Origin of the sequence: Bradyrhizobium canariense, assembly GCF_900105125.1 — a bacterium.
GTDB classification, from domain to species: domain Bacteria; phylum Pseudomonadota; class Alphaproteobacteria; order Rhizobiales; family Xanthobacteraceae; genus Bradyrhizobium; species Bradyrhizobium canariense_A.
This window is the reverse complement of the sequence record NZ_LT629750.1, coordinates 1-57671: the sequence shown is the minus strand read 5'-3', so window position 1 is coordinate 57671 and position 57671 is coordinate 1. Positions and strand designations below refer to the sequence as shown.

General features: G+C 60.2%; 50 protein-coding genes and 3 pseudogenes (1 of these 53 running past the window's edge). 26 read left to right on the top strand and 27 right to left on the bottom strand.

Translation table 11 applies throughout. The annotated features are described in order from the left end of the window. Nucleotides 1-105: the 5' end (the start) of a Bug family tripartite tricarboxylate transporter substrate binding protein gene (locus BLV09_RS00245; RefSeq protein ID WP_146685887.1), read on the bottom strand. 882 nt of this gene lie to the left of the window's left edge; the window shows 105 of its 987 coding nt (coding positions 1-105); it begins with the start codon at nucleotides 103-105; the stop codon falls past the left edge of the window. A gap of 878 nt (nucleotides 106-983) precedes the next feature. After that, complete coding sequence (locus BLV09_RS00240) at nucleotides 984-3308, bottom strand: TonB-dependent siderophore receptor (protein WP_146685886.1); 2325 nt, start codon at nucleotides 3306-3308, stop codon at nucleotides 984-986. Between the two features lie 375 nt (nucleotides 3309-3683). Here BLV09_RS00240 and plsY point away from each other — a divergent pair, with 375 nt between their 5' ends. Beyond that, entirely contained in the window at nucleotides 3684-4361 is a 678-nt protein-coding gene (plsY, locus tag BLV09_RS00235; RefSeq protein ID WP_146685885.1) for a glycerol-3-phosphate 1-O-acyltransferase PlsY, read from the top strand. Nucleotides 4362-4594: 233 nt separating this feature from the next. Here the strand turns inward: plsY and BLV09_RS00230 are convergent, their stop codons facing one another. Then, complete coding sequence (locus BLV09_RS00230) at nucleotides 4595-5392, bottom strand: enoyl-CoA hydratase/isomerase family protein (protein ID WP_146685884.1); 798 nt, start codon at nucleotides 5390-5392, stop codon at nucleotides 4595-4597. A gap of 54 nt (nucleotides 5393-5446) precedes the next feature. After that, complete coding sequence (locus BLV09_RS00225) at nucleotides 5447-6652, bottom strand: pyridoxal-phosphate-dependent aminotransferase family protein (RefSeq protein WP_146685883.1); 1206 nt, start codon at nucleotides 6650-6652, stop codon at nucleotides 5447-5449. A gap of 171 nt (nucleotides 6653-6823) precedes the next feature. Here BLV09_RS00225 and BLV09_RS00220 point away from each other — a divergent pair, with 171 nt between their 5' ends. The 5 genes and pseudogenes from BLV09_RS00220 to BLV09_RS38680 all read left to right on the top strand — a co-directional run. Continuing rightward, entirely contained in the window at nucleotides 6824-9835 is a 3012-nt protein-coding gene (locus BLV09_RS00220) for an FAD-binding and (Fe-S)-binding domain-containing protein (protein WP_146690929.1), read from the top strand. Continuing rightward, entirely contained in the window at nucleotides 9828-10256 is a 429-nt protein-coding gene (locus BLV09_RS00215; protein ID WP_146685882.1) for a GlcG/HbpS family heme-binding protein, read from the top strand. Before BLV09_RS00220 ends, BLV09_RS00215 begins: the two co-directional genes overlap by 8 nt. Nucleotides 10257-10343: 87 nt before the next feature. Then, nucleotides 10344-11060 (top strand): annotated as a pseudogene (locus BLV09_RS00210) (helix-turn-helix domain-containing protein); the annotation flags it as partial. Nucleotides 11061-11084: 24 nt separating this feature from the next. Continuing rightward, a pseudogene (locus tag BLV09_RS38685) lies at nucleotides 11085-11166 on the top strand (integrase core domain-containing protein); the annotation flags it as partial. Continuing rightward, nucleotides 11145-11333: pseudogene (locus tag BLV09_RS38680) on the top strand (integrase core domain-containing protein); the annotation flags it as partial. The pseudogenes BLV09_RS38685 and BLV09_RS38680, both read left to right, overlap by 22 nt. Nucleotides 11334-11488: 155 nt before the next feature. Here the strand turns inward: BLV09_RS38680 and BLV09_RS00205 are convergent. The 5 genes from BLV09_RS00205 to BLV09_RS00185 form a co-directional block, all read right to left on the bottom strand. Next, nucleotides 11489-12271 carry an enoyl-CoA hydratase/isomerase family protein gene (locus BLV09_RS00205; protein WP_146685880.1) on the bottom strand — a complete coding sequence of 261 codons (783 nt, stop codon included), beginning with the start codon at nucleotides 12269-12271 and terminating at the stop codon, nucleotides 11489-11491. A gap of 74 nt (nucleotides 12272-12345) precedes the next feature. Then, nucleotides 12346-14457: a molybdopterin-containing oxidoreductase family protein gene (locus BLV09_RS00200; RefSeq protein ID WP_146685879.1), complete on the bottom strand. Its 2112-nt coding sequence runs from the start codon at nucleotides 14455-14457 to the stop codon at nucleotides 12346-12348. 229 nt (nucleotides 14458-14686) lie between these two features. Further along, nucleotides 14687-15442, bottom strand: coding sequence for a 3-oxoacyl-ACP reductase family protein (locus BLV09_RS00195; RefSeq protein ID WP_146685878.1), 756 nt, complete (start codon nucleotides 15440-15442; stop codon nucleotides 14687-14689). A 125-nt stretch (nucleotides 15443-15567) separates the two neighbouring features. Then, the gene (locus BLV09_RS00190; protein ID WP_146685877.1) at nucleotides 15568-16941 is read right to left on the bottom strand and encodes an MmgE/PrpD family protein; all 1374 of its coding nucleotides are present in this window, start codon (nucleotides 16939-16941) and stop codon (nucleotides 15568-15570) included. A gap of 19 nt (nucleotides 16942-16960) precedes the next feature. Beyond that, on the bottom strand, nucleotides 16961-18028 hold the full coding sequence (locus BLV09_RS00185; RefSeq protein WP_167558576.1) for an ABC transporter substrate-binding protein: 1068 nt from the start codon (nucleotides 18026-18028) through the stop codon (nucleotides 16961-16963). A 182-nt stretch (nucleotides 18029-18210) separates the two neighbouring features. Between BLV09_RS00185 and BLV09_RS00180 the strand changes: the two genes are divergently transcribed. The 4 genes from BLV09_RS00180 to BLV09_RS00165 are packed head-to-tail and all read left to right on the top strand — an operon-like array spanning nucleotide 18211 to nucleotide 22517. Continuing rightward, on the top strand, nucleotides 18211-19191 hold the full coding sequence (locus BLV09_RS00180; RefSeq protein ID WP_146685876.1) for a tripartite tricarboxylate transporter substrate binding protein: 981 nt from the start codon (nucleotides 18211-18213) through the stop codon (nucleotides 19189-19191). A gap of 13 nt (nucleotides 19192-19204) precedes the next feature. After that, a complete protein-coding gene (locus BLV09_RS00175; protein WP_146685875.1) occupies nucleotides 19205-19675 on the top strand; it encodes a (2Fe-2S)-binding protein in 471 nt (156 codons plus the stop codon). Further along, entirely contained in the window at nucleotides 19672-21813 is a 2142-nt protein-coding gene (locus BLV09_RS00170) for a xanthine dehydrogenase family protein molybdopterin-binding subunit (RefSeq protein ID WP_146685874.1), read from the top strand. The genes BLV09_RS00175 and BLV09_RS00170 overlap by 4 nt, the downstream gene beginning before the upstream one ends. After that, nucleotides 21810-22517 carry a molybdate ABC transporter substrate-binding protein gene (locus BLV09_RS00165; RefSeq protein ID WP_146685873.1) on the top strand — a complete coding sequence of 236 codons (708 nt, stop codon included), beginning with the start codon at nucleotides 21810-21812 and terminating at the stop codon, nucleotides 22515-22517. Before BLV09_RS00170 ends, BLV09_RS00165 begins: the two co-directional genes overlap by 4 nt. A 21-nt stretch (nucleotides 22518-22538) precedes the next feature. Here the strand turns inward: BLV09_RS00165 and BLV09_RS00160 are convergent, their stop codons facing one another. Next, nucleotides 22539-23345: an SDR family NAD(P)-dependent oxidoreductase gene (locus BLV09_RS00160; RefSeq protein WP_146685872.1), complete on the bottom strand. Its 807-nt coding sequence runs from the start codon at nucleotides 23343-23345 to the stop codon at nucleotides 22539-22541. A gap of 117 nt (nucleotides 23346-23462) precedes the next feature. On the opposite strand from BLV09_RS00160, the gene BLV09_RS00155 reads away from it, so the two are divergent. The 7 genes from BLV09_RS00155 (at nucleotide 23463) to poxB (ending at nucleotide 32154) form a co-directional block, all read left to right on the top strand. Next, on the top strand, nucleotides 23463-24206 hold the full coding sequence (locus BLV09_RS00155; protein ID WP_146685871.1) for a GntR family transcriptional regulator: 744 nt from the start codon (nucleotides 23463-23465) through the stop codon (nucleotides 24204-24206). Between the two features lie 124 nt (nucleotides 24207-24330). Continuing rightward, on the top strand, nucleotides 24331-26235 hold the full coding sequence (locus tag BLV09_RS00150; RefSeq protein ID WP_167558575.1) for a TRAP transporter large permease: 1905 nt from the start codon (nucleotides 24331-24333) through the stop codon (nucleotides 26233-26235). Nucleotides 26236-26276: 41 nt separating this feature from the next. Further along, on the top strand, nucleotides 26277-27287 hold the full coding sequence (locus BLV09_RS00145) for a TRAP transporter substrate-binding protein (protein ID WP_146685869.1): 1011 nt from the start codon (nucleotides 26277-26279) through the stop codon (nucleotides 27285-27287). A 56-nt stretch (nucleotides 27288-27343) separates the two neighbouring features. Beyond that, nucleotides 27344-28351 (top strand): TRAP transporter substrate-binding protein, encoded by a 1008-nt coding sequence (gene dctP, locus BLV09_RS00140; RefSeq protein ID WP_146685868.1) that lies wholly within the window; start codon nucleotides 27344-27346, stop codon nucleotides 28349-28351. 80 nt (nucleotides 28352-28431) lie between these two features. Beyond that, nucleotides 28432-28947 carry a TRAP transporter small permease gene (locus tag BLV09_RS00135; protein WP_100382939.1) on the top strand — a complete coding sequence of 172 codons (516 nt, stop codon included), beginning with the start codon at nucleotides 28432-28434 and terminating at the stop codon, nucleotides 28945-28947. 15 nt (nucleotides 28948-28962) lie between these two features. Beyond that, on the top strand, nucleotides 28963-30252 hold the full coding sequence (locus tag BLV09_RS00130; protein WP_146685867.1) for a TRAP transporter large permease: 1290 nt from the start codon (nucleotides 28963-28965) through the stop codon (nucleotides 30250-30252). Between the two features lie 165 nt (nucleotides 30253-30417). Continuing rightward, entirely contained in the window at nucleotides 30418-32154 is a 1737-nt protein-coding gene (gene poxB / locus BLV09_RS00125; RefSeq protein WP_146685866.1) for a ubiquinone-dependent pyruvate dehydrogenase, read from the top strand. A 72-nt stretch (nucleotides 32155-32226) separates the two neighbouring features. On the opposite strand, the gene lpxD is transcribed toward poxB, so the two are convergent. After that, the gene (gene lpxD, locus BLV09_RS00120; RefSeq protein WP_146685865.1) at nucleotides 32227-33297 is read right to left on the bottom strand and encodes a UDP-3-O-(3-hydroxymyristoyl)glucosamine N-acyltransferase; all 1071 of its coding nucleotides are present in this window, start codon (nucleotides 33295-33297) and stop codon (nucleotides 32227-32229) included. Between the two features lie 225 nt (nucleotides 33298-33522). Between lpxD and BLV09_RS00115 the strand changes: the two genes are divergently transcribed. From BLV09_RS00115 to BLV09_RS00095, 5 genes are all read left to right on the top strand, one after another. Next, entirely contained in the window at nucleotides 33523-34209 is a 687-nt protein-coding gene (locus tag BLV09_RS00115) for a cyclase family protein (protein ID WP_167558574.1), read from the top strand. Nucleotides 34210-34268: 59 nt separating this feature from the next. Further along, the gene (locus BLV09_RS00110; protein WP_167558573.1) at nucleotides 34269-35279 is read left to right on the top strand and encodes a Bug family tripartite tricarboxylate transporter substrate binding protein; all 1011 of its coding nucleotides are present in this window, start codon (nucleotides 34269-34271) and stop codon (nucleotides 35277-35279) included. Nucleotides 35280-35643: 364 nt separating this feature from the next. Further along, entirely contained in the window at nucleotides 35644-36798 is a 1155-nt protein-coding gene (locus BLV09_RS00105; RefSeq protein WP_146685862.1) for a 2OG-Fe(II) oxygenase, read from the top strand. 135 nt (nucleotides 36799-36933) lie between these two features. After that, the gene (locus BLV09_RS00100; RefSeq protein ID WP_167558572.1) at nucleotides 36934-39093 is read left to right on the top strand and encodes an HAD-IIIC family phosphatase; all 2160 of its coding nucleotides are present in this window, start codon (nucleotides 36934-36936) and stop codon (nucleotides 39091-39093) included. A gap of 165 nt (nucleotides 39094-39258) precedes the next feature. Beyond that, complete coding sequence (locus tag BLV09_RS00095) at nucleotides 39259-40035, top strand: cyclase family protein (protein ID WP_146685860.1); 777 nt, start codon at nucleotides 39259-39261, stop codon at nucleotides 40033-40035. A gap of 45 nt (nucleotides 40036-40080) precedes the next feature. On the opposite strand, the gene BLV09_RS00090 is transcribed toward BLV09_RS00095, so the two are convergent. The 3 genes from BLV09_RS00090 to BLV09_RS00080 form a co-directional block, all read right to left on the bottom strand. Beyond that, on the bottom strand, nucleotides 40081-40320 hold the full coding sequence (locus tag BLV09_RS00090; protein ID WP_100382948.1) for a hypothetical protein: 240 nt from the start codon (nucleotides 40318-40320) through the stop codon (nucleotides 40081-40083). Between the two features lie 178 nt (nucleotides 40321-40498). Further along, nucleotides 40499-41248 (bottom strand): Crp/Fnr family transcriptional regulator, encoded by a 750-nt coding sequence (locus tag BLV09_RS00085; protein WP_146685859.1) that lies wholly within the window; start codon nucleotides 41246-41248, stop codon nucleotides 40499-40501. A gap of 235 nt (nucleotides 41249-41483) precedes the next feature. After that, nucleotides 41484-42452: a Bug family tripartite tricarboxylate transporter substrate binding protein gene (locus BLV09_RS00080; RefSeq protein WP_197685015.1), complete on the bottom strand. Its 969-nt coding sequence runs from the start codon at nucleotides 42450-42452 to the stop codon at nucleotides 41484-41486. Nucleotides 42453-42619: 167 nt separating this feature from the next. Between BLV09_RS00080 and BLV09_RS00075 the strand changes: the two genes are divergently transcribed. Continuing rightward, nucleotides 42620-43708, top strand: a complete 1089-nt coding sequence (locus tag BLV09_RS00075) for an amidohydrolase family protein (protein WP_146685858.1) — start codon at nucleotides 42620-42622, stop codon at nucleotides 43706-43708. A 177-nt stretch (nucleotides 43709-43885) separates the two neighbouring features. Further along, entirely contained in the window at nucleotides 43886-44290 is a 405-nt protein-coding gene (locus BLV09_RS00070) for a hypothetical protein (RefSeq protein ID WP_100382950.1), read from the top strand. A 31-nt stretch (nucleotides 44291-44321) separates the two neighbouring features. Here the strand turns inward: BLV09_RS00070 and BLV09_RS00065 are convergent, their stop codons facing one another. The 7 genes from BLV09_RS00065 to BLV09_RS00035 all read right to left on the bottom strand — a co-directional run bounded on the left by BLV09_RS00065 (nucleotide 44322) and on the right by BLV09_RS00035 (nucleotide 51816). Further along, on the bottom strand, nucleotides 44322-45236 hold the full coding sequence (locus BLV09_RS00065) for a tyrosine-type recombinase/integrase (RefSeq protein WP_146685857.1): 915 nt from the start codon (nucleotides 45234-45236) through the stop codon (nucleotides 44322-44324). Between the two features lie 794 nt (nucleotides 45237-46030). Beyond that, nucleotides 46031-47077 (bottom strand): hypothetical protein, encoded by a 1047-nt coding sequence (locus BLV09_RS00060; protein ID WP_146685856.1) that lies wholly within the window; start codon nucleotides 47075-47077, stop codon nucleotides 46031-46033. Nucleotides 47078-47257: 180 nt separating this feature from the next. Beyond that, nucleotides 47258-48097 (bottom strand): phosphodiesterase, encoded by an 840-nt coding sequence (locus tag BLV09_RS00055; RefSeq protein WP_146685855.1) that lies wholly within the window; start codon nucleotides 48095-48097, stop codon nucleotides 47258-47260. Nucleotides 48098-48106: 9 nt separating this feature from the next. Beyond that, on the bottom strand, nucleotides 48107-49168 hold the full coding sequence (locus BLV09_RS00050; RefSeq protein ID WP_146685854.1) for an ABC transporter ATP-binding protein: 1062 nt from the start codon (nucleotides 49166-49168) through the stop codon (nucleotides 48107-48109). Further along, the gene (locus tag BLV09_RS00045; protein WP_100382953.1) at nucleotides 49165-49950 is read right to left on the bottom strand and encodes an ABC transporter permease; all 786 of its coding nucleotides are present in this window, start codon (nucleotides 49948-49950) and stop codon (nucleotides 49165-49167) included. Before BLV09_RS00045 ends, BLV09_RS00050 begins: the two co-directional genes overlap by 4 nt. Before the next feature lie 4 nt (nucleotides 49951-49954). Beyond that, on the bottom strand, nucleotides 49955-50770 hold the full coding sequence (locus BLV09_RS00040; RefSeq protein ID WP_100382954.1) for an ABC transporter permease: 816 nt from the start codon (nucleotides 50768-50770) through the stop codon (nucleotides 49955-49957). 38 nt (nucleotides 50771-50808) lie between these two features. Then, entirely contained in the window at nucleotides 50809-51816 is a 1008-nt protein-coding gene (locus BLV09_RS00035) for an ABC transporter substrate-binding protein (RefSeq protein WP_146685853.1), read from the bottom strand. A 241-nt stretch (nucleotides 51817-52057) separates the two neighbouring features. On the opposite strand from BLV09_RS00035, the gene BLV09_RS00030 reads away from it, so the two are divergent. Then, nucleotides 52058-52528 carry a DUF805 domain-containing protein gene (locus BLV09_RS00030; RefSeq protein WP_167558571.1) on the top strand — a complete coding sequence of 157 codons (471 nt, stop codon included), beginning with the start codon at nucleotides 52058-52060 and terminating at the stop codon, nucleotides 52526-52528. A 16-nt stretch (nucleotides 52529-52544) separates the two neighbouring features. Here the strand turns inward: BLV09_RS00030 and BLV09_RS38410 are convergent, their stop codons facing one another. Both BLV09_RS38410 and BLV09_RS00025 read right to left on the bottom strand, forming a co-directional pair. Further along, nucleotides 52545-52679, bottom strand: a complete 135-nt coding sequence (locus BLV09_RS38410; RefSeq protein WP_283806822.1) for a hypothetical protein — start codon at nucleotides 52677-52679, stop codon at nucleotides 52545-52547. 171 nt (nucleotides 52680-52850) lie between these two features. After that, complete coding sequence (locus BLV09_RS00025; protein WP_146685851.1) at nucleotides 52851-53279, bottom strand: GNAT family N-acetyltransferase; 429 nt, start codon at nucleotides 53277-53279, stop codon at nucleotides 52851-52853. Between the two features lie 126 nt (nucleotides 53280-53405). On the opposite strand from BLV09_RS00025, the gene BLV09_RS00020 reads away from it, so the two are divergent. After that, a complete protein-coding gene (locus BLV09_RS00020; RefSeq protein WP_146685850.1) occupies nucleotides 53406-53882 on the top strand; it encodes a GNAT family N-acetyltransferase in 477 nt (158 codons plus the stop codon). Nucleotides 53883-54826: 944 nt separating this feature from the next. On the opposite strand, the gene BLV09_RS00015 is transcribed toward BLV09_RS00020, so the two are convergent. The 4 genes from BLV09_RS00015 to BLV09_RS36895 form a co-directional block, all read right to left on the bottom strand. Further along, on the bottom strand, nucleotides 54827-55078 hold the full coding sequence (locus BLV09_RS00015) for a hypothetical protein (protein ID WP_146685849.1): 252 nt from the start codon (nucleotides 55076-55078) through the stop codon (nucleotides 54827-54829). Nucleotides 55079-55282: 204 nt separating this feature from the next. Next, nucleotides 55283-56191: a hypothetical protein gene (locus tag BLV09_RS00010; RefSeq protein ID WP_167558570.1), complete on the bottom strand. Its 909-nt coding sequence runs from the start codon at nucleotides 56189-56191 to the stop codon at nucleotides 55283-55285. A 91-nt stretch (nucleotides 56192-56282) separates the two neighbouring features. Beyond that, on the bottom strand, nucleotides 56283-56564 hold the full coding sequence (locus BLV09_RS37790; RefSeq protein WP_244548933.1) for a hypothetical protein: 282 nt from the start codon (nucleotides 56562-56564) through the stop codon (nucleotides 56283-56285). A gap of 146 nt (nucleotides 56565-56710) precedes the next feature. Beyond that, nucleotides 56711-56869, bottom strand: coding sequence for a hypothetical protein (locus BLV09_RS36895; RefSeq protein ID WP_157809986.1), 159 nt, complete (start codon nucleotides 56867-56869; stop codon nucleotides 56711-56713). Nucleotides 56870-57671: the final 802 nt, after the last annotated feature.

The window sequence follows — 57671 nt, the reverse complement described above, 5'->3', positions numbered from 1 at the left end:
CGCGACCACGATTTCAACCGGCTTGGTCGGTTCCCAGCCGGCGATGGCCGGCGCACTCGTCAGCACGGCCGCCAGCGCCGCTGCAGCTTTCACGAAATTTCGCACGTTTTCTTCCCTTGATCTTTATGAGGTCGGCCGATGCCGAGCCGTTTAAACGCCTTTGACATATGCTTAGGGCTTATACAGGTGACTTCCGACCGACTCCAGCCGCCATGCGTATTACTTTTGAATGACATCGCGAGCGCTCCAACGCCAGCCCGGCTCATCGCTGGATGGCGAGGGCATTGCACAAACACGCGCAAGCCCCCCGCGGTGCAATGCACCCGTGGTTTTACCTGAATCTTTTGCCCTGAATACTACAGGGCGCGGGGAATGCCGGGTGCCCGTTGCACCCGCAGCCTCGTGTGTAAAAGTGGGTGGCACACGAGTGTAGCCACCACAGGTCCACCGGGATCACCCGGCATTCCCGCACACAGTGGTTTTAACGGTTTCCTTCGTGCTCTCCCCGGTGATCGGGCTTTCTTGTCACCGTCGTCGGCGGAAGCGTTTCCGCCAACTTGACGCCGGCGTCGAGGCGTCAGGACCACACGACTTCGCCGTCCGCGCGCTGCATCGTTCGTCCGCGTGTCGATCGCCGACGGGCGCATACGAGATGCAACCCTTCGCGCGTTTCGTGTCACGCCCGATGCCGCCCGCGTCCACCGCATCCCGCTCCGCGTCCGTGACGATCGCGATACGCCCCTTTGTGGAACGAGACGGCGGTGATCTGAACGTGATTTGGATCAGCGGAAAACCAAATTATTTTTGCGAACGGGACTGGACGGCGCCTAAGTGACCGGTCCGTCAGACGAATTTCGCTGGAGAGCGCGATGCGTTGTTCGAGGCCGCGAGTTCGAAACGAATTCGCGCTCGATGTCGGGAAATAATCGCGCCCCGAACTCACCGCTCCCGTCGATTTCACCACCCATGCAGTGACCAAGATCTCACCAGCGATACGCCAAACGCGCCAGGGCGAGACGTCCCTGGCCATAGACGCAATAAGCTGTATTGATGCACGATGCGATGTACGTCTTATTGAACAGGTTAGTTACGTTGATCGAAGCGGTGTAACCTTTGAGCGTTGGAAACTGGCGGCCGAAATCATACTGTGCGCCAAGATCCACTAACGTGAACGACGGTATCCTGATCGTATTCGTATTGTCCCAAGTCCCATCAATGAAACGCGCACCACCGTTGAGCTTGAGCCCTGGCGCCAGGTAGGTCGGCATGTCGTAGGATAGCCACGCCGAGGCCATGTTGTAAGGAATGCCTTGGACATCCGCCCCAAAACCAGCCGGTAACCGGGAGACATTTTTCGCGTCATCGTAGGTGTAACTAAAAATGGCTTGCAGATTTTCGGTCAGGTAATTGCGCGCCTCAAATTCGATACCTTGTGATCGGACTCCGCCGACCTGAGCAGATAGCCCTCCACCTAAGCTGACGAGAACGTTGGTTTGATTGATGTCAAAGGCCGCAATCGTGAAGATGTTCTTCGTGCCGACCGGCTGATACTTAACGCCGACCTCGGTCTGCTTGCCCTCCGTCGGGAGGAAACCGTTGCCATTGATGTCTGCGCCAAGTTGCGGCTGAAACGATGTGGAATAGCTGACGTACGGCGCAACGCCGTTGTCGAAATTGTAAATTGCGCCAATGCGTCCCGTTAAAGCGCTGTCGTTCTGATCGGTCGCCGCTAGTGTCTTAAGAGACTCGATGTGCGACGTTGACCAGTCCTCTCGAAGGCCTCCGACGATTGTCAGTTTGCCGATGCCAATCTGATCCTGGGCATATAGGCCGGTTTGGCCCGTGCTCTGACGTGAGGACGTTCCGAGAAGAAAGTTGGGCAGCGGTATAGACTGATAAGAAGGATTCGTCAGGCTGAGGGGCGCGGGCGAGTATGACGAAGTGTAATCTTCCAAAAAGCGATGGTCATACTGATAGTTCTGATAATCTACCCCGAAGACTACCTGGTGCCGAAGGAAGCCTGTGTTGAACGTCGCGATCGCCTCGTTATCAATTACAAACGAACCGAGCGTTCCCTGATTGATATAGGGATTGCGCTCGATCGCGGTACCACCAGGAGTGAGGTAAGCACCGTCAGCAGCGTTTTGAATGTAGATGTCGTTATACGAGTAGCGAACGTTCTGCTTGATCTGCCAGACGTCGTCGAATCGATGCTCGAAGAGATAGCCAACTGAGGTCTCTTCCTTCTTGAACTGATCAAAGGTGGGATTGCCGGTATCGAACGACGGACCGATCTTTATGGCCCCGGGCAGAACCGTTCCAACGGCCGGAACGAAATTATATGCGCCAGCTTTTGGATCATTCTGATAGGTGGCCATGAGGGTCAGTTTGGTGTCCTGATCGGGACGCCAAGTGACCGATGGAGCGATCGCGACGCGCTGTTGATCGACAAAATCGGTTTGCGTACCGGTAGTCAGGCCGAGGCCCGTGAACCTATAAAGCCATGTCTTATCGTCAGTGATCGGGCCACTGAAATCAAATCCTCCCTCAGCGCGACCATAGCTGCCTGTTTGGAAGAACACTTCGTGATAAGGATCCTCAGTCGGAAGCTTGCTGACCAGGTTGAAAAAGCCGCCGGGTGGCACCTGCCCGTAAAGCACCGAGAGAGGTCCTCGAATACTTTCGATTCGGTCCAGAAAATAAGGATCGCGGCTCATGAAGTTGAAGCCGACGCCGGTTCCTGCGTTTGTCGGAGGCGCAATTGGCAGGCCGTCCAGAAATGTGGTCGCCTGAAAACCTCGGCTGTAAAGGTATTCCAGCGATGTTTCGTTGATGCCACGCTGTTCCGGAATAACCCCGGGTGTGTATCGAAGCGCCTCAGAAATACTTTGAGCGTTCTGGTCTACGATTTGCTGGTGGGTCACGACAGAAATTGAGCCCGGCGTCTGCATCAAAGGAGTGTTGGTTTTTGTGGCTCCGCTCCCTTCATTGGCGACATAGCCCGGGACTGGCGTCTGCGAGGGAATCGAACCGCTTTGGCCCGCTCCTTGTGCTGTGACTATAGGCGCAGGAGCTTGTCGTCCTGGCCGAGAACGATTTGAGGTGCCTGACGAGCCCTGAGGCTTCGATGAATGTGTTGCAGCAGTACGTTTTCGTTCAAGACGCTGAACAATAACCGGAGGAAGTGTTGTCGCTCCACTCACCCCCGGCTGCCCTGAAGCAGGCGAACCGGTCGCCTGAGCAAATGCCGCAATCGACAACGCGAAATAGCTTACCGAAGCGAAGGCCGAAGCCTTCACGATATTCATTCCAAAAACACGCACCAGGATTGCCCCACTTTGCAAGCCGAGATGGCTTGCTTCCCCGGGCTCTCTATCCCATTGCGTTTTTTGAGTGCTCTAGAAGACCTCTTAAGTGCTCTGGAAGACCTCTAAGGACCGCGAGTCGCATGTCACCTCTGCATAAGTGATCGCCCGCCGCCCTATGAAGCAAGGAGCGATGATATCGAGGAAGGCGTGCGGCTTAGCTTGGGAAAATCGAGCGTCAGGGATGCGGGCGCCGCGACGTTTCAGCCCGTCGGAAAATAAGTGCGGCGAGCGCGGCACCAACCGGCCCACAACCCTGTCAAAGAGGTAGACGACCACATGAGGATTGCCTGATATTAGAGCGTTGAGGTGAATCCTATGGTTTTCTGGATAGCGAGTCTGATTGGATTGGCAATCGCTTATCTCTTCGGTTCTACGCCCACAGGCTATCTGGCAGGGAGGGTCCTTAAGGGCATAGATATTCGAGAGCATGGCTCCAAATCCACCGGGGCAACGAACGTATTACGCACCCTGGGGAAATGGCCTGCGCTGGTGGTGCTCCTGGTAGATGTGTTGAAAGGTGTCGGGGCAATCGTCTTCGCCCGCTGGTTTTATGCTTGGTTCTATACATTGCCGTCCGTCACGCCACCGACAGCGCTTGATCTGCAGACCTGCATACCTTGGGCTGTTTGCTTGGCCGGACTTGCCGCGTTGTTGGGGCATAGCCGTTCGATTTGGTTGAATTTTACAGGTGGCAAATCCGCTGCGACGGGGCTAGGCGTCTTGCTGGCGATGTCCTGGCCAGTAGGTTTGGGGGCTGCAACCGCTTTTGGCGTTGTGTTGGCTATTTTTCGTATTGTTTCTCTTAGCTCGATATTAGCGGCGCTGACTGCGATCGCCCTCGTCTGCGGCTTGGAGCAACCGTTGCCCTATCGATTACTGGTGATTGCAGGTGGTATTTACGTGATTATGCGCCATCGTGCCAACATTCAGCGGCTACTTGCCGGGACAGAGCCACGACTGGGACCACAACCGAGAATGGAATCGCAAATTTAGTGCCGTGCATTCTTGGACTGTCGAGGTCTCAGTCTCTTTCGGCGCTAAGTGCACATGTTCGGACGGCTTCGGCCCGCGCTTGCCGGGTTTCAGATCGCCTCCGGTAAGTCGCTCGACGCGGGCGAGGAAGCGGTCGTCGCCGAGCGGCTGTGTGAGGTATCGGTGACCGGTTCAAGCAAGCCGCATCGCCTGCGGCTCATGACTTTCGCATGGGGCCGGGCGCGGGGATGCGCCTATTTGCCTTTGAAATTCGGCGCGCGCTTGTTGAGGAAGGCATCCATGCCTTCGCGGAAATCCTCGCTCATATAGGCGCGCAGGATCAGATCCTCGCCCTCTTCGCGGGACAGCGTGCGGCGGATGCGGCGCACCGCTTCCTTGGTGACTTCGAGCGTGATTGGCGCATGGCTCGCCACCAGCTTCGCGGTCTCGTCGGCGCGCTGCTGCAACGTTGCGACGTCAGGCACCACTTCGTTGAGCAGGCCGAGCGCCAGCGCCTCCGGGGCTTCGACCAGCCGCGCCTTGAAGATCAAGTCCTTGGTGCGCGCCGGCCCGATCAGCGAGACCAGCCGGCTGACATTGGACATCGACAGGCAATTGCCGAGCGTGCGCGCGATCGGAAAGCCGATCCGGGTCGCCGCGGTGCCGATCCGGATATCGCAGCAGGCCGCGATGCCCGCACCGCCGCCGGTGCAGGCGCCCGCGATCGCCGCGATCGTCGGCACCCGGCAGGTTTCCAGCGTGCCCAGCACGCGATCGATCCGCGCCTCGTAATCGAGCGCATCCTGCGCGGTCTTGAAGGCGCGGAATTGCGAGATATCGGTACCCGAAGCGAACGCCTTTTCACCGGTCCCGGTCAGGATCAGCGCCTTGATCGAGTGGTCGGCGTTGATGGCTTCGCAGATCGAAGCCATCTGCTCATACATCGCAAAGGTCAGCGCATTGCGGGCTTGCGGGCGATTGAATGTCAACCGGGCGATGCCGTCTTCGACAACATAGATCAGGTCTTCATTCGCTTGTACCGGGGCGTTCATGGCACGCTCTTTCTGTTGTCGTACGGACTGTTATCAAGGACTCGAAACTTGCGCTCAGGCGACGGCGGCTTTCGATTTCGCCATCGACACCACGTCGCGTCTTTTCAGGACTTCCATCGCGGCCGCGACGCCGCCGCTGCGATGCGGCACCTTGGCGAGATCGAGACCCATCTCGACACCGGCCAGCGTTCCCATCAGCATCAGATCGTTGAAGTGGCCGATATGGCCGATGCGGAAGACCTTGCCCTTGATCTTGTTGAGGCCGGTGCCGAGCGACATGTCGAAATTCTCAAGCACGACCTTGCGGAAATTATCCGCATCATGGCCTTCCGGCATCACGACCGCGGTCAGCGCCGGCGAATGCGCGCCCTGCTCCTGGCATTGCGTTTCCAATCCCCACGCCTTCACCGCCGCGCGCGTCGCAGCACTATGGCGCTTGTGCCGGGTGAAGACGTTCTCGAGCCCCTCTTCCTCGAGCATCGCAACGGCCTCTTTCAACCCGAACAGCAGATTGGTCGCCGGCGTATAGGGCCAGGTGCCGGCCTTGTTGATGGCAATGACTTCCTGCCAGTCCCAATAGGACCGCATCGCCGGGTTGGCCCTGGCGACGGCGAGCGCCTTTTCCGATACCGCGTTAAAGCCGAGGCCCGGCGGCAGCATCAGTCCTTTTTGCGAGCCGGCCACGGACACGTCGATGCCCCAGGCGTCGTGTTCGTATTCGAGCGAACCAAGGCCGGAAATGGTATCGACCATCAGCAGCGCCGGATGCTTGACCCGGTCCAGGATATTGCGGACTTCGAGCGGATGGGTGACGCAGGCGGTCGACGTCTCGTTGTGAACAATCATCACCGCCTTGATCTTGTGGTGGCGATCGGCTGACAGCCGCGCTTCGATCTGCTCCAGGTCGGCGCCATGGCGCCAGTCACCCGGCAGGAAGTCGACGTCGAGCTTGAACTTCTCGGCGATGCCGTGCCACAGCACCGCAAACTGACCGGTCTCGGCCATCAGCACCTTGTCGCCGGGCGCCAGCGTGTTGACGATGGCGGCTTCCCAGGCGCCGGTTCCCGACGACGGGTAGATGATCACCGGCTGCTTGGTGCGGAAGACGCGCTGCATCGCCGCCAGCACCGCATGGCCAATCTCGGCGAACTCGGGACCGCGGTGGTCCATGGTCGGCATGTCCATGGCCCGCAGCACCCGGTCCGGCACGTTGGTCGGTCCCGGAATCTGCAGAAAATGCCTTCCAGAGTGCACGGTCATAGGGCGTCCTTCCCGGTATTGCCTAGATTTTGCGAGCCGCTCGAATATCACTATTTGGCAGGCTTGTCCCTCGCCCGGCGGGGCCCGTCAATGCGCAAGAAGCAGGGCTTCGGCTTGCCAAGCCGGACCCCGCCGGGCAAGAGACTGACGGGACAGGACGAGATCGAACCGATGGCTATAACAGAGGCCGAAAAATCGAAAAATTCGGCTGAAAACAGTGCTCTAGCCGGCCGTCTGGCGCGCGAGATCACCGGCGAGGTTTTGTTCGACCGGTTCAACCGGGGCCGCTATGCGACCGACGCCTCGTTCTACCAGATCATGCCGGCCGGCGTGGTGGTGCCCAGGACCGTGGACGAGGCGCTGCGGGCGCTGGCCATTGCCCGCGACGACGGGCGAATCGTCACCCCGCGCGGCGGCGGCACCTCGCAATGCGGCCAGACCGTCAATGACGGGATCGTCATCGACCTCTCCAAGCATCTCAATCGTGTTCTGACGCTGGACGTCGAAAACCGGACCTGCGTGGTCGAGCCGGGCATCGTGCTCGACGACCTCAACCGGCAGCTCAGGCCGCACGGCCTGTGGTTTCCAGTTGACGTCTCCACCGCCTCGCGCGCCACCATCGGCGGCATGGCCGGCAATAATTCCTGCGGCGGCCGATCCCTGCGCTACGGCACCATGCGCGATAACACGCTGTCGATGGATGCCGCCCTTGCCGACGGTGCCTTGCTGCATTTCGGCGAGGTGTCGCGCGATCTCACGCAACTCAATTCGAGCGATGAGGGCCGGGATCTGTTTGGCGACATGCTCGCGCTCGGGCAGCGCGAGGCCCACGAGATCGCCGAGAAATTCCCGAAGGTGCAACGCCGCGTCGGCGGCTACAATCTCGATGCGCTGGTGCCGCGCAATGCGGCGAACAACATGGCGCACCTTCTAGTCGGCTCGGAGGGCACACTTGCCTTCACCACCAAGGTCGAGCTGAAGCTATGGCCCGTCATCCGCAACAAGGTGCTCGGCATCTGCCATTTCGGCAGCTTCTACCAGGCGATGGACGCGGCCCAGCATCTGGTCAAACTTCGCCCGATCGCGGTGGAACTGGTCGACCGCACCATGCTGGCGCTCGGCCGCGAGATCGCGATGTTCCAGCCGATCATCGGCGCTTCGATACGCGGCGATCCCGATGCGGTGCTGATCGTCGAATTCGCGGAAGAAGATCAGGCTGAGAACGTCAGGCGATTGAAGCAGCTCGGCGAACTGATGGCCGATCTCGGCTTCGGCTGGGATCGCGAACAGCGCAAATGGGGCGGCGTGGTCGAGATCACCGATCCCGGCTTGCAGACCGGCATCGCCGACTTTCGCGCCGCCGGCCTCAACGTCATGATGTCGATGAAGCAAGAGGGCAAGCCGGTCTCGTTCGTCGAGGACTGCGCGGTGCCGCTGCCGCATCTCGCCGATTACACCGAGCGGCTCAACGCCATCTTCGCCAGGCACGGCACCCGCGGCACCATGTATGCGCACGCCTCCGAAGGCTGCCTGCACGTGCGGCCGGTGCTGAACCTGAAGCTCGAAAAGGACGTCAAGGCGATGCGCGCCATCGCCGAGGAAACCTTCGAGATGGTGCGCGAGTACAAGGGATCGCATTCCGGCGAGCATGGCGACGGCCTGGTGCGATCGGAATTCCACGAGACCATGTTCGGCGCGCGCATCATCGCCGACTTCAGGGAAATCAAGCACCGCTTCGACCCTGATAATGTGCTCAATCCCGGCAAGATCGTCGATGCGCCCAAAATGGACGATCGCACGCTGTTTCGGTATCCGCCGGATTATCGCGTGCCCGAACTGAAGACCGTGCTCGACTGGTCGGCCTATCCCGGCGCCGGCGGCGGTTTTCAGGGCGCGGTCGAGATGTGCAACAACAACGGCGCCTGCCGCAAGCTCGAAGGCGGCGTGATGTGTCCGTCCTATCGCGCCACCCGTAACGAGAAAGATGTCACGCGGGGTCGCGCCAATACCTTGCGGCTTGCGATCTCAGGCCAGTTGGGACCGGACGCGTTGTCCTCCGACGAGATGATGGACACATTGAAACTTTGCGTGTCCTGCAAGGCCTGCCGCCATGAATGCCCTGTTGGCATCGACATGGCCAAGATGAAGATCGAGGTTCTGGCGGCGCGGGCAGCCAGGCACGGGCTTTCGCTGCGGGACCGGCTGGTGGGTTATCTCCCGCGCTATGCAGCTCTCGCATCGCGCTTCGCCCCGCTCGCCAATTGGCGCAATAACAGCCCGTTGCTGCGAAAGCTGTTTCAAAAATTTGCCGGCATCAGCGCGCAACGTGCTCTGCCGGCGTTCCGGCGCGATGTCTTCAGCTCCGACGCCGAAACCGTCGGGCCCGCCGAAGGCCGCGAGGTCGTGCTGTTCGCTGACACATTCAATCGCGCTTACGAACGCGAAAATCTCGACGCCGCGCTGCGCGTGCTGGTGGAAGGCGGATACCGCGTCCACATTCCAAAGCCCGCCGACAACGGCAGGCCGCTGTGCTGCGGGCGGACGTTCCTCTCGGCAGGGCTGGTTGACCACGCGCGCACCGAGCTTGATCGGTTGGTCGCGACCTACGCGCCATTTGCCGCGCGCGGTGTGCCGATCGTGGGTCTTGAGCCGAGCTGCCTGCTGACGCTGCGTGACGAATTGCTCTCGCTGCGCTCCGACGCCACCGCCAAAAGCATCAGCGCCCACGCATTGTTGTTCGAGGAATTCCTGGTGCGCGAGGCCGAAGCCGGCCGGTTGCAGTTGCCGCTCGGCCCGATCGCCGGGAAAGCGCTGGTGCACGGCCATTGTCACCAGAAATCCTTCGGCGCGTTCAAGCCGGTGGAACAGATCCTGCGGCTGGTGCCTGATTTGAATGTCGAAACCATCCAGTCCAGTTGTTGCGGCATGGCCGGCGCGTTCGGCTATGGCGCCGAAACCTATCAGACATCGATCGACATGGCCGAACTGTCGCTGCTGCCGGCGGTGCGGCGCGCGGATGACGCGACGCTGATCGTCGCCGACGGGACTTCCTGCCGGCATCAGATTAAGGACGGCACTGAGCGTAGTGCCCTTCATGTCGCGCGCGTGCTGGCGATGAGCCTCGAGCGCGCACGATCCAACCCAACTCCCTCTCCCATCGCAAAGGAACCACTCCATGGCTGAACTGACCCTCGACGTTGCCCGCAAGATCCTCGATGCCGCGCTTGCCAAAGGCGTCGAGAAAAAACTGAAGCCCCTTGTCATCACCGTTCTCGATGCCCGCGGCTGCGTGAAAGTCACCGCGGCGCAGGACGGCACCAGCCTGATGCGCGCCGAGATCGCCCACGGCAAGGCCTACGGCGCGCTCGCCATGGGCATGGGATCGCGGGCGCTGTTCCAGCGCGCGCAGGAGCAGGCTTTCTTCGTCAGCGCGGTGAATACGATGGCGCAAGGCCGGCTGATACCGGTGCCCGGCGGCGTGCTGATTCAGGACGGCGGCGTTCTGCTCGGCGCGGTCGGCGTCAGCGGCGACACATCTGATAATGACGAGATCTGCGCGATCGCGGGCATCGAGGCCGCCGGTTTGAAGGCTAATCCGGGGTAGTCGCTTTCATCATTCCCGACGATTACCATCGTCATTGCTGTGCAAGTTCAGTAATTCGCTGATTGAATCTCTCCATGGGAGGATTCGATGCGCGACAACAGCTACGACCGGACGATTGAACGGAATTATCTTCAGAAATGGCGGTTTCTGATCCCGGAATATGAGGCGGTTAAGGCTGGCCGGTCGGCAACGTTCCGCCGGGTCGGGGATTTCTACCGTCATCACGGAACCTGCTCGCAGACCTTCCGGAAGTATTACAACCGCTATCTGCAGAGCGGCGCGGAGGCCGACCTGTTGCCGCGGCGTCGTGGGCCGAAGTGGCGGGAACGGCGTGAACCGGAGGGCATCGAGGCCGAGATCGTCGTCTGCCGCCAGCGGGGGATGAACCGCTATGAGATCCATGCCGCCTTGCGCGAGCGGCGCGACACGCTACCCTCCCCCTCGACCATTTACCGGGTTCTGAAACGCTATCATCTGAACCGCCGCACGCCGGCGATGCGCGAGGAGAAACGCCGTATTATCAAGGACAAGCTCGGAGAGCTGGGCCACGTCGATTTGCATCAACTGCCGCGCGACATGTTCCTCGCGCCACCCCCTGCCACGGCCTATGTGGTCAGCCTGATCGATAGCCGCTCACGCCTGGCCTGGGCCGAGGTCATCACCTCCAAGAAGGCGTTGCCAGTTATGTTCAAGACGCTGAAAATGATCAACACCCTCAACGTCACCTACGGGCTCGTCTTCGCCGAAATCATGTCCGACAACGGCGCCGAGTTCGCATCCCGCAACAACCGTGAAGAGCATCCCTTCGAAGCCATGCTCCTCGAACTCGGCATCAGGCATCGCTACACAAGACCATACCGGCCGCAGACCAACGGCAAGATCGAACGATTCTGGCGCACCCTCGACGACGACGTCATCGACGGCGCCACCTTCGACAACCTCGATCACTTCGCCAATGAACTCTTCGAGTATCTGATCTATTACAACAACCATAGGCCCCATCAGGCCCTCGGCGGCAAGACACCAAAGGACTTCGCTTCGGCCAAAACCAAACCCGTTCAATCAGCGAATTACTGAACTTGCACAATTGCGAGGAGCGAAGCGACGAAGCAATCCAGTCTTTCTCTGGACAGATATTTGGATTGCTTCGCGGAGCCTGTCATCGGGCGGCGCTTGCGCCGACCCGTTGGCTCGCAATGACGGCTACAAAACAAAATATCAATGTCTGGCGCTCACTTCCCCGGCCAGGACGGTTTGCGCTTTTCGGCAAACGCCTTGAGGCCTTCCTTGGCGTCTTCGGTCATCGCCAGCAGCGCGATCTGGCTTTCGGTGTAGGCGATACTTTCGTCGAACGACATCGAGGCGATCGCGCGCATGGCGTATTTGCCACGCCGGATCGCGGTCGGGGACTTGTCGACGATCCGGCCGATCAGCCAATCGACCTTGGCGTCGAGTTCTGCCGCCGGCACCACATAGTTCAAAAGCCCGGCTGTTTGCGCGATGCGGGCATCAAAGGGTTCGCCAGTCAGCGCCCATTCGTTGACGAGACGCCGCGGCGCGATCTCCTGCAACAGGGCCATCACCTGCATCGGGAACACGCCGACCTTGACTTCGGGCAGCCCAAAGATCACGTGATCGGCTGCGACCGCCATATCCGTCATGCACAACAGGCCCATGCCACCGGCCACGCAGACGCCGCCGACGCGCGCGATCGCCGGCTTGGTGGCATTTTGCGACAGCCGCAGCAGATCGGCATAATCCACGTTGGGCTTGGAGAAATCCGCGGCGAACGCGCCGCCAGTATTCTGCAGATCGGCGCCGGCGCAGAACGCCTTGTCGCCTGCCCCGGTCAGCACGATGACGCGGACATCCCTGTCGTCATGGGCGTCGCGATAGCCTTTGTTGATGCCGGCGATCACCTCGCCGTTCAGCGCGTTGCGCTTCTCGGGCCGGTTGATGGTGATCCAGAACGCCTGCCCGCGCTTCTCAAGTATCACGCTACTGTTTTCAGCCATGTCCCTGCTCGCTCGCGTTATTTATTCGCGGGCGAACATTAGGTCATGATCCCGAAAAGGGGAAACCGGAAGATTTAAGGCGTCGGAAACGCGGCAGGCACAGCCCGCTTCACCCAGACCTTGTTGTCGTGGAATGCCGCGCCGCCAACGGGGGCGACGGCCTCGGCTCCGGTCAGCATGTTGATGCCGCGGCCGCCGATATGGGACTTGTTCGGGTGCACCGATTCCGCGATCAGCACGCCACGGCGCACGCCGTCGAATACTTTCGCGGTCAGTGAGGTCTCGCCACGCATGTTGCCGAGCGTGACGGCATCGCCATCGGCAATCCCGAGCGAGGCCGCATCGTCAGGATGGATCATTACGGTCGGCACGCCTTCGCGCGCCTGCGAGGACGGCGTTTCATTAAAACTGGTGTTGAGGAAGCTGCGCGAGGGACTGGTCGCGAGCCGGAACGGATGCGCTTCATCCGCCTCCTCGATCGCCGTCCAGTGGTCGGGTAGCGAGGGCATCTGGTCCCACGCCCCCATCATGCCGGCATTGCTGAGCGGCACATGGGCCCAATCGGCCTTGAAGTGGAATTTCTTGTCCGCGTGCGCGAAGCCGTCGAGATAATGCGAAGTCCGGAAGTCCGGCTGCAGATCGCGCCACAGATCGGCCTGCAGCGCATCGATGTTGCCATGGCCGCTCTTCTTCAGCGTCGCGTCGATCAATTGGCGCGGTGACATCTCGAAGCCGGGGTGCACGGCGTTGAGGCGGCGGGCCAGACCTTGCAGCACCTGATGATTGGAACGGCATTCGCCGGGCGGCTCGATCAGCTTGGCGCCGACCGAAATGTGCTGATGGCCGCCGCCGTAATAGAGATCGTCGTGCTCCATGAACATCGTCGCCGGCAGAACAAGGTCCGCCATCTGCGCGGTCTCGGTCATGAACTGCTCATGCACCACCATGAACAGGTCCTGGCGCGCAAATCCCTGACGCACCAGCGCCTGCTCCGGCGCCACCGTCATCGGATTGGTGTTCTGGATCAGCATCGCCTTGACCGGCGGGCCGCCGTTCAACGCCACCGGGTCGCCGGTCAGGATCCGCCCGATCTTCGACTGGTCGAGGATCCGCGTCGTGCGATCGATCGCGTCATGGCCCTCGATGATCGACTCGTTGAATTTCCAGATCGCAAGATTGTTGAAGAAGGCGCCGCCGCCTTCATATTGCCAGGCGCCAGTAACGGCCGGAATGCACAGCGCCGCGTGCATCTGCGCTGCACCATTGCGGCTGCGGGTGAAACCGTAACCGAGCCGAAAGAATGACCGCTTGGTCTGGCCGACGGCGCGGGCGAACGCCTCGATCTCCTCCACCGGCACGCCCGAGATCGACGACGCCCATTCCGGCGTGCGGGTCGCCAAATGCGCCTCGAGCTCGGCAGGACAATCGGTGTAGCGCGCGAGATAGTCGCGATCGGCATAGCCTTCGCGGAACAGCACATGCATGACGCCGCAGGCGAACGCGCCGTCGGTGCCCGGCCGCAGCAGGATCTTGATATCGGCCTGCTTCATGGTGTCGTTGTTGTAGACATCGACCGCCGCAATCTTCGCGCCGCGCTCCTTGCGGGCGCGCGAAGCGTGCGTCATCACATTGACCTGGGTGTTCACGGGATTGGTGCCCCAGATCACGATCAGGTCGGAGACGCCCATCTCGCGCGGATCGACGCCGGCAACCTTGCCGGTGCCGGCAGCAAAGCCTACCCGCGCGATGGTCGAGCAGATCGTTGAGTAGAAGCGCGAATATTTTTTCACATGGGCGAGGCGGTTGATGCCGTCGCGCATCACGAGGCCCATGGTGCCGGCATAATAATAGGGCCATACCGATTCGGCGCCGAACTCGCGCTCGGCCCGATCGAAGCGCGCCGCGATCTCGTCCAGCGCGTCGTCCCACGAGATCCGCCCGAACTTGCCCGATCCCTTCGGGCCGGTGCGGAACTGCGGATAGGTCAGCCGGTCGGGATGATGGATGCGCTCAGCATAGCGCGCGACCTTAGCGCAGACCACGCCGGCCGTGTAGGTCTGTTGCTTGGAACCGCGGACGCGGCCGATGGTGGAATTGTCGATCACCTCGATGTCGAGGGCGCAGGCCGACGGGCAATCATGCGGACAGGTGGAATGCCGGATCTCGATCTTGGCGTGCTGGTTCATGACAGAATTGATAACATCAAATTCCGCTGCAGCTAAGCGTATTTATCCGGCAATGCATCCGTAAAACCGCTTACAAGCCACGCACTGGATCACGATCCGATCGAATTCGGATCATAATCGCATCTCTTTATTTGGGCATGATCTCCGCGCAAACGCTTGGCGTTTGTCTCGCGACGGAGAACCGGTTCCCACTCTGCGCTGACGCGGCCCTTCGGGTCCGGATCATGCTCTAAGCGCCGAGATAAGCCCCGCCATTGGCGTGGATAGCCTGTCCGTTGATGTAGCGCGCGCCAGGGCCGCACAGGAAACGAACGGTTGCCGCGACATCCTCCGGCCTGCCACGTTCGCCCGTGATGGTCTGATGGGTCAGATGATGGGCCGGTTCCGGCTTGTCCTTCGGGCGCGGCGTACCGATCAGCCCGGGAACCACGCAATTCACGGTAATGCCGTCGGAAGCGAGGTCATGGGCCAGCGCGCGGGTAAGGCCGATAATCCCCGCCTTTGCCGTCACCACATGGGCGCGGTCTTTCGCACCGATGTGCGCGCTCAGCCCCCCGATATTGACGATGGCGCCCGCGCCGGATTGCCTCAGTGCCGGAAGGCAGGCCTTCACGCAATGAAACGTGCCATCGAGGATGACATCCATGATTTCGCGCCACTCGGCATAGCTCATCTCGGAAAACGGCTTCTCCCGCCGCAGCGCAGCGTTGTTGACGAGGATGTCGATACGGCCGAAATGCTTTGTGGCGGCGTCCGCCATCGCCTGTACGGCCGCAGCGTCGGTGACATCGCCGACATGGACCAGCGCCTTGCCGCCGGCGGCCTCGATCTCGCGCGTGACGGCCTCCGCTTCGGTGCGATTGCTGCGCACGTTGACCACAACAGATGCACCGCCGTCGGCCAGCGCCAGCGCGATCGCCCGGCCGATATTGCGTCCGGCGCCGGTGACGATCGCGACCTTGCCGCTGAGTTCCTTGGTGGTCATGCCCCACTCCCCGGTTCGTCATCGTCCGCGAAAGCGGGCGACCCAGTAAACACCGACGTCCGCAATTGATCCGATAGTTCACCGATTACTGGATGCCCCGCTCTCGCGGGGCATGACGGCGGCGGTTACTGGCGCAACGACGATAGATTGATCCGGCTCCGATACAACCCCGCCAGCAGCTCTAACGTTGCATCGCTCTGGGCGTTGCTCCAGCCGCCATGCTCCGCGTTGAGCACGAACTTGTCGGTCACGTCCTGCCGGGGCAGCGGCTCCTGCGCGCCGCCGCGCAGATAAGGCTGCCGTTCCTCGATCACGCTGCCATCCTTCATCGTCGCCTTGATGTGGCCGGTATAGTTGTTCGGATAGGGATTATCGGGATCGATGACGAATTTCACTTTTGCAGCAAGCGCGAGCACGCTGATATCGCTGATCGCCGCTTCCGTGAATGCGCCTAATCCGACGCCGCCATGCACAAAGCCGGTCGCCAGCAGATACGGCACCGCGAACTTGGCGGCATAACCGTTACGCGGACGTTGCTTGTCAGCGAGCGGCTCCCACAGCCGGTGCACGGTCCCTTCCGCGACCTCGCAGACGATCTCGGCGACGTCTTCTGGTTTAATACCGCGCGCGGCCAGTCTTCTTGCACAATCGATATAGGGCTGCGCCATGGTCCCGCAGGGATAGGGCTTGAACGCCAGCGTGTCCGTCACCCAGCGGGTGCCGAAGTCACCTGTCAGCGCGTCGTAGTCGCCTTGGGTCGTGTGCGCGAAACCGTGGAACAACCCATGCACGCCCTCAAACACCGTGCGCGGACCGACGAAGCCACCTCGTGCCAGCAGCGCTGCCCGAAGTCCTGACTGCGCCGCCCATCCCGCATGCAGCCGCTTGGTCCAGGCGCCCTCGGCGAGATATTCGATGATGCCGCCCGCCATGCTGCCGGCGATGCCGAGCGCGTCCACGATCTGTTTGGCGTCGAGGCCGAGCGCGGCGCCGACACCTGCGGCAGCGCCCATGGCGCCGAAGATCGCGGTAGGATGAAAACCTGCCTTGTGGACGGCTTTGGGCACCACCAGGCTCAGCCGGCAAAGAACCTCGGTGCCGACGGCGATGCCGACCAGCGCCATGCGGCCATCGGGATTGTGACGCTCGCACGCGGCCAGCACCGCGGGCACGATCACCGCGCCGGCATGCACCGGGCCGCCCTCGAAGGTGTCGTCAAAATCCTCGCCGTGCGCCGCGGTCCCGTTGACGAAGGCTGCACCGGAAGCCGTGAGCCTCCGTGTATGACCGATCGCAGTGCACGGACCGTCATCGTCGCAGCCCGCCAGCGCGCTTTTGATGTAATCCTCGTTGCGCGCGGTGACGCACAATCCAACCACGTCGATCAGGAGATCCTCGCATTTGCGCGTGGTCGCCGCCGGCAGGCCACCTGCCTTGAGTGCCACGATTTTACGGGCAAGCGTTTCGGCAACGGATGTCTTTGGTAACTCGGCTGTCATGATGGCTCGATGTTCGGGGTCAGACGTGAAAGATCTTGCTGTAGCGCGCCTTGATGGCGTCGCCTTCTTTTTCCACCGCGGCCGCGTCGTCTTTCATGGTCTTGATATCCTTGAACGGCTTGCGCCCCGGTTTCTCCCGGGCTTGCGGGTGCACCGAGCGCAGGCCGCCGACATCGATGATGAGCTGTTGCGCGTCGCGGCTGAAGCAGAACGACTGGAACAGCTTGGCCGCGTTCGGATTGGGCGAGCCCTTGAAGATGCCGTTGGGGCCGATGATCAGCGGCGATCCTTCGCTGGCATATACAGGCTCGACCGGACGGCCCGCCTCTTTCATCTGCAAAATGTTGTATTCATTGCCGTCGGCCATGACCGCGCGCTCGCCGAGATCGAGTTTCTTCGGCGGATCGGCCGAGGACTGCACCTGCATGACGTTCTGTTTGGCGAGTTGCTCGAAATAGCTCCAGCCGAGATCGCGCTGCATCTGATAGGTCGCGGTCATGATCGTGCCGCTGTAACCGGGATGCGCCTTGACGATCTTGCCCTTCCATTTCGGATCAAGCAGATCAACGAAGCTCTTCGGCGCTTCATCCGCTTTCACCAGGTTGGTGTTGTAGGCGATGATGCTAAGCCAGACGCGCCAGCTCGCGAACTGGCCGTCGGCGTCCCTGTGCTCGGGTGGATAGAACTTCGCGACATCTTCCGGCACGTAGGGCGCCAGGATGCCATCGCGCTTCCAGACGATGAAATGCGCCGCATCGGATGAATTCACCACATCGACCGCGTGAATGTTGCTGGAATATTCCTGGCCGATGCGCTGGAACACCCGCTCCGCCCCGGTGCGTTCGACGCGCACGGCGATGCCGTCGTATTTCGTCTCGAACGCCTTCGCCAGTTTCTCGGCAACCGGCAGATCGGTCGACGTATAATAGATGACCTGGCCTTCTTTCTTTGCAGCCGCAATCAGATCGGGCGTAACCGGTTCGGCCGGCGGCGCATCCGCCATCACGCGGGTCGAGAACGCAGCACCCGCGAGCCATGCACCTGAGCCCATGAGCACGTTGCGACGAGATATCCTCGGATTATTCATCGGCTCATTCCGCCCCGCATCTCTTCGTGCGAAATCAGGTACCCCGGAAGTTATCTTTTATTCCTACAGCGGGATCGGAGTCTATCGTCGACAGCTCGTCGCTGAAGCGGCTAGACTTGACAGCACAACAGAACCAGCGATCTGTGCGCTGCAAAATAAAATTGAAACCGGGAGAGATTGAGATGAGGGGCCCAAGGTTTGCGCTGGCGCTTGCGGCAACATTGCTCGCCGCCCCGGCCCTGCTTGCGGCGCCGTGCCGGGCGCAGGATTATCCGACGCGCCCGGTCAGGATCATCGTTCCCTTCGGCGCGGGAGGACCCGCTGACGTCACGGCCCGCCTGATCGGCAACAGCCTGCAGGCCAGTTTCGGCCAGCCCTTCGTGGTCGAAAACCACACCGGTGCGGGCGGCGTGATCGGCACGGTCGAGGCCGTCAAGTCGGCTCCGGACGGCTACACGCTGCTGATGATGTCGAACACCCAGACGGCGAATGAATCGCTGGTGCCGCAACGCAAATATGAATTGATGCGCGATCTGGTGCCGATCGCACCGATCAATTATTCCGATCTTGTGATTGTCGTGAACCCGCAAGTTCAGGCCAAGACGCTGCAGGAATTCATCGCTCTCGCCAAATCGCAGCCGGGCAAGCTGAACTTCGCCTCATCCGGCCAGGGCACGCCCTATCACATGGCCGGCGAGCTGTTTAAGACCATGGCGGGTATCGATGTCGTGCATGTTCCCTACCGCAACAGCGGCGATGCGCGCAGCGGCGTCATCGGCGGACAGGTGCAGATGATGATCGACGCAGTGACGACCATGGCGCCCAACGTCAGCGCCGGCCAGGTGCGCGCGCTCGCCACGACAGGCAAGATGCGCTCCGACGTGCTGCCGGATGTACCGACCGTTACCGAAGCCGGCGTTCCCGGCTATGAGGCAACCATCTGGCTCGGCCTGATGGCGCCGGCCGGGACGCCGAAGCCGATCATCGACAAGCTCAATGCCGCGGTCAATGCCGTAGTCAAGCGGCCGGACGTGGTCAAGCTCTGGGCCGAACAGGGCGCGCTTCCGATGTCGATGACGCCGGAAGAGTTCGACAAATATCTGCGCGGCGATATTGTAAAGTGGGCTGACGTCGTCAAGCGTTTCGCTGACAAGCCGCAATAGAGCACGGTCCCTGATGTCCGGCATTCGATTCCGCCTCAATGGCGTCGAGACCGAAGTCGATGCCGATCCCGATCTGTCGCTGCTGTCGGTGTTGCGCGGGCGGCTCGGCATGATCGGTCCGCATTTTGGGTGCGGCGCCAACGAATGCGGCGCCTGCAACGTCATCATCGGTGATCATGCCGTCGCCTCCTGCGACACGCCGCTGTGGTCGGTTGCGGACAAGGACGTCACCACGATCGAGGGTTTAGGCAGTGAGCAGGCGCCGCATCCGCTGCAGCGCGCCTTCATCGCCGAGCAGGCCATGCAATGCGGCTATTGCATTCCCGGCATCCTGATGAGCGCCGCCGCGCTCTTGAAGCGAAACCCCTCCCCTGATAGCGCCGACGTGAAGGCAGCACTGGATCGCAACCTGTGCCGCTGCGGATCGCACAATCGAATTGTTAGGGCGGTGCTGCGCGCGGCCAACGAGATGGCCGCGCGATGACCGAGCCCTCGCCCTCCCCGCCTGTGGCGAAGTTGCCGGTCAGCCTGGCGGCGAATCCAAAGCTATCGTCATGGGTGCGCTTCTCGCCCGAAGGCCAGGTGATCGTCTCGCCGGGAAAGGTCGAGATCGGGCAAGGCATCGTGACGGCGCTGGCGCAGATCGCCGCCGACGAACTCGACGTCGATATCACCCGCGTGCAGATGATCCGCGCGTCGACGGCCGGCAGCCCCAATGAGGGCGTCACGTCGGGCAGTCTTTCAGTGCAGCATTCGGGGCGCGCGCTACGCCACGTCTGCGCCGAAATCCGGCGGATCTTTCTGACAGCGGCGTCGGATCGGCTGGGCGTCGATATCGATGCGCTCGACCTCAAAGACGGCACCATGTCGGGTCCCGGCAATGCACAGACCAGCTATTGGGAACTCGCCAGTGAGGTTTCGCTGGATCGGCAGGCAACTCCTGACGTGACAGCCAAATCGCCGGCGCAACGCGCGCTTGCCGGCAACTCCGTGCCGCGGGTGGACCTTCCCGACAAGGTTTTTGCGCATCCGCGGTTCATTCACGATTCCGCACTGCCCGGGATGCTGCACGGCCGCGTATTGCGGGCGGAATTGTCGGGCGCGAATCTCGTCGAACTGCGCGAGGACGGCGCGCGCGCGGTTTCGGGCCTCGTCGCCATCGTCCGCGACGGAAATTTCCTGGCATTGGTCAGCGAAACCGAAGAAGGCGCCGAAGCCGCGCTTCGCGCTCTGAGCAAGGGAGCCTCGTGGTCGTCAGGCGAGACGCTGCCCGACGAAGATGGCCTCGCCGAATGGCTGAAAGCCCAGCCGGTCGAGTCGGTGGTGATCGATAAAAAGACGGCATCCCAAAGGGCCGGAAAGACCCGCACGATCCGGCGGCAATATACCCGCCCCTATATTGCGCACGGATCGATCGCGCCGTCCTGCGCCATGGCGCAGTGGACCGGCGATCGCGTGCGGGTCTGGACCCACAGCCAGGGCGTCTATTTTCTGCGCAGCGATCTTGCGCTGGTTCTCAAATTGCCGCTCGAGAATATCACCGTCGAGCACATGGAAGGCGCCGGCTGCTACGGGCATAACGCTGCCGACGATGTCGCGCTCGATGCGGTTCTGCTGGCGAAAGCAGCCGATGGCCGCCCGGTCCGCGTGCAATGGTCGCGCGCCGACGAGATGTCGCACGCGCCGTTTGGCGCGGCGATGGCGATCGAGATCGAGGCCGATCTCGATGCCAAAGGTGAAATCGTTGAATGGCGTCACAGCGTCTGGAGCAATGGTCACACCGCGCGGCCGGGGCGCGCGAGCCAGCCTGCACTGCTCGCGGCCACCGAAATATCCAATCCGTTTCCGCGCTATATCTCGACCAACCCGCCGCAGGCCAATGGCGGCGGCGCGGATCGCAACTCGATACCGCTCTATGATTTTCCGTCGCAGCAGATCGAGTGCCATCGCCTGCTGACCATGCCGATACGGACGTCGGCGCTGCGGACGCTTGGCGCCCACGGCAATGTCTTCGCGATCGAGTCGTTCCTCGACGAACTGGCCAGCGCGCGCGGCGAGGATCCGGTCGATTTCCGGCTGCGTCACTTGCGGGATCCAAGGGCAAGGGATGTGATCCGTGCTGCGGCTGCTCGAGCCAACTGGAAGCCAGCTAGACAGGCCGGCATCGGTCATGGCCTCGGCTTTGCGCGCTACAAGAACACCGGCGCCTATTGCGCTGTCGTCGCCGAGATCGAGGGCGCTGAAGATATCAGGGTGAACCGGTTGACGATCGCGGTCGACGTCGGCGAAGTCATCAATCCCGACGGCGTGATCAACCAGATCGAGGGTGGCGCGATCCAGGCGACAAGTTGGGTGTTGAAAGAACGCGTTCGTTTTGACAGAGAACGCATCACCAGCAACACTTGGACCAATTATCCCATTCTGCGTTTCAGCGAGGTACCGGACGTGCAAGTCGAGATCATCCCGCGGCCGGAACTGGAGCCGCTCGGCGCAGGCGAAGCCGCCCACGGCCCGGTCACCGCCGCGATCGCCAACGCCGTATTCGATGCGCTGGAGGTGCGGGTGCGCAATCTGCCGATCACGCGCGATAGTCTGATCGCGGCGATGGAAATGACCTCATGAGCGCCCTTAACATCCTCAGCGGCGGCGCAGCCCAGGGACTGGTCGGAAGCCTCGCACCAAAATTCAAGGCGATGACCAGCCTCGACATCGCAGGCGAGTTCGGCGCGGTCGGCGCCATGGCCGACAAGCTGCGCAACGGCATGCCCACCGACATCGTTATTCTGACGGCGGCGCTCGTCGCCAGACTGGCGGAGGAGAAGCTCGTCGTCCCCTCCTCGATCTCGGATGTCGGCTTGGTTGAGACTGCACTCGCCGTTCGCGGCCGCGATCCCAAGGTCGAGGTGACCGACGCCGCAACGCTGCGTGCGGCCTTCCTCGCTTCCGATGCGATCTTTGTGCCGGACACCAAGGCCTCAACCGCCGGCATTCATGTCGCGAAAGTGCTGGGCCAGCTCGGCATTGCCGACGAGGTCGCCGCCCGGCTGAAAATCTTTCCCAATGGCGCCACTGCCATGCGCCATCTCGCGGCGTCCGACGCTGCAAAACCGCTTGGCTGCACGCAATCGACGGAAATCATCAGCACGGAGGGCGTGACGCTGTCGGGGTCGCTGCCGCGAGGCTGCGACCTCGCGACGATGTACACGGCAGGCGTGACCACGCAGGCCGCGAACACCCGGCAGGCGCAAGCGCTGATCGATCTGTTGATCGGAGCCGATCAGCAGGAGGCACGCACCCGCGCAGGCTTTCTCAGCGGTGCGAGATAGCGGCGTACGGATTCCGCGGGCTTACTTGGCCAATTGCGTCAGGCCGGTCGGCGGGCCGTCAATGCCGGTCCAGCCGCCGTCGACGAACAAGGTGCTGCCGCTGACATAGCTTGCGGCGTCGGAAGCGAGATAGGCGACGGCGGTTGCGACTTCGTCGGCGCTGGCCCAGCGGTTCAGCACCGTATGCGCCGCGTAGAGATTATAGATATCGGGCCGCTGCTTGAACGGTCCGGTCAGCGCCGTCTCGGCGATGCTCGGCGCGATCGCGTTGACGCGGACGCCGAAACGGCCGACTTCGGAGGCAAACCCCTTCACCAGCAGGCCGATCGCAGCCTTGGTTGAGCCATAGACCGCAAGTCCCGGCTCGATGGTGACGGCGCGCACGGAGGAACACGCGATCAGGCTGCCGCCCTTCTGGCTGGTCATGATGCGGCCGAAGGCCTGAAAGAACCACACCGTGCCCTTGATGTTGAGGTTGATGACGCGGTCGAGGTCTTCCTCGGTGTAATCGAGGATGGTTTTGCGGATGTTGAGTCCAGGCGTCGTGACCGCGATATCCACGCGCGAAAATTTCTGCAACGCTTTCGCCGCAAGCGCGGTGACATCGGCTGCGTCAGCCGCGTCGCACGTGGTCGCTTCCGCCGCGCCGCCATTGTTGCGGATGCCGGCGGCGGTGGCTTCCGCGCCTTCGGCCGCCATATCGGCGCACAATACGCTTGCGCCGAGCGACGCCAGCGCTTCGGCCGATGATTTTCCGATGCCGGAAGCTGCGCCAAGCACCACTGCGGTCTTGCCGGTGAGATCGAAGAGTTTGCGATAGTCGGTCACGACTGAAGTTCCTTTTGTGCACAGAAGCGAAACGTCTCCCGCAATGAGGCGAGCAATCCGCTTGATCTTTGTCCAGATCAGTTCATATACTAATATATTAATTGGCAAGGCAAACCAATGCCGGCGCGTGCGACGAAAAAGACGGAAACATCGGGCCATCCGGCGGCGTCGGGCGTTCGCCGCAGCGGCCGGCCGCGTGGCGAAACCGCCGCGTCGAGGATCTATTCCGACCTTCGCACCGAGCTCGTGTCGCTGCGGCGCCGTCCCGGCGAAGCCGTCTCCGAGGCGGAGATCGCCCTCTCCTACGGCGTCAGCCGTACGCCGGTTCGCGAAGCCATCCTGAAACTCTCAGACGAAGGTCTGCTGGAGATATTCCCGCAGTCGGGCATGATCGTTTCGCGCATTCCGATTGCGGCGTTGCCGGAAACCATCATCATCCGCAAGGCGCTGGAGGAAACCACGGCGCGGCTCGCGGCGGAGCGCGCGACGTCGAGCCAGATCCTGGCCCTGCGCTCGATCCTGGAACGCCAGCGTGAGGCTGACGCCGCTGGGGATGGCGATGCCTTTCATCAGGCGGATGAAATGTTCCACGCAACCATCGCAGAGGTCGCGAGATATCCCGGAATTTGGAGACTGATCCAGCAGGTGAAAGTCAATGTCGACCGCTACCGGCGCCTGACGCTGCCGCAAACCGGACGGATCGCCCAAGTGATCAGGGAGCATGAGGCCATCCTGACCGCGATCGAGGCGCATGATCCGGCGGCAGCGAGTCTCGCGATGGGCAACCACCTCGACCGGTTGCTTGGCGATATCTGCGCCACGCAAAGCATCAATCCGGAGTTTTTCGACGAGGCGAACTGAAAGCAAAGCCAACAAAACAAACAGATAAAGAAGCGCGACCAAAAAACAACGCGCAATCGGGAGGTGATGATATGAACGGCCTGTTGAATTTTCGTCCAGTTGCGACGTGATGCGCGGTAGCGCCATGGATGTCGCATTGTCGAACGCCGGAGAACCGATCGCACTTTCCGGCGCGGTGGGATCGCCCGCCCGGCGGGAAATCACGCCGCTACGCTACGTCGATCTCGCGGCCGAAGCGGTGATAGTCGCGGCGCTGTTGGGTGAGCTCGTGCTGGTGCTGGCGAACGTTGCCGCACGTGTCTATTTCGCCCGCTCCTTCCTGTGGACCGACGAGATCGCCCGGCTGGCGCTGTCGATCCTGGCGTTTATCGGCGGCGCGGTCGCCTACCGGCGGCGCGATCACGCCTTCGTCCGCGTCATTCTCAGCCGGCTCCCTTCACGCGGCGAACGCGGATGCCTGGCGCTCGCTGACGTCGTCGTGCTGTTCGTCGCCGGGATCACCGGTTACGTCTCGATCGAATTCTTAAGTTCAAGCTGGGGCGAATACACGCCGATCTTCCAGATGCCGGCCGCGCTGATTGCGCTGCCGCTGCCGATCGGCATGGTGCTGCTGATGCTCTATGCCGCGGTCAATCTCCGGCGCGAACACGGCATGATGGCGCTCGGCGTCGGCGCCGCGTTCGCGGTGACCATCGCGGTGGCCGCCTTGACGCGCGATATCTGGCTGCCGTGGCTTGGCGACGATGCCGCGATCATCGCGGCGCTCGGCCTGTTCTTTGTCGCGATCCTGGCCGGCGTTCCCGTTGGCTTCGTGCTGCTGCTGTCGACTGCGATCTATCTGTGGGGAACCGGAACGGCATCGCTGGTGGTGCTGCCGCAGACCATGGTCAACGGCACCGGCAACTTCATTCTGCTCGCCGTGCCCTTCTTCATCCTCGCGGGGCTGGTGATGGAGCGTGGCGGCATCAGCATCCGCCTGGTGCGCTTCATTCACGCGCTGGTCGGCCACATGCAGGGCGGCTTGCTTCAGGTCACCGTCGCCAGCATGTATCTGGTATCGGGATTGTCAGGCTCGAAACCCGCCGACGTCGCCGCGGTCGGCACTGTGATGCGCGACGAACTGCGCGAACGCCATGGCGCGGCTGAAGGCGCGGCCGTGCTCGCCGCCGCTGCCGTGATGGGCGAGACCGTACCGCCGAGCATCGCCATGCTGATCGTCGGCTCGATCACCAGCGTGTCTGTCGGCGCGATGTTTATCGGCGGCCTGATACCGGCTGCGGTGATGGCAGTCTGCCTGATGGTCTTGATCTATGTGCGTGCCCGCGCCAGCGGAGCGCCCCGCACGCCGCGCGCCAGTGGCGCGGTCATGGCCCGCGCAGGGTTGGGCGCGATCCTGCCGCTCTTGATGCCAGGCAGCCTGCTCGCGGGCATCCTGCTCGGGATCGCGACGCCGACCGAGATCGCAGCACTTGCGGTCGTCTACGGCCTGCTGCTGTCGACACTGGTCTATCGCGAAATGAGCCTGAACGGGTTCATTCGTATTGCGATCGACACGGCGGCCCTTACCGGCGTTCTGCTTTTCATTTTTGCGGCAGCATCGAGTTTCTCCTGGACGCTCACGGTCGCCTATCTTCCGCAGCGGCTGGTGACGTTGCTGCAATCGGTCGGCGACAGCCAGACCATCTTCATGCTCTGCTCGATCGTCCTGCTCATCCTGGTCGGCGTGCTGCTTGAAGGATTGCCGTCGCTCAACGTGCTTGCGCCGCTGTTGATTCCAATCGCCGGAAAACTCGGCCTGAGCGAACTGCATTATGCGCTGGTGCTGATCATTGCCATGGGCATCGGCGGCTTCATGCCGTTTGCCGGTGTGGGATTCTATGTCTGCTGCGCTGTGATGCGCTGCGACATCGAGACGGCATCCCGCGCCATGCTGCCCTATCTCATCATGCTCATCGCGGGATTGCTGATCGTGGCCGCCGTGCCGTGGTTCACGCTCGCTCTGCCGCATTATTTCGGTTTCAACGGATAATTCCGCAGGCAATGCGGATCAAAAACGACAGGAGGATACCAATGGATCGCAGAGATTTCCTGAAGACCAGCGTCGGCGCCGCCGGACTGACCATCGCCGCGCCCTATATCGCGCGCGCGGCAACCATCACCATGCGCTTTGCTCACTTCGCCGAAGAAGGCCATCCGGCCAACATCGCCGCCAAGCAATTCGCCAGCCAGGTCGAAAAACGCACCGATGGCGCCATCAAGATCGCGATCTTCCCCAACAATCAGTTGGGTGGGCCGCCGGAACAGGCCCAGCAGATCAAGCTCGGCACCATCGATATGGGCCTGCCGACGCAGGGACAGCTCGACAAGTATGACAAGGCATTCGCCACCATCGAACTGCCCTTCATTTTCAATGGGCGCGAAGACGCCTTCCCGATCCTCGACGGTCCGGCGATGGAATGGCTGGCGCCGCTGGCGGAAAAGCAGGGCTTTGTGCTGCTGCGAAACTGGGAATACGGCTTCCGCAACGTCACCAACAGCGTCCGCCCGATCAATGAGCCCGATGACATGAAGGGCCTGAAGATCCGCACGCCGCCCGAGCTGCAAATTCAGGCCTCGATGGAAGCGCTCGGCGCCGTCGTGACGGCCATCGCCTTCCCCGAACTCTATCTGGCGCTCTCGCAAAAGGTGGTCGACGGCGAAGAAAACCCGATCGCGGTGATCTATTTCAACAAGATCGCCGAGGTGCAGAAGCACTTGGCGCTGACCCAGCATGTCTACAACAACATGATCCACACCATTGGCGTCAACAGCTGGAAGCGCCTGACCCCGGAACAACAGGCGATCTTCCACGAAGAAAGCAGAAGCTCCGGCGAGTTGATGCGCAAGCTGATCGCCGATGCCGAGACCGACCAGATCGACAAGCTGCAAAAAGCCGGGATGCAGGTCACCCGCCCCGATCTCGCGGCGTTCCGCGCCAAGATGGAGCCGGCGTACAAGCGCATCGCGGACTATGCGGGCGCGGACAACGTCAAGAAATTCCGCGAGATCGTCGACAACTATCACAGCGCTCATAAAGGATAGTTCTGCGGCGCGTCCGGCCGGGAAAATAAAATAATAGCGCTTTGGTGAGGCTTCTCATGAAACGCCGTGATTTTATCAGATTGAGCGCGGGTCTTGGGGCGGCCGGCCTGGCGACGGGCCTGACGCCGCCAGCACCGGCCGCCGCGCAGACCAAAATGGTGTTCAAGGCCTCCGACGTTCAGCCTCCCGGCTATCCGACCGTGGCGGCGGCGGAGAACCTGGGCAAGAAGCTCGAGGCGGCGACCAACGGGCGGCTCTCGGTCCGGATGTATCCGTCGATGCAGCTCGGGGGAGAGAAAGAGACCATCGAACAGACCCAGATCGGCGCCGTTCAGCTCCTGCGCGTCAGCGCCGGAGCCGTCGGCCCGATCGTCGACGAGATCAACGTCGTCAACATGCCATTCCTGTTCAGGAACGTGGCGCATGCCGAAAAGATGATGGACGGGCCGATCGGCCAGGAGCTGCTCGACAAGATCACGGCCAATGCCAATGCCCAACTGGTTGCGCTGTGCTGGATGGATGCTGGCGCGCGCAGCCTCTACAACACCAAGAAGCCGATCAAATCGATCGAAGACATCAAGGGCCTGAAATTCCGCGTTATCGGCAACCCGATTTTCATCGACATGATGAATGCGCTCGGCGGCAACGGGGTTGCGATGGGCTACGACCAGGTCTTCAGCGCGTTGCAGACCGGCGTGATCGATGGGGCCGAGAACAATCCACCGAGCTATGTCTTCAGCAATCATTATACCGCGGCGAAATATCTCTCCCTCACCGAGCACCTGATCATTCCGGAAGTGCTGATGTTTTCCAAGAGGACATGGGCCACGCTCTCGGCGGACGACCAAAGCCTGATCAAGAAGTTCGCCCGCGAAGCGCAGCTCGAGGAGCGCGAATTCTGGAACAAGTATGAGCAGCAGGCGATGGAGAAGGCGAAAGCGGCGGGCTGCCAGATCACCGAGATCGCCGACAAGAAGCCGTTCCAGGACGCGGTCAAACCGGTGTGGGACAAATATGGCCCGAAATATCAGGACATGATCAACCGCATCAACGCCATCGCATAGAAGTTTTGCGCGCACTCAAAGCGCGAGACGGCGATCGAACGCTCCATCAAGGCAGAGCCTGACAATCGGGAAGCTTGGGAATGGCAGGATTGTTTCGTCGAACGATGGACTACCTGTATCTCCTGTGCGTGGTGGTCGGCTGTATCGCATTGGCGTTGATTTCGGCCATTATTCCCTGGGCGGTATTTACCCGCTACGTCCTCAACAGCGCGGCATCATGGCCGGAGCCGCTGGCGGTGCTGTTGACCATCCTGCTGACCTTCATCGGTGCTGCCGCAGGCTATCGCGTCAATCTGCACATGAGCGTTTCGTTCTTTGCCGACAAGCTGCCCGCGGAATTGCGGCGGCTGCTTGATCTGGTGGTGCAGTTGCTGATGGCGCTAATCGCGGTCTTCATGATCGTCTGGGGCACCCGGCTCGTCGAAGTCACCTGGCACAATACGATTGCAGATTTTCCGTTCCTGTCGGTCGGCGTCACCTATTTGCCGATACCGGTCGGCGGGGTTTGCCTGCTGCTTTTCATCATTGAACGCATTTTGCTCGGGCTTCCGCCGGAGGCCATGCCTCAAGAACGCGAAGTGGCACCGTTCGACTAACCGGGGAAGCATGCCATGGACATCTTCGTTCTACTCGCGGCCATGCTCGTGTGCTTTGTCATCGGCATGCCCATCGCTTACTCGCTGGCTTTTGCAGCGATCGCGGGCGCCTGGTGGATCGGAATTCCGCTGGAAGCGGTGATGCTGAAGATCTCGGACGGCGTCAGCAAGGTGGCGATGCTGACGATTCCATTCTTTGTGCTGGCCGGCGCGATCATGGCCGAAGGCGGCATGGCGCGCCGTCTCGTTGCATTTGCAGATGTTCTCGTCGGATTTACCCGGTTGCGCGGCGGCCTTTCGATCGTGAACGTGCTGGCAACCACGTTCCTGAGCGGGATTTCCGGCTCGGCGGTCGCAGATACCTCAGCGATCGGCTCGGTGATGATTCCGCAGATGGAAAGGGCCGGATATCCGCGCGTGTTCGCAACCAACCTCACCATCACGTCTTCGGTGCAGGCGCTGCTGGTGCCGCCGAGCCACAACGCGGTGCTGTATTCGCTTGCGACCGGCGGCACGATCTCGATCAGCGCCTTGTTCATGGCCGGCGTCTTTCCCGGGCTCCTGCTCGGCTTCTCGCTGATCGTTCTCTGCCTCGTCATCGCTTACCGCGACCGGCATCCCCCTGGCCAGACGGCACCGGCGAAAGACGCCATCAAGATCACGATCGATGCGGCCTGGGGGCTGGTGACGCTCGTCATCATCCTCGGCGGCATTCTCGGCGGCATCTTTACGGCGATAGAGGCCGGCGCGGTCGCGTGCATCTGGGCCTTCTTCGTGACGATGTTCATCTATCGCGATTATCGCTGGCGCGACCTGCCCGCTTTGCTGCACCGGACCTTGCGCACCGTGGCGATGGTGCTGACCCTGATCGCATGCGCTTCCAGCGTCGGCTACGTGATGGCGCTGACGCAGATGCCGGCGAAGATGACGGCATTCTTCCTGTCGATATCGAGCAACAAATACGTCATCCTGTTTCTGATCAATATTCTGCTTTTGGTGCTCGGCACCCTCGTCGACATGGCGCCTTCCATCCTGATCGCGACACCGATCCTGCTGCCGGTGATGCAGAATTTCGGGGTCGATCCTGTTCATTTCGGCATGATCATGCTGCTGAACCTCGGCATCGGATTGTGCCACCCGCCGGTCGGCTCGATCCTTTTTGTCGGATGCGCGGTCGGCAAGGTCACGATCGAGCAGGTGATGCGGAAGATCTGGCCGTTCTACACGGTGATGTTCCTGGTGCTGATGCTCGTCACCTATGTACCGGAGATTTCGCTTTGGCTGCCACGGCATGTGTTGCGGTGAACGTGCCCTGCGTCAGCGAACCTGCCCTGGCGTCTGCAAACGCGAAGGTTTGATCGGCCATAGGCTTGCGCGATCGCATCGCGTCCAACATCATGCTCGATCCGGGTCAACGGGATCGTCCCATCGCGAGTTGACTGACGTCGCACTGAACAAGGATGAACAGCCATGCGGATCGAAAATGTCGCCGACCTCATCGCGGAAACCCTGATCCAGGCGGGAGTAAAGCGCATCTTCGGCGTGGTCGGGGACAGCCTGAATGGCTTGACCGAGGCGTTGCGCAAACGAAAGACAATCGACTGGATTCACGTTCGGCATGAAGAGGTGGCGGCCTTCGCGGCCGCTGGCGAAGCGCAGATCACGGGCGAACTCGCCGTCTGCGCCGGCTCGTGCGGTCCGGGCAATCTCCACCTCATTAATGGCTTGTTCGATGCGCACCGCAGCCGCACGCCAGTGCTGGCGATCGCGGCGCAGATTCCTTCCGGCGAGATCGGGGGCGGCTACTTTCAGGAGACCCATCCGCAAGAGCTGTTCAGGGAATGCAGCCACTATTGCGAGCTGGTCTCCGATACGGCCCAGCTGCCTTACGTGTTGGAGAACGCGATCCGCGCAGCAGTAGGCCGACGCGGCGTGGCGGTTCTGGTGATCCCCGGCGACGTCGCGCTGCGGTCATCGCCCAAGCGTGGCATTTCACCGAATGCCGGGCTGCTGCCGGCCGCGCCCATTGTTCGCCCGGCCGAACCGGAATTGACTGCATTGGCGGAGCTTTTGAATAACGCCAAACGCGTCACGCTGTTCTGCGGTCGCGGCTGTGCCGGCGCTCACGACAGCCTGATGCAACTCGCCGAGATGCTCAAGAGCCCCATGGTGCACGCATTGGGCGGCAAAGAGCATGTCGAATTCGACAACCCCTACGATGTCGGCATGACCGGCTTTATCGGCTTCTCTTCCGGCTACGCCGCCATGCACGCTTGCGACGTGCTGCTGATGCTCGGGACCGATTTCCCCTACAAACAGTTTCTGCCTGATGACGCCAAGATCGCCCAGGTCGATATCCGGCCGGAGAATCTCGGCCGCCGCTGCAAGCTCGACCTCGGCATTGTCGGCGACGTCGGCGCCACCATCACAGCGCTGCTGCCGAAGCTCAAGGCAAAGACCGACAGCAAGCATCTCGATGCCAGCCGCGCCCATTACAAGAAAGCCCGTGCCGGGCTGGACGAACTCGCCCGCGGCACGCCGGGCCACAAGCCGATCCATCCGCAATACCTGGCGCGCTTGCTCAGCGAGCAGGCCTCCGAGGATGCTGTCTTCACGGCCGATGTCGGCACGCCAACGATCTGGGCGGCGCGCTATCTCGCGATGAATGGACGCCGCCGTCTCATCGGCTCGTGGGTTCACGGCTCGATGGCTAATGCGATGGCGCATGCAATCGGCGTTCAGGCGTCGCAGCCGGCGCGGCAGGTGATTTCGATGTCGGGCGACGGCGGATTTGCCATGCTGATGGGAGACCTCATCACGCTGACGCAGATGAAGCTGCCCGTGAAAGTCGTGATCTTCAACAATGGCATTCTTGGGTTTGTGGCGCTGGAGATGAAAGCCTCGGGATTCGTCGAAACCGGAGTCGATCTGCAAAATCCTGATTTCGCAACCATGGCCCGCGCCATGGGTATCCACGCGGTGCGGGTGGAGGATCCCGGTGAGTTGCCGAATGCGATCCGGGACGTACTGGCCCATGATGGCCCGGCGGTCCTCGACGTCGTGACCGCAACACAGGAATTGTCGATGCCGCCGACGATCACCGCGGAACAAGTCAAGGGTTTCAGTCTTTGGGTGCTTCGAGCCGTCATGAGCGGCCGCGGCGACGAGGTTGTCGATTTGGCAAAGACCAACCTGCTACCGCGCTGACTTTTGCCTGGTCAGGTGAGAACCGGATGATCCGGTCTCGCCTTTATGTGCATCGATTAGGCTTGGGGGAATTCAACTCCCCTCGGAAGGCTTGGCCGGCCCCGCAGCTTTACCGCCGGCCGCGATAAGACGGGCCAGCGCCGCTTCCTGCCGCATCCATTGTTTTCTGGGCTTCGCCGGATAGCCACCCCAGATTTCTCCTGCGGGAACGTCGTTCATAACGCCCGAGCGCGCGGCGACCTGTGCGCCCCTGCCGATCGTGACGTGCGGCGCAAGGCCGACCGAGCCGCCAAGGGCGGCATAATCCTCGAGCGTCACGCTGCCGCTCAGTCCCGACTGCGCAACGACGATGCAATAGCGGCCCAGGACGACGTTGTGTCCGATCTGACATTGGTTATCGATCTTTGATGCCTCTCCGATCACGGTGTCTCTGATGCCGCCACGGTCGATCGTGGTCGCCGCCCCGATCTCGACGTCGTTCTGGATGATCACGCGGCCGGTTTGCGGAACCTTCAGCGGCTTGGCGCCTGTGATGTAACCGAAGCCGTCCTGCCCGATGCGGCAGCCGGGATGGATCACCACGCGATCGCCGATCAGCGCGTGCATGATGGATGCTCCGGCGCCGATCACGCAATCGCGGCCGATCGACACATTGGGCCCGATCACGGCGTTCGCGGCGATAATGGTTCCTGCGCCAATCTGGGCGCGAGGTCCGATCACGACGCCCGGGTCGACGGTTACCTCGCTCTCCAGCCGCGCCGTGGGATGGATGGTCGCGCCCGGCGCAATATCATTGCCCTCGAACAGCGAGGCCGGGCGCAGCGACTGAGGATATAGCGCGCTGTGCACGGCGACGAACGCGCGGTAAGGCTCCGATGTGCGCAGCACGATGAGATTGTCGGGCGCCCGCCCCTCAAAACGCTCCGGCATCAGGCAGGCTCCGGCGCGCGTCGTCGCCAGATCATCGGCGTATTTATTGCTGTCGATGAAGGTGAGATCCGCCGGCCCGGCGAGTTCGAGCGGGGCGACGTCCTTGATCAGGTGCTCAGGCCGCGTCGCGTCACGGGCTTCAGCACCCGTCAGCGAAACGATCTGGGCAATTGTCAAACCCGAAGGGCGTTCAAAGAATCCTCGTTTGCCCATATCTCAATCCCTGACCATGAAATGACCGGAAAACCCGGTCATCGAAATCCCGCTGACGACAGGCTCTTCTAAACTGCATTTATGCACGTGCGGCAATAGCGGCGAATTCAATTATGGCGCTGTGAGAACGCCATACCTCGCCGCTCTCTTGCAGCAAGAGCGGAAAAACGCCAGCATGACGATCCGGCACACGGCCGGCCATCACTGCCAAAAAGGGTACCAATCGTGAAGATTGTCGATCTCAGTCGAGACCTCTACCTACGCACCCCCAGCTATCCCGGCCATCCTCCCACGTTCCAGGCGATCTGGAAGACCCACGAGGAGTCGTTTACCGAGTCCGGCAATGTGCATGGGCTCGCCTCGATGTTCGTCTCGATGTCTGATCACGCCGGCACCCATATCGACGCACCCCGGCATTTCGGCAGGAGCGGCATCCCGATCGACCAATACCCGCTGGAGAAGTGCATTGTGCCGGGGATCTGCCTTGACCTGCGCCACATCGCGCCACGCGCCGAGATCACATCTTCCGATCTGGCGGCGGCGGTGAAGAAGGCAGGCGTTGCCGTGCCGAAGGGCGGCACCGTCCTGCTCTGTACCGGTCATCACGAACGGACCTTTCCGCGCAAGGAATATTCGACCGACAATTCCGGGGTGAATGTCGAGGCCACCGAATGGCTGGCGAAGCAAGGCGTTGTGCATTTCGGCATCGACTCGATGCGGCCGGGCCCCGATGGCAAGGTCAATTCCCTCGTTCACAAGGCCTGCCTCGACCTCGACATCACCCACATCGAAAGCCTGTGCAATCTGGAAGCATTGCTCGGCAAGGGCCAGTTCACCTTCATCGGTCTGCCGATGAAATTCCGCGATGGCACCGCGTCGCCGATCCGCGCCGTGGCCGTGTTCGACATGTAGGCATCGGTATGAGGAAGCAGAACCGCGCAAAGCGAGCGTCGCAAGGGGAGAAAACACCGATGTCAGATAAGCAACCCACGCGTCCATCGCGCCGCGCGGTTCTGCGCGCCACCGGCCTTTTGATGAGTGCGGCTGCGACATCCAGCCTTCGGTCAACGGCAGCAAAGGCCGCGGGCTATCCTGACCACACCATCAAGATCATCGTGCCCTTTGCCTATTCCGGCCCGACCGATATCATGGCGCGCATCCTCTCGACTCATCTCGGAGATGCCATCGGCGCCTCCGTGATCGTCGAGAACAAGCCGGGTGCCGGCGGCAATATCGGGATCGGCTTTTCGGCACATGCCGAGCCGGACGGCTATACGCTGCTGCTCACATCGAGCGCCTATGTCGTCAATCCCGGTCTCTATGCCAAAATCCCCTATGACCCTTACAAGGATTTCGCGCCGATTGCCGAACTCGGAACCTCACCAAATGTCATTCTGGTCGATCCGAAGCTTGGCATAAACTCCATCGCGGAGCTGATCGCACGGGCCAAGGCCCATCCCGACGAGCTCAATTATGCGAGCCCGGGTGTCGGAACGACGCCGCATCTGTCCGCCGAATTATTCAAGATCGTCGCCGGCGTCCAGATCACGCATGTGCCGTTTTCCGGCGCGGGCCCGGCGATCCAGGCGATCCTCGGCGGCACCACGCAGGTCGCGTTCGCCGCATTGCCGCCGGCGCATCCGCATATCGAATCCGGCGCCTTGAAGGCGCTTGCCGTCACCGGCGCCCATCGCTGGTTCGATTTGCCTGAAGTGCCGACCATGGTCGAACTTGGCTACAAGGATTTTATTTCCGATACCTTCCAGGGCTTTCTGGCACCGGCGAAGACCCCGCCTGCCGCAGTCGAATTGCTCGCAGCCAAATCGATCGAGATTCTCAAGCGCCCCGTCATCACCGAGCAATTGCAGAACAATGGTTTCGAGGTCATCGCCAATGGACCCGATGGCATGCGAAAGCGCATCGACGACGAGGTGCCGAAATGGCGCGACATCGTCGCCAAAGCCGGCATCAAGCCTGTCTGATCCGATCGGTCTCGCGCCTCGCCTGTCAGCACCGGCAGCGTGGAGTTCCTGCCTGTCCAATATCGGCGGATGAGACAAATCGGCGAGATAATAGCCATGTCCGACCGTACGGGCCCTTTCGGCGGCTTGGACGAGTGACAAAAGATTTTTGTTTCAAAATTTTTCCGACGCGACCACCCCGCAACACGAAGCAATGTAGCCGCAGGGCCATGGGAAGACTTTGTTAAGATTATTAACCCTATCTTTCGAGCAGTTCGCGTTGTCGAAGAGTTACCTAGGCGTAATCCACTTCTGACCGGTAGCACCGGTCGGACCTCTCCGATTTCACCGCCTTCCTTACAGGCGCCCTTCACGTGAGCTCGCCATGACAAATCAATCCGCAGCCGGAAATCATATCGTTTTGGGCGAACGCGCGCCGTGGTTCAGTGCGCAGCTGATCCCGGGCGGGTCGTTCGACCTGCAGGCGAGCGCCGGACGCTGGGTCGTACTGAGCTTCTTCGGGTCACCCGCAAATCCGCGAGCAAACGCGGAGTTCGCCAAGCTGCTGAGCCAGGCCGATCTCTTCAAGGAAGATCACCTGATCGTGGGCTGCGTATTCACCGAGCCGCCTGAAGATATCGCAAAACTCGCCGAAATCAGCAGCAGTGCGCTGTTCTTTCTCGCCGACTACGATGGCGCAATAAGCCGATCATACGGGGCGCTCGAGATGCCCCGCACCATCGTGCTTGACCCGATGTTGCGGGCGGTCGCCGATATTGCATGGGATTTCCCGCAAGGGCACGCCGAAGCCGTAGGCGGCGTTCTGCGCAATCTTCCAGCGGTGGACGACTCCGCAGGGGTTCCGATGTCCGCACCGGCGCTGATCCTGCCACGCGTCTTCAGTTTCGAACTTTGCGATTTTCTGATCCAGTTCTACGAACAGCAAGGTGGCGAGGACTCCGGCTTTCAATTCGACATTGCCGGCAAGACCACGACACTGTCGGATTGGAGGCTCAAGCGTCGCAGCGATGTCATCCTGGCAGTGCCCGAAATTCGCGATCTCATACGCAACCAGATCGTGCGCCGACTGCTTCCCGAGATAGAGCGATATTTTCAGTTTCAGGTTACGCGAATGGACCGTTACATCGTCGCTTGCTACGACAGCGAGGTCGGCGGCCATTTCCACCGCCATCGCGACAACCTCAATGCCGGGGCGCAACATCGGCGCTTCGCCGTCTCGATCAATCTTAACAGCGACTTCGACGGGTGCGATCTGATGTTTCCGGAGTTTGGCCGCAAGGTCTACCGGCCGCCGGATGGCGGTGCCCTCGTGTTTTCATGCGGCGCGCTTCATCAGGTGACGAAGATCACTCGCGGGAAACGTTACGCGTTCCTGGCGTTCCTCTACGGAGAGGAAGACGCGCAGAAACGTGAAGCCAATAATTCAAGGCTGCATATCGGCGAGAGACAATACCTTGGGGATCAGGACCGCTTGTTCCCGGAGGACGCCGAGTTGCACCAAATGACACACGTTGCGTAGCGAGTAGCTTTCCACTTCTGTGCAGCCGCAACGGCTGAATCGCCGGCTACTGCGATTTGTATCCCGGAACGTTCAAACATGATTTTGCGCCGCTCTCGCTTCGTTCATCAGTTGCCTGTTAGCAAGGACCGCACGTTGATCGTCCATGCGATCAGCCATATGCGCTTGCCAGCCGATCGCGATATCAGCGCGCTTGTGGAATATTTTGCTGAACCCCGGCGCATTCCAGAAGATTGCGATGCCATGACGGCCTTGCTTCCGAATACCGGCGACCCGCCAGCGATGTTGCGCGATGCCGTCGAACGCTCGGTCATGGAATTGCTGTCGCGTGAAATTCTGACCGAGAAGACTCCGGAGGAAGAATTGGCTGCGGTCGGCGCCAAGCTCGCCTCCAGCCATGGACGCGATCCTGCTGAAATTATCGATCGCTATCGCCGCGATTTGAAGGAAGGAGCGGAACCTTATTGGGCCGTCGGCGCTTCCTATGGCCTTGACGATTTCAGCGAAGCCCGCAAACGCGTCGACATCATTCTGTTCGGCGATTGCGACATCCAGATGGAAGCTGATTTTCTGCGCCGGGAGGCGGCGCGCCGAAACGTCGATTTGCGTGTATCGGCGACGTTCCCCGACGACATTCGTTTTGCAAGCGAGCACAAGCACGACGCCGTGTTGATCGGCGCGTTGCGGGCTCGACATCTTGTCGCCGAAGACCTCGCCAACGGCTTTAATCCTCATGCCGCCTACATTGCTCATGCCACCGAGCTTCTAACCAAGCTCCGCGAGCTGACATCCGCCCCCATCCTGATCGATAATCTGCCTGAACCGACAGTGCAGCCGCTGGGACTTGCAGAACGAGGCGTGAAGGGACACCGTACCCGGTTCCGGCTGACGAATGTTGCCCTTGCCGAACTCGCGAACGCCTTTTCTGACGTTTACGTGGTCGACATAGCCGCCGCTCTGGCCGCGGTGGGCTCTGAAAGGCTGCTCGACGATGGACAGGTGGGATTCACCCATTTCGGTTCGCCGGGGTGGATGCTGCAGCGGCCGGAAAGTGAAAAGGCTGCCGTCCACGATATCTTCCCGGATACAGCTCCGCTGGCCCACGCCGTTGGTGGTGACCCTTACTGCCGTGAGACGGTTGTAGCGGAGAAGCATATCGATACACTGGTCACCGTAACGGGAATCGGGCGCAAGAAATGCGTTATTCTGGATCTTGATGGCACCTTGTGGCCGGGTGTGCTTGCAGAAACCGGCAGTCCATTTGCATGGACGCCGCAAATCAGCGGCGCGTTCTCCTTTATCGGGCTCTATTTCGGCCTGCATGAAGCGCTGCTGTGTCTCAAGAAGCGCGGCTTCGTGCTCGCCTGCGTCAGCAAGAACGACGAGGCGACTGTGCGCGAGTTATGGAAATATCCTGACCATTACCCGACACAGCGATTGCTCAAGCCTGATGACTTCGTGACATTACGCATCAACTGGAACAATAAGGTCGACAATATCCGCTCGATAGCGGAGGAATTGGGCTTCGGGCTCGACACATTCCTGTTCATCGACGACAGTCCCGTTGAACGCGACCGCGTCCGGCAGCGATTGCCGGAGGTGGAGGTCTGGGGTGAGGATCCCTTCGGCCTGCGCAGGCGTCTGCTCAACGATCCGCGTTTACAGATACCGACCATTACCGCGGAGGCGACGGCGCGCAGCGCGCTGGTCAAGGCGCAGATCGCAAGGCAGCATCTGCGAGCCGAAATTGTCGGAGAGGCGCAATATATCGAATCGCTTCAGATTCAATGCCGGATCGAACGCCTGACCTCGACCTCAACGAAATTGGCAAGGGTCGAAGAACTGTTTCAGCGCACGACTCAGTACAATACAACAGGCAGAAAATTCTCCTCGAGCGAATTGGCCGCGCTGGTCGGAAACCCGAACGCGCTGCTCTTTGCGATCGACGTGTCGGACCGCTTGGGAGACCACGGGATGGTAGGCGCCGCCGTCATTGTCGACCACGAGATCGTCGGGTTCGCGGTCAGTTGCCGCGCGCTGGGAATGGGCATCGAGCATACCTTCCTGCGCCATATTCTGGATGAAATGAAGGATTCATCGGTCCCCCTGCGCGGGCGAATAATCCCAACACCGCGCAACATCCCCGCACGTAATCTCTACCGTGACAATGGTTTCGCGGAAGCAGAATGCGGACTTTGGGAATTCGCAGCACCGACGGCCAGCCATGGCTTGTCGAGGCCGTCAGTTTTCACAACGTCTGTGGTAACACCTCTCGGATCTGGCGCGACAGCCTGACTTGAGGCCGTCACCCGCGCCAAGGCGGACGAAGGCCAAGTATTGCGCTTGCCGTCACGAGGACATGCGCTGGCCACTCGTCCGCGGCCGAAGCGCTTGACACCCAATGAAACGTGGCTTTCAGAATACCGGTAGCAGAAAACGAAAACACCGGAGGGAAGCGCCATGGCGCGAAAGCTGATCGATATTTCCGTGCCACTGCAAAACGACGTGCCGGCCGATCCGCCGGGCATCCATCCGGTCATTCAGTACAACGACCATCAGAAGAGTCTGCCACGGATGCTGGGCTTCTTCGAAGGCCTGAAGGCGGAAGATCTGCCCGATGGACAGGGCTGGGCGATGGAAACCGTGGAGCTTTCGACCCATAACGGCACGCATCTCGACGCGCCCTATCACTATCACCCAACGATGAATCGTGGCGAGCGGTCATGGACCATCGACGAGGTGCCGCTGGAGTGGTGTCTGCAGCCCGCGGTGAAGCTGGACTTCCGTCATTTTCCCGACGGCTATGTCGCAACTGCCAAGGATGTCGAAAACGAACTCAAGCGCATCGGCCACACGCTGTCGCCGCTCGAGATCGTCGTGGTCAACACCAGCGCCGGCGCCAAATACGGCCGGCAGGATTATGTCAATTCAGGCTGCGGCATGGGCTACGAAGCCACGATGTATCTGCTGGAGCGCGGCGTGCGCCTCACCGGCATCGATGGCTGGAGCTGGGACGCGCCATTTGTCTACACCGCGAAGAAATTCGCCGAGACCGGCGATGCCAGCCTGATCTGGGAAGGCCACAAGGCCGGACGCCACATCGGCTACTGCCACATCGAAAAACTGCACAATCTGGAGCTCTTGCCCTCGACCGGATTCACGGTGTCGTGCTTCCCGGTCAAGATCGAGCGGGCTTCGGCCGGCTGGACCCGGGCCGTTGCAATCATCGATGGATGAAGCGTGCACGCAACCCCATCGATGCGACACAACGGGCCGAATGCGTCAGTGGACTTTGACGGTTCGGATTGGCGTGTCCGGTCGCGCGAGCTGTGTCGGAGCCGTTCGCGGTGGGCCGAACTCGGCCTGCACGGCCTCAGAGATCCAGCTTGATGCCAAAGGTTGGGTGATCGCCAACCCGACCAGCGCGATCACGAGAAGCACCGGCAATGCAAAAAATCCGACGCTCCAGCTCCGCTCGGTACGGTCCTGGTTTTCGTCTCTTGGATCGAATGAGCCGTGCATGGTAGCCTCCACGGAATGGATCTGCCTCACCGTGGACTAGCGCAAAGCGGCTCAAACGAATGTTAGCTGCATCACATTGGCGGCGATAAACATCTGGAAGTGAGCTGGCACCGGCCGGCATACGACACGCGTTCCCCCGCGCTCCGGCATTTTCTGATTCACTCAGAACCGAAAAGCTCTAGTCGCCCTCGCCCGCCGATCCTGCTTCGGCCAATGCCAGAAGCGGCGCGGTATCGAGCACAACGATGGCCCCGTGTTCGAGGCGTACCCAGTTTCGTGCCGCCCAGACCCGCAACTGCTTGTTGATGCTTTCGCGGGTCATGCCGACCATTTCGCTGATTTCCTGTTGCGTAATGGCGATCGTTCGGCCGGCCGGCGCGAGCTTGTACTTCTCCGTCAGGCGAATGAGCGCACCGGCAAGCCGGCCCGGCAAATTCTGAAGAATGACCTGTTCGACCTGGTCGCTGGTCCACCGCAGCCGCGTGCAAAGCAGCTCGATGATTTTCATGCTGAGCGCCGGATGGCTTGCCACGAAAGGAAGAAAATCGCGACGGTCGATCGCCAAAATCTCGCAACTGGTATTCGCGATGGCATCGGCTGTCCGGACCTGCCCATCCAGCACCGCGATTTCACCGAAAGGCTCGCCGGCGCCGATCAGATTCAAAATCGCGCTGCGGCCGTCGGCGGAGGAGATGCTGATCTTCACCGTGCCGCTGATCACCGCAAACAAACTGTTGCCGGGATCGCCCTTGGAAAAGATCGTGGCTCCCCGTTTCAACGTCGAATGCTTGGCGTAGCGGCAGAGCTGGTCGAGCGCTTCCGGCTCGAGATCGCAAAAAAACGGATGCGCGCGCAGGACCGACAGCGTGCTGCGGGCAGCTGACCGCAGCTCAACCTTTTTGTCGTGGGGAACGCTTGTCACTGTCATTTGACGAGTTGCGTCTTCCATCATCGAGCGATCACAGGCGTGGCCGATGAGAGTTCTCAATCCGCCGCATAGGTATACGCCAGCATCGTGCGCACAGCAACAAAGGGACTGGATTTTCGCTAAAGTTTCAACGAGTTGCTAGGGAAAATTGCGACCCTCGGTTGACGCTATATTGGCACACCACCCGGGGGGCGGCGCATGCGTTCGGGGTCACCGCCTCAATGTCGCAAATGCCTTACTCGTTAACAATACCCATTTCCTTGATCACGCGTGCATATTTGGCGAGTTGATCACGCGTCAAGGCGCCCAGTTCCTCAGGCGAGCTGCCGCGCGCCGCGAGACCCACCTCCTCCAGCTTGCGGCGAACTTCCGGATCCGCGAGCGCCTTGATAACTTCCGCGTGCAGCCGGTCGACGATGTCTTTTGGCGTGCCTGCCGGGGTCAGGATTGCAAACCACGAATTGAACAGGAAGCCGGGCAGACCTGATTCCGAAACAGTGGGCACGTCGGGAAACTGTGGCAACCTTTGCTCGGTAGAGACACCGAGCAGCTTGACCTGGTGACCGCGCACCAGCGCGGCGACAGTCCCCAGCCCCTGAAAGGCAACGGGGATTTGGCCGCCCGCAACATCGGTCGCAGCCTGTGTCGCACCCTTGTAGGGCACATGGGTCAGCGATATCCCGGCCTCGGATGCAAACATCGCCATCGCCAGATGCTGCGGGCTGCCTGGCCCTCCCGAACCGTAGTCGATCTTGCCCGGCGCCGCCTTTGCGGCGGCGATCAGATCCGCCGCGGTCTTGTAGCTGGTCTGGTTGCTGGCGATCAGCCCCCACTCCACCGTGGCGACAAGCGATACCGGCTCGAAATCCTTCAGGATGTCCCAACGCATTTTGGATTGCAGGTTGGGCACCATGGTCATGATGCTGTCATTGAACCCGCCAATCGTGTAGCCGTCCGGCTCCGCCCTTGCGACCTGCTCTGCACCAATCAGCCCCGAGGCGCCCGGCTGGTTGATGATGACGATTTGCTGGCCCATGTTATCGGCCATCTTCTGCGTCACGATGCGCGCCGCGACATCGACCGCGCTCGCCGCCGCCAATGGCACGATCATCCGGATAGGCCGGTCAGGATAGACCGACTGCGCATTCGCACTGGAACTGACAAGCAGCGCGAGCGCCGGGACGAGCGAGTGCAGCAAGCGCATCCCAAGCCTCTCCTTCTAGATGGCGTTTCCGAGCAGGATCTTTTTTGGGCATGATTGCTCTATCCCCTCCCGCTTGGCAATGTGCGCGATGAAGAAACAAGAAAATCTTGCCGGCCTATCGGTCGCCGGCCACAGGAAACGTTGGCCGCGCGCCAGGGAGCACGAGAATGACCACCCGAAGAAATTTCTTGAAGGGCGCGGCTGCGACCGGAATTGCGTTTTGCAGTTGCGGCATGCTGGATGCCGCCCGCGCTCAACCGGGGACGGCACGCCTTCCGGTCAAGGTCGACGGCAAGCGCGTTAGGACCATCGACGTTCACGCTCATTGCTATTTCCATGAAGCCATTGATCTGATGGGCGATGAGGCCAGCAAGGTTTTGCCGCCGGTCAAAGGAGTTCCCGAGCACTTCATTGTCATCGAGCAGCGTCTCAAAGAGATGGACGCGATGGCGATCGATATGGAGATTCTGTCGATCAATCCTTTTTGGTACGGCAAGGATCGCGATACGGTCGAGGCGATCGTCAATCTACAGAACGAGAAGCTGGCTGAACTATGTGCATCGCGTCCGGACCGGTTCGGGGCCTTCGCGTCGCTGGCGCTGCAATTTCCCGATCTCGCGGTTCATCAGCTTGAGAACGCGGTCAAGAAGCAGGGATTGCTTGGCGCGGCCATCGGCGGCAGCGTGGCCGGGACCGACTTCTCCGATACAAAATTTCACCCTGTATGGGCCAAGGCCGAAGAACTCGGCGCGGTTCTCTTCATCCATCCGCAAAGCACGCCGCAACTCGCGTCACGCTTCAAAGGTAACGGCTGGCTGTCGAATACGATCGGCAATCCGCTCGACACCACGATCGCTCTGCAACATCTGATCTTCGAAGGAACGCTGGACCGCTTCCCCGGCCTGAAAATCCTCGCGGCACATGGAGGCGGGTATCTCGGTTCCTACGCTGAGCGTAGCGACCATGCCTGTTTCGTGTCGCCGCAAAATTGCGATTCAAACATCACGCTGAAAAAGAAGCCTTCCGAATATCTGAATCAGCTCTATTTCGACGCCATGGTGTTCACCCCGGAGGGATTGCGGCATCTGGCAGCACAGGTCGGGGCCAGCCAGATCATGCTCGGTACCGATCATCCAATTCCCTGGGAGCAGCATCCGGTCGACCACGTCTTCGCTACAACGTCGCTCACCGACAAGCAGAAGGTGGCCATTCTTGGCGGCAACGCAACGCGCGTGTTTGACTTGAAGGAAACGTGACGCAGATCGTCCGGCTTTGCGTCGGCCGGTTTCCTGCGGGACATTTCCGGCGCCAGCGCGGCCAAACCCACCGATCTTTGTAAACGCCGCCTTTACCAAGCCAAATCGTACACCATTTCGACTCATGGAACGTTCACACACGGCCGTCATCGTCCGACCTAACAAGGGGATGCTGACATGTCGCGAATATTTGCCCGCTTTTCGGCGGCGATAGCTCTATCGTTACTGCTGACCGCTTCGGCCAGCGCGACGCCGACTTGTCTGCCTGACAAACAGCCCTTTGAACTGACCGGTGACACCGTTCATTGGACGATGACCATCGCGCCCGGCGCCGACTGTATCCAGGGCCTGCGCTGGTCATACATGCAGATCTATAATGTTTCGGTCATGACGCCTCCGAAGAACGGCAAGATCGTCATGGTCGGCCCCGGCTTCCGGTACTTTGCCAATCCCGGGTTCAAGGGATCGGACACTTTCGCGCTGTCCGTGCTGGGAAAGAACAAGCGGAACCCAGGAAACTCGACCGTCCAGATCGAAGTCAAACCGGGATCATCCGGCGTACAGCTGTTGTCTTCGAATTAGACCGAATTCGGACACAAGCAACCGTGCCCGCTTAAGTCAGCCGCGCCAGGACGTCAGCCCGCTCGAGGGTTAATCTCAGAGCTTCGTCTGATACGTGGGTATAGATTTCGGTGGTAGCAATGCTGGAATGTCCCAGCATTCGCTGAACAAAGCGGATATCGACGCCCGTCTCGATCAATAGAGTCGCAGCCGTATGCCGAAGCATGTGCGGCGTGATCCGCCGCCCAAGTCCGGCTTCTAGTTCAGCATATCGCCGAAGCTTAGACCGTATCGATTGAGGTTTGATCGGTAGACCGCGACGATTCAAGAACAGAGCCACAGAGGAGCCCCCCTCCTTTCTTCGGCTTTTAACAAGGCCGTATAGCTCAGTCCTTAATGCAGGATCAGCTATATAAGCAACACGGTCCCGGGACCCTTTTCCTTGAATTCTGAGCGTCGAGCCGTCCGGCGAAACGTCTTCAATCCGTATCTTGCATAGCTCGCCGACCCGCACGCCCGTGCAAACCATGAGACGCACAGTAGTCGGAAGATAACCTTCCACGCGGTTGTGGTTAAGCCCCGATTTGACTCTGAAGGACGACAACAGCGACGAGACTTCTCCTCGCGATAGTGTCCTCGGCAACCGCTTTCGCCGCAAAAGCTTTGGCTTCCACTTAGCGAACGGGTCTGGAGTTTTCTGAGCATCGGTCGCATGCCGAAAGAACACTCGAAGGCACGCGAAACGGCGACGTACAGTTGCAGTGGTAAGCTTTCGTTTACCGACCAGTTCAGCAAGATATTCTTTTAACGTGCCTTCAGCGACATCTGCCATAGCGACGTCCGCCCGCAGCCATTTGCGGAAATCGGACAAGTCTGCCGAGTACGCCTGTAAGGTGTGGTGAGAGAGTCGGCGCTCATTGGTACAAAACTGCAAGAATTCGTCTATTGCCGCACGCACTGCATCCATCCACTCATCCAAGATGAGAACGCGGGCTTCTCGCGCGACTCGCACGGTTTAGCCACCGATCTATGCAGTCAGGATTAACGGTTCTCGGTTAAGAAACCGCCGCTTTTAAGAACTGCAATCCACCGACTCCACTACGCACAACCTTTACGCACTCCGGCAGCCAGAAAGATTGAATTACACATAACTCGGAATTATGCGCACTCAACCGTCATATTTGCAGCGGATTAGAAAGAAGTACAACGAAATCGGGGAGGTCTGGGACAGATCTGATCGCTGGCACGCATGGAGCAAGCGACAAATTGACGAAGAGATGTTCACTATTTCACGACAATTTTCCGCGCTCAACGATGGCAGTCGTCTCGTTGTCGATGTCGGGTCCGGAGGCTATTCCTATTTCGATTCCCGATGCGGTCGCGTCGAAGTCGACATCGCCGAGGCGCGGCTCCGCCAATCGACATGGCCAGTTTGCGCGAGCGCCGAGAGTTTGCCGCTTTTGCCTGGCGTGTCGGACCTCACCATTTGCGTTGGACCCGTAATTAATTACTGTTCGCTCGAAGAGGCATTGAACGAGTTTTCTTTAGTGACGAAAAACCACGGGGTCCTTGTACTTCACGTGGAGCTTAGCAATAGTTGGGAGTTTCTCGGTTCAAAGGCATATCGAGCTGACGCCGCATTCGTCACCACCTTCTACAAGGGCGCGGAACAGTATTGGGTCTATTCCAACCAATTTGTACAGCGAATGCTCGCCGCATATGGATTCAAAATTGAAAGAACCAGATACTTTCATATTCTGTCTAGTCTAGCTTATCGCGTGTCGCGATCTCCGAATTTTTCTGCTTATTTTGCAATCGCGGACGTGCTGTTCCGGAATTTTTGGCTGGCACCTCAGGTTGCTGATAGCGCAATTTTTGTTTGCCGCCGCGTAGCAACTGAATAGTGGCCTCAAAGACTTCAAAAGCTCTTCCGCTACTTATTGCCACTATCCCTCCGAATACCGCTACTAAGGCAATCAGCATTGGTATAGCCGAGCTTGGAGAGATTTTCAGTGCGCAAATCGCGGCCCCTGCAATCGCCACAACAGCGGCAAACATCACTATATATTGCCCAACGCGGAATTCGAAGGAGCGCGACGCTAGAATGGCGGGGCTAACTATCAACGAGTCGACCTCGGGACCGTTAATTTTTATCGTGGACTGATTGCCAAGACGCGTAGCAAACTCTTGGTGCAACTCTTCTAAATAATTCTGGTAGGCTACTGTCTGCTTTCCCAAAAAGTCACGGTACCACGGAAGATAGTGCTCGAACAGTATGCCCCGAGAAATTTGCAGTAGATCCTCTCTCCTAATTCGATACAGCTTTTGACTTCCACGAAGCATCAAGACTCCGGCATACCGTGCCTCGTAGTTAACCGCCTCAATATTGGGAAGAAAATACTCAGCATGGACTTTTCCAAAGCCGACTTGGCCGAGAAGACGAACCAACTCGTTGCCGCCGGTCTGCTCTGATCCGTATTCGTTACCGTCCTCAAGTTCTACAGCAGTGAAGTCTATCTCAAGACCTAAACTCTGAATTGTGTCGTGAAGCAATTGTACAAATATGAAAAAGGCGGCCGCACCGCGTTGCTCGTTGTCTATCACCATATGGTCCACAACAACTAGCTTGGAGTGCGGGTAGTAGCCGAACATTGCAAAGCCAATAACGGTCTTCGACCGACATAAAGCCGCGAAATAAAAAATTCCTTCAGCGGTGATGGGATTGGCGATCTTCTGCCTGATTTGATTTGTCTTAGTTCGCAACAACGCCGACGTATTCTTTATGAATATTGCCAGGGCTTTATCCACGTCTGCGCGGTCGGCGGGCGTTGATCCAAGAAGTCTGAGCTCGAAGGAGGCGTTAACTCTGCGCATAATTCCGAGTTATGTGTTGTGCGGCTTCACCTAGCCGCTGAAAAGACCCGTTAATACTATTTAGACGAGAATAAAAGGCAATCTCTTAGATTTGCCCCTTTAGGAGCATTTTACTCACAGCAACTTGCCATCCGGCCCAAAAAACGGGTGCGGGCCACCAAAATTCCCGATCGGGACGTGATGGGTGACGACGCTGCCAAAGCCTTCGCCTGGAAACCAGGTGTGAAGGTGGAATGCCGGCGGCTCGACCTTGAAGGACGGCTGCCGCAATTCCGCGAGATCGAGATCAACCGCGTGATTGGGCGCCGGGCAGATCGTGGTCGGCACACCCGCAAACATCGTCAGCGTTGCGCGGTGAACGTGCCCGGTAGCGATGAGCCGCACGCGCGAATGGCGCCTGACGATCGGCGCGAGCTCGCTTGAGTTCAGGAGGTTCTGGCGATCCATGTGCCAGATGCCGGTAACAAACGGCGGATGATGCAGAAACAAGAGCGCTGGCCGGTCCGCGGACGATGCCAGCGTGGCGTCGAGCCATTGCAAGGTTGGCGCATCGAGTTCGCCATGCGGTTTGCCCGGCACGCTGGAATCCAGCAGCACCAGATCAAGCCCGCCGATTTCAACCTTTTGGTTTAACGGCCCAGACGCCAACGCGTAATCGGCTTGCGGGAATGCCGCCCGCATCAGTTCGCGCGAATCGTGATTACCGGGAATACCGGCGAACGGCAGCTTGAGCGGCGCCAGCAAGCGCTTGAGATAATCATATTCCACTGATGTCGGCGTGTCCGCGAGATCGCCCGAGATCACCACGAAGTCCGGCGCTGGACTAAACTCGTTCAGGGCTGCAACACAGCGCTCGAGTGCTTTCGCGGTATCGACGCGGCCATAGGCGAGCGATCCCGGCGGCTTGATATGGAGATCGGAAATCTGCGCAATGCGAACTGGTTTCGACGACATCGGCCTTCTTCAATTTTCCGGCGGCAACAGACGAACGGTATCCGGCGCGATCAAAAGCCCGACCTTTTCGCCGGCCTGGGCCTTGACCGTATTTGGCGCATCGACAGTGAGAAGTCTATCGGACGCGCCGCTGATGATCATGCGCTGGCGATCGCCGATGAAACTGACGCTGTCAATCATTCCCGAAAGCGGTGCGTCGGCCGCTCCAACGACCGCAATGGTTTCCGGACGGATCATGGCAACCGCGGCGGGCAAGCTTGCATCACCGCAGATCGGTTGCTGGCCGCCGGGCAGCACCAGATGGCCGTTTTCGATGCGCGCTTCGATAATGTTCGCGGCACCGATAAACTCGGCAACGAAGCGGCTGGTCGGCGCGAAATAAATCTCGCGCGGCGTTCCGATCTGCGCAATCGCTCCTTTTTGCATCACCACGACGCGGTCACCGAGCTCCATGGCTTCGGCTTGATCGTGCGTGACATAGATCGTGGTGATGCCGAGCGCGCGCAGCAGGCGGTTGAGTTCGCCGCGCAGGCGATCGCGCAGGGCGGCGTCGAGCGCGGTCAAGGGCTCGTCGAGCAACAGGATGCCCGGCCGGATCGCGACCGCGCGCGCGAGCGCGACACGCTGGCGCTGGCCGCCGGAGAGCTGGTCGATGCGGCGATTTTCGAGCCCGGTAATATTGGTCAGCGCCACCAGTTCGGCCACGCGGGCCGACCGCTCTTTTTTGCCGACGCCGCGGATCTTCAACCCGTAGCCGATATTGTCCGCAACGCTCATGTTCGGAAACAGCGCGTAGGACTGAAACACCATGCCGACGTTACGCTTCTCGATCGGCACCGACGTCATGTCCTTGCCGTCGAAGAGCACCTTGCCGCCAGCATCGGGCAATTCGAGCCCGGCGATGATGCGAAGCATCGTGGTCTTTCCGCAGCCGGAGGGGCCGAGCAGGACCAGCGTTTCGCCGCGCGCGATATCGAGGGTGGCAGGCTCAAGCGCGCGCGTGCCGTCGGTAAACGTCTTGCCGCATGCCTCGATACGCACCGAAGCGCCATGCCCAGCCGCCACGTTCATTTGCCGTGCCCTCGATCCGCAAACATCTGCATCGCGACAAGAAGCGGAATGATCATGACAAAGAAAATCAGCGTATAGGCCGAAGCCACTTCCAGCCGCATCGACGCGTAGCTGTCGGCAAGCCCGATTGGAAGCGTCTTGGTCAATGGCGTATGCAGCATCCAGGTCAGATTGAATTCGCCGAGCGACAACGTGACCACCATCAAGGCGCCGGCCAGAATGCCCGGCACGGCATTGGGAACGATGACGTCGAGAAAGCGCCGCGCCGGCGATGCGCCCAGCGACGCCGCGCCTTCGTCGAGCGTCTTGACATCCACGGTTGCGAATACCGCCATGACGGAGCGCACCATGAACGGCATCGTGAAGATGACATGACCGCTGAGAATGAAGAGCCACGAGCGGCGGAAACTGCCAAAACCCTGATAGGTAAAGAGCAGCCCCAGCGCGATCGCGAGACCGGGAACCGCGATCGGCAGTGTGATGATTTCTTCAACGATCCGCGAAAGCCGGCCGCCGCTGGTATGCAGCGCATAGGCCGCGGGAACACCGACCACCAGCGTAACCGCAAGGGTCGCGAACGCGATCACAAACGACAGGAAGATGGTGTCCGCATAGAGGTCCCAGACCTGAACTACCCATTGCAGCGTCACGCCCGAGGAAATGCCGCGAAAGTAATTCACCGTGACGCCCGCCGAAATCGACAGGATCGCCGGCACTACCAGGAATGCCGCAACACCGAGCGTAAACACAAGTTGGCCCGAGAAAATCAGACGATCGCGCATGATCTCATCCGGCCGCTGCGACCGTGCCGCCGCTGAACGAGCGGGCTAGCGCCAGGATCGCCCAGGCGATGACGCCCAGTCCGACCGAGAGCGCGGCCGACGTGGCAAAATTCGCCGCCAGGGTGAATTCGGTATAGATCAGCATCGGCAGTACATCGATATTGGTCGCGAGCGTAAAGGCCGTGCCGAACGCGCCCATCGCGGTTGCAAAAGCAATCGCGCCTGAGGCGACGAAGGCCGGTCCAAGCGCCGGCAGCACGACATCACGCTGCACCGCCCAAGGGCTCGCGCCGAGCGAGCGAGCAGCTTCCTCGAGGCCAACGTCGAGCTTCTGGACCGCCGCCATGATCGTGAGGATGACGCGCGGAATCGAGAAATAGAGATAGCCGAGAAACAGCCCGTAGATCGAATAGGCAAAGACGATCTTCTCGCCGAACAGGCGGTTCGAAAGATCACCAATCAGGCCCTGGCGTCCGGCGAGCAGAATAATCAGAAAGCCGACGACGACGCCTGGAAACGCCAGTGGAAAGGTCAGCATCGCAATCAGCACCGCCCGGCCGGGAAAGCGATGGCGTTGCAGGAACATTCCGGCGATCGTCGCGATGACAAGCGTGACGATCGTGGTCGCAGCCGCCAGCAGAACCGTGTTGATCAGGGTCGCGCGATAACGCGGCTCGGTCAAAATCGAGAGATATTCGGCCAGCCCCTGCGGGCCTTCAGCGCCCACCACGACCAACCGCGCCATCGGCAACAGGAAGAACGCCGTCGTCACCACGGCAAGCGGCAGCAGGCACAGCCAGACAAAGGATTTATGCGACATAATGGAATGGCGCCCCTAACGGAGGGCGCCATAATGCATCAGCGGACCTCGGCGAGATAGCGGTCGACGAAGGCTTTTTGCACGTTTTCCATCTCGCCCCAATCGACCGCCTTGGCGCGGGCATAGTCGCTGTCGGGGAGGAATTTGGCCTTGACTGCCTCGGGCAGTTCGATGGGACGCGCCGGCCGCAGATAAGCGTTGGTCCAGATCGCCTGCCCCTTGTCGGACAAGAGATAGTCCAGCACCTTCTTGGCCTTTTCCTTGTCCGGAGCGTTCTTGACCAGGCCCACGACATAGGGAAACACCACCGACCCCTCGCACGGGATCACAAATTCAAAATTGCCCTTCTCTGAATATTTGGCGCGGTAAGCGTTGAAATCGTAATCCAGCAGGATCGGCATCTCGCCGGAAACCACGCGGGCAAAAGATGTCTGTTTGGGAACGATCGGATCGTTCTTCTTCAGCTCCTTGAAGAAACTGATCGCGGGATCGAAATTAGAAGCGGACCCTCCGAGCGCCAAATTGATGGCCACCGCCCCGACATATCCGACCGCGGCCGACGATGGATCGAGATAACCCACCATGCCGCGATAATCCGGCTTCAAGAGATCCTTCCAGCAGGCCGGCACTGGCTTGCCGCCGAGTGCATCCTTGTTGACGAACAGCCCGAGCGTGCCGGAATGAATCGTGGTCCAGTAACCGTCGGGATCCTTCAAGCCGGCTGGGACCTGGTCCCAGTGCACGGGCTTGTATGGCTCGAGCGCATCCTGCGCTTTTGCCTTCATGCCGAAAGTGACGCCGAAATAGCCGATGTCGCCAACCGGGTTGCTTTTCTCGGCCAGGATCTGCGCCAGCGCCTGACCCGAATTCTTGTTGTCGTGCGGAATATCGTAGTTGAGATCGGTCTTGATGGCCTTGAGCATGGAGGCCCAATCCGCCCATTCCGGCGGACAATTGTAGCAGACGACGTCGGCCGCCTTGGCAGAATGCAGCGGCGCCAACAGCGACAGCGCCAGCAAAGCCAGGACTAAACGGACAGCCTTCATGGAGGTAGCTCCGATCAAAAGAGGATATTCGCAACACGGGGATTTCAACACCAACCGAGACCCCAAGTATAGGCCGCGTATGAAGGATTTGCGACGATCGGATTTTGCTCTGCAGCAACGTCCGGAAGATCGCCCCCTCACCAGCATATCCGCCCCCTTGAACCTTCGGCCGCGCCATCGCGACACAAGCCGTGTGCCGGGTTAGCCGATGCGTGGCACGAGGTCCTTGGCATGGGGTTCTATGGAAGAGCTATTCGAATTCATGTTCGGCGCCAGCGGGCGCATCAGCCGGGCCAAATACTGGCGCTCGGTTGTGATCTTCAGCGTCGCTGGGCTATTTGCCGCTATTATCCTGTTTACCGCTGCCGGCCTTGCCGCGCCGCTCTTTATCATCATGGTCGTGATTGTATTCATCCCATGGCTGATGTGGGGCTTTGCCATCAACACCGAGCGACTGCATGACCGGGACAAGAGCGCGTGGTGGTTGCTGCTGTTTTACGGAATGCCGGCCGTGCTGAGCCATCTCGCGAAAGCGGCCTGGTTTGCCGGAGCGGTGGGCCATTCGCTGCTGCAGCCCGTTCTGGCGCTAACTGGCTTTGCGCTCACGATCTGGGGCTTTGTGGAGATCGGCTGCCTGCGTGGCACCGCCGGATCCAACCGATATGGCGCCAATCCACTTCTGCAGTCCAAGCGAGTTGGCCGCTTGAGCTAACCGGCGATGCGATGGATCAACCCGCCGCTAACGCGGTGGCCCAACTGAAATCGTAATGCAAACTCGCCGCTTTCATGATGACCGCAGCCGCCAGCACAAAAATGATCTGCAGCAGGGTTTTGGTCGTGAAAACCTTGTTCAACAACGTCATGTGATGCTCCGTTGCGCTCCTATAGGACATCGGAATGCGCGGCACAATGCCGCCGAAAAGACCCAAAAACGAAAAAAGGCCCGATGGCCATCCGGCCACCGGGCGAATCAGAACGTCGATGTGCAAGGGCGTGACGAGCCTCAAATACTTACGTCGGAAACAGCCTCTCTCTCACGCGATCGACTTTCGCCAGTACAGCGTGTTCGGCCAGGCCCAGGGATTTTGAGGCTGGTACAGCCGGTAGCCCGCGCGGATAAAGTTGTTCGCCGAAGCGAGATTGTCGGTGGTATCTGAAATCACGCAGTTCCAGCCATTGTTCCGGGCGCGCGATTCCATGGCGCGCATCAGACGCAATTGTAGCGCGTTGCCGCAATGCTTCTTCAACACGCCGACACGGGAGAAATAACCGGCATTGTAAGCGCGCGTCGATGGAATAACGCCGGCAAAGGCAACCGGCTGCACCCCTTCGAAGGCGAGCCACCAATGCCCCTCCTCGAAATTCGGAATGGACGCGCCGTCGAAGAATGTTAGCCGGTGCAGATCAGCCAGCGTATCCGCGATGTCGTCATCATGCCCATCAACCTCGCGAATCCTGTACATCGACACTCCCTAAAACCTCAGATTCCTGGTCGTGCGGATCTTTCATTTCGCGCATCAAGGGTGCTGCCGTGAAACGGCCGGGTGATACGCGTTGCCAGCAGATCAAGTCTGGTGAATGATACCGCAATGAAAATCCGCGACGCCGTTCCGGACGATGCGCCAGCCGCCTGTCAGGTCATGCGGCGGTCGATAGCGGAGCTGTGCACCGCCGACCACAACAACGATGCCACCATTCTGCAGAAGTGGCTGAGCAACAAGACACCCGAAATATTCAAATCATGGATCAAGCCGGATAACTCGCTGCTCGTCGCCGTCGACGGCGACAGCATCCTGGTAGTGGGCTGCGTCACCAGCGCAGGCCGGATCACGCTTAATTTTGTGTCGCCGGATGCAAGATTTCGCGGCGTCAGTTCGGCACTGCTGACCGCCCTTGAACACCGCGCGGTGGAACGCGGCAATGAGCACTGCACGCTCGAGAGCACTGAAACCGCGCGCCGCTTTTATCTGGCGCGTGGATATTGCGAAGACGGACCTGCGGGCGGCAAGTTCGGAACGGCTGGCGCATATCCGATGTCGAAGCGCCTGACGGCCCAGGATAGTTGAATCGCCTGAATCCGCTAGCGCCTGGACGCGCCGCAACGCGGCGTCATCACGTTGATCCCCCAAGGACGAAAGAGCCCGGTCGATCGATTGCGTGACGATCACCGCTGAGCGCTCATCGAGATGAATACCGTCGGACCAGCGCAGCTCCGCTCTCGGATAATCGATCTTCAGCCACCGATCGGGATCAGGAAATGCGCTGTGGACGATCTCATGCGTGATTTTTACCGATCTGGATTCTTCCAGCCGATCCGAATAGGGCAGCTCGAAAAGCAGCACACGCGCACCCCGCTGCTCTACCGCCTGGATCAAATGCTGAATTCGCATGACGTTTCGTGCCCGCCGCGACCGTCGGGGTCCTCGGCGTTCTGCTCTTGAAACGCGCGATCCACGTAGACGTGATTGTCGAAATCGCTCGGCGGCTGCTTGAGCAACTGGCTGAGGGCGAGAGACACTCGCGCATGGGTGAGCGGTATATTGATTCCAATTCTCGTAAGCGGCGACAGCGGTCCTGATCGGACGGAAAAATAACGGATCGGTGTTGCCGCTCCGCGAATACTTCTCGAACCAGCGCGCTATCGACGCGCGGGACAACACATTCGCTTCGACCAGGATTGATCCTGGGCAGACGTGGCTGGCTCGCGACGATCTCCAGCCCCGTCACGGGTGAACCGCCCGCGAGCGCGAGATTTCGCAGGCTCGGAGTTGCGAAATATTCCTCCTTCAGACGAAAGGTGGAGCGAACTTCCCACCAGCACGACATCGGGAATGGGCTCCCTGGCATACCGGTTCAAGGTAATCAGCGTGCCGTCGCGGTAGTCGTCGCCGGCAGTTGAAGTCCGTTGCCAAACCAGGCTGTGGCGGCACCGCACGCAAGCAGCAGCACCGCGGCAGTAAAAACCGCATTTGGCGAACCATCGGATGGCCAATCATCTGCATGCGCCAGCTCAGAACTGAAAATAAATGAAGGCGGTATCGGGACCGGCCTCGAGATACATCAAGGCAGCCATCGCACCATAGAGATATGGCTCCGCACCGCACAACGTTCGCTCGAACCGCGGGTGCAAGGCAAGATGCTGGATCATGACCGGCAGCGAATAGAGCAAGGCCAGATTATAAAACAGCTTCGGCGGATTTGGGTTAGTGCTCGGCGTGAACATGCCCCAGAGATAGCTGATGGCGTGATCGAAGTTAGGCATTTGAAGAAAATCCAGAGCATGGTGACGCAGATAAAGACGAAACCGATGCGAACTCCCCGAAATACAACCGAATCGAGCGACTGAAGCCGCGCCAGGAACGGCCGCTCGATCACGAGCAATAAGCCCATGCATCAGTCCCCACGTCAGATAACTGGGGCCGGCACCCATGCCAGAGACCGCCGAGCCCCATCACGATCATCAGATTCAAATAGGTTCGGAGCGGCCATGGCGATTGCCGCCGAGCGGAATGTAAAGATAGGTCCGCACCAGCTTGATAACGAGATATGCCAGCGCGTCCAGAACTCGGAGAACGACGTGGAGATGTAGGGAAGATTGAAATTGACCGGCAGCCGATAGCCGAACAGCAATCCAAGGCCGATCGCCGATCGCGGAATACCCGAAGAAGTCGGCGTAGATTTGATAGCCGTACAGGAAAACCAGCAGCCACCGGTCCTGCGTCTGAAGCGTCTCGTAGAGCGGGAAATCCATATAGGACGTCATCTCGTTGAGATTGTTCGCGACGTAGAGCTTGAAAAAGAGCCCGTCAGAATCCACTTTGCGGCATCGATGAACGGAATATCCGCAAAAATATTTCGGCTGGATTTGCGGCATGAACATTTCGGCGCGCGTAATCGGCCCCGAAACGAGTTGTGGAAAGAATATGATGTAGAGAAAGATGCTTTTAAGGTCCGGGGCGGCGGCCTTGCGCCTGGTCAGGTCCACCAGCAGACTGATGTTATGGAACACAAAAAATGAAATCCCGATCGGCAGCGGCAGCCGCAACAGGAAGTCGAAGCCGGCGACGCCGGTCAACTCGGTCGATGCCGGCGCGACGAACAGGAACTTGTACTTGAAGAACGCCAGCAGCAGAAGATTGAAGGCAATCCCCACGGGCAACCACAGGCGGCGATTCCGCAGCGCCAAAATCAGCAACAGATAGGTTCCGATAACGGCGACCGCCAGCAGCGGCAAAAGTTCGGGCTGGCCGTAGCCGTAGAAGAACAGGCTCGCGAGAACCAGTAACTGGATCTGGAACGTTCTGAGCGGCGGTAGGTAATAGGCCCCAAATACGATCGCAACGAAGAGGCCGAATTGCCACGATGTGAAGGTCATGCCGCCCCATTGATCATAGGGGGTATTTAGCATCGCAATTGCGGGGTGGATAGTCGCCGCTTACGGGACGCCGATCAAACAATCGCGTGGATTATTTGCCGAACGCGGCCTTGACGCCGAGCCACGTGGCGCCGAGAAGGCCGGTCACGATTATCGTAATGACGGCGCGGAACGTGTAATTCTGCGCCTGTTCAACGCTCTTGCGCCACCGCCTCAGATGGCTGAAATCGGCGCGCAGCTCAATTCTATGGATCAGCTCCAGCGCTCCGTCATCGCCGCTCTCCAGAGGCTGCGTTGCCTTGCCCCAGCCGCGATCGAGAATGGCGTTGGCCGCCGACACGCGCGCGGCCGGCGTCGCATCCTTGCAGCGCATGACGCCGACCAGCACATTGATCGGTGCGCGTATGGCTCCGGGCGAGCGATCGAATTTCGGTGAGGGTTTTGGACATGGGGCGTTGACTGTTAATTCCCGTCATGGCCGGGCAACGCGCGTCTTCGCGCTGGATGTCCCGGAGAGCGTCATTCCTTTGGCGCCACATATTCACACGGTGCGGTATCAGCATGATCCATTACGAGATCGTCCGGCGGTCGCGCCGATCGGAACGCGATGGTTGGAAAATCCGTCTGTTCGCGATCATGCTTCGGACGCGGAATGAACTGGATGATTTCGGCACTCACGACAAACCCTCCCACAGCGCGATGACAACAAGGCCGGCCAGCGCGAGCGATATCAGATACGCGGTCATGCTGGCCTCACTCTCCTGCCGTCATTGCGAGGAGCAACGCGACGAAGCAATCCAGTTGTTCGTTGCGGCGACTGGATTGCGTCGCGCTCGCTCACACTGACGCGAAAAAATATGCGGCATGATCGCAGTTGGCGCGATCATTTCAGGCGCGAACCCTATCTCCATCGATGGAGGCCGCGTGCGGTCGTGGACCTTGGCCACGCCGCGTGCCGTCGCGTTCGCGCGCGCCGGCTAATAGGCAATCAGACATGATGGTTCGGACGGCGGCGCGCTGACGACGCCGGGGCGACGATGGGGAGATGCAGCGTCTTGACGTGCGGCCGCCGTCCGATTCGAAAAAACCCAAACAAAAAACCCGCGGCGGATATCCGCTGCGGGTTTTGCGATTGTTGCGATGATGCCGATAAGCCCCTGATTTGCCCGGCGAGGCAAGTCTTTTTCAAAAACAAATCGCGCGCACAGAGAACGAGCGAAGAAAACGAACCGTGCGATTGAAAAAGCCCGCGACCTTTTTCGGGCCGCGGGCTGATTTTTCCGACGATGGATTTATGGAGGTGATTTGCCCGGCGTCACAAGCTTTTTGTCGGAGCCTGATTTATACTGGGCCATCATAGCCGGCGAACAGGAGTGCGTGCGATGCCTGCCGATGGACTGATCACGATACAGAGCAGCTTTGGTCCGGAAGAGACCATGAAGAAATTCGCGGCCGCGGCTCAATCAAAGGGCATGACGAT

Coding starts and splice junctions, on each gene's coding strand:
- BLV09_RS00240 (WP_146685886.1), bottom strand. CDS start 3,308: ATGAATATCGTGAAGGCTTCGGCCTTCGCTTCGGTAAGCTATTTCGCG.
- plsY (WP_146685885.1), top strand. CDS start 3,684: ATGGTTTTCTGGATAGCGAGTCTGATTGGATTGGCAATCGCTTATCTC.
- BLV09_RS00230 (WP_146685884.1), bottom strand. CDS start 5,392: ATGAACGCCCCGGTACAAGCGAATGAAGACCTGATCTATGTTGTCGAA.
- BLV09_RS00225 (WP_146685883.1), bottom strand. CDS start 6,652: ATGACCGTGCACTCTGGAAGGCATTTTCTGCAGATTCCGGGACCGACC.
- BLV09_RS00220 (WP_146690929.1), top strand. CDS start 6,824: ATGGCTATAACAGAGGCCGAAAAATCGAAAAATTCGGCTGAAAACAGT.
- BLV09_RS00215 (WP_146685882.1), top strand. CDS start 9,828: ATGGCTGAACTGACCCTCGACGTTGCCCGCAAGATCCTCGATGCCGCG.
- BLV09_RS00205 (WP_146685880.1), bottom strand. CDS start 12,271: ATGGCTGAAAACAGTAGCGTGATACTTGAGAAGCGCGGGCAGGCGTTC.
- BLV09_RS00200 (WP_146685879.1), bottom strand. CDS start 14,457: ATGAACCAGCACGCCAAGATCGAGATCCGGCATTCCACCTGTCCGCAT.
- BLV09_RS00195 (WP_146685878.1), bottom strand. CDS start 15,442: ATGACCACCAAGGAACTCAGCGGCAAGGTCGCGATCGTCACCGGCGCC.
- BLV09_RS00190 (WP_146685877.1), bottom strand. CDS start 16,941: ATGACAGCCGAGTTACCAAAGACATCCGTTGCCGAAACGCTTGCCCGT.
- BLV09_RS00185 (WP_167558576.1), bottom strand. CDS start 18,028: ATGAATAATCCGAGGATATCTCGTCGCAACGTGCTCATGGGCTCAGGT.
- BLV09_RS00180 (WP_146685876.1), top strand. CDS start 18,211: ATGAGGGGCCCAAGGTTTGCGCTGGCGCTTGCGGCAACATTGCTCGCC.
- BLV09_RS00175 (WP_146685875.1), top strand. CDS start 19,205: ATGTCCGGCATTCGATTCCGCCTCAATGGCGTCGAGACCGAAGTCGAT.
- BLV09_RS00170 (WP_146685874.1), top strand. CDS start 19,672: ATGACCGAGCCCTCGCCCTCCCCGCCTGTGGCGAAGTTGCCGGTCAGC.
- BLV09_RS00165 (WP_146685873.1), top strand. CDS start 21,810: ATGAGCGCCCTTAACATCCTCAGCGGCGGCGCAGCCCAGGGACTGGTC.
- BLV09_RS00155 (WP_146685871.1), top strand. CDS start 23,463: ATGCCGGCGCGTGCGACGAAAAAGACGGAAACATCGGGCCATCCGGCG.
- BLV09_RS00150 (WP_167558575.1), top strand. CDS start 24,331: ATGGATGTCGCATTGTCGAACGCCGGAGAACCGATCGCACTTTCCGGC.
- BLV09_RS00145 (WP_146685869.1), top strand. CDS start 26,277: ATGGATCGCAGAGATTTCCTGAAGACCAGCGTCGGCGCCGCCGGACTG.
- dctP (WP_146685868.1), top strand. CDS start 27,344: ATGAAACGCCGTGATTTTATCAGATTGAGCGCGGGTCTTGGGGCGGCC.
- BLV09_RS00135 (WP_100382939.1), top strand. CDS start 28,432: ATGGCAGGATTGTTTCGTCGAACGATGGACTACCTGTATCTCCTGTGC.
- BLV09_RS00130 (WP_146685867.1), top strand. CDS start 28,963: ATGGACATCTTCGTTCTACTCGCGGCCATGCTCGTGTGCTTTGTCATC.
- poxB (WP_146685866.1), top strand. CDS start 30,418: ATGCGGATCGAAAATGTCGCCGACCTCATCGCGGAAACCCTGATCCAG.
- lpxD (WP_146685865.1), bottom strand. CDS start 33,297: ATGGGCAAACGAGGATTCTTTGAACGCCCTTCGGGTTTGACAATTGCC.
- BLV09_RS00110 (WP_167558573.1), top strand. CDS start 34,269: ATGTCAGATAAGCAACCCACGCGTCCATCGCGCCGCGCGGTTCTGCGC.
- BLV09_RS00105 (WP_146685862.1), top strand. CDS start 35,644: ATGACAAATCAATCCGCAGCCGGAAATCATATCGTTTTGGGCGAACGC.
- BLV09_RS00095 (WP_146685860.1), top strand. CDS start 39,259: ATGGCGCGAAAGCTGATCGATATTTCCGTGCCACTGCAAAACGACGTG.
- BLV09_RS00090 (WP_100382948.1), bottom strand. CDS start 40,320: ATGCACGGCTCATTCGATCCAAGAGACGAAAACCAGGACCGTACCGAG.
- BLV09_RS00085 (WP_146685859.1), bottom strand. CDS start 41,248: ATGACAGTGACAAGCGTTCCCCACGACAAAAAGGTTGAGCTGCGGTCA.
- BLV09_RS00080 (WP_197685015.1), bottom strand. CDS start 42,452: ATGCGCTTGCTGCACTCGCTCGTCCCGGCGCTCGCGCTGCTTGTCAGT.
- BLV09_RS00075 (WP_146685858.1), top strand. CDS start 42,620: ATGACCACCCGAAGAAATTTCTTGAAGGGCGCGGCTGCGACCGGAATT.
- BLV09_RS00070 (WP_100382950.1), top strand. CDS start 43,886: ATGTCGCGAATATTTGCCCGCTTTTCGGCGGCGATAGCTCTATCGTTA.
- BLV09_RS00065 (WP_146685857.1), bottom strand. CDS start 45,236: ATGGATGCAGTGCGTGCGGCAATAGACGAATTCTTGCAGTTTTGTACC.
- BLV09_RS00055 (WP_146685855.1), bottom strand. CDS start 48,097: ATGTCGTCGAAACCAGTTCGCATTGCGCAGATTTCCGATCTCCATATC.
- BLV09_RS00050 (WP_146685854.1), bottom strand. CDS start 49,168: ATGAACGTGGCGGCTGGGCATGGCGCTTCGGTGCGTATCGAGGCATGC.
- BLV09_RS00045 (WP_100382953.1), bottom strand. CDS start 49,950: ATGCGCGATCGTCTGATTTTCTCGGGCCAACTTGTGTTTACGCTCGGT.
- BLV09_RS00040 (WP_100382954.1), bottom strand. CDS start 50,770: ATGTCGCATAAATCCTTTGTCTGGCTGTGCCTGCTGCCGCTTGCCGTG.
- BLV09_RS00035 (WP_146685853.1), bottom strand. CDS start 51,816: ATGAAGGCTGTCCGTTTAGTCCTGGCTTTGCTGGCGCTGTCGCTGTTG.
- BLV09_RS00030 (WP_167558571.1), top strand. CDS start 52,058: ATGGAAGAGCTATTCGAATTCATGTTCGGCGCCAGCGGGCGCATCAGC.
- BLV09_RS38410 (WP_283806822.1), bottom strand. CDS start 52,679: ATGACGTTGTTGAACAAGGTTTTCACGACCAAAACCCTGCTGCAGATC.
- BLV09_RS00025 (WP_146685851.1), bottom strand. CDS start 53,279: ATGTACAGGATTCGCGAGGTTGATGGGCATGATGACGACATCGCGGAT.
- BLV09_RS00020 (WP_146685850.1), top strand. CDS start 53,406: ATGAAAATCCGCGACGCCGTTCCGGACGATGCGCCAGCCGCCTGTCAG.
- BLV09_RS00015 (WP_146685849.1), bottom strand. CDS start 55,078: ATGCCTAACTTCGATCACGCCATCAGCTATCTCTGGGGCATGTTCACG.
- BLV09_RS00010 (WP_167558570.1), bottom strand. CDS start 56,191: ATGACCTTCACATCGTGGCAATTCGGCCTCTTCGTTGCGATCGTATTT.
- BLV09_RS37790 (WP_244548933.1), bottom strand. CDS start 56,564: ATGCGCTGCAAGGATGCGACGCCGGCCGCGCGCGTGTCGGCGGCCAAC.